This is a genomic window from Psychrobacter sp. Pi2-51 (assembly GCF_904846665.1).
In the GTDB taxonomy this organism is placed as follows: Bacteria; Pseudomonadota; Gammaproteobacteria; order Pseudomonadales; family Moraxellaceae; genus Psychrobacter; species Psychrobacter glaciei.
The window spans coordinates 115,344-173,014 of record NZ_CAJHBP010000002.1; the positions used below are offsets into that span (position 1 = coordinate 115,344).

Annotated in this window: 47 protein-coding genes and 1 riboswitch (2 of these 48 cut by a window edge); of the genes, 36 read left to right on the forward strand and 11 right to left on the reverse strand. The window is 42.4% G+C overall.

All coding sequences use genetic code 11. The features are described 5' to 3' along the window. On the reverse strand, positions 1–1,030 hold the start of the coding sequence (locus JMY08_RS01670; RefSeq protein ID WP_201589280.1) for a M3 family metallopeptidase. It extends 1,193 nt beyond the left edge of the window; only the first 1,030 of its 2,223 coding nucleotides appear in the window; the start codon lies at positions 1,028–1,030; its stop codon lies off the left edge, out of view. A 454-nt stretch (positions 1,031–1,484) separates the two neighbouring features. On the opposite strand from JMY08_RS01670, the gene JMY08_RS01675 reads away from it, so the two are divergent. From JMY08_RS01675 to JMY08_RS01685, 3 genes are all read left to right on the forward strand, one after another. Next, complete coding sequence (locus JMY08_RS01675) at positions 1,485–2,597, forward strand: hypothetical protein (RefSeq protein ID WP_010200740.1); 1,113 nt, start codon at positions 1,485–1,487, stop codon at positions 2,595–2,597. 212 nt (positions 2,598–2,809) lie between these two features. After that, positions 2,810–3,565 (forward strand): endonuclease/exonuclease/phosphatase family protein, encoded by a 756-nt coding sequence (locus JMY08_RS01680; RefSeq protein WP_010200741.1) that lies wholly within the window; start codon positions 2,810–2,812, stop codon positions 3,563–3,565. 73 nt (positions 3,566–3,638) lie between these two features. Then, on the forward strand, positions 3,639–4,634 hold the full coding sequence (locus JMY08_RS01685) for an NADP-dependent oxidoreductase (RefSeq protein WP_201589283.1): 996 nt from the start codon (positions 3,639–3,641) through the stop codon (positions 4,632–4,634). On the opposite strand, the gene JMY08_RS01690 is transcribed toward JMY08_RS01685, so the two are convergent. The 3 genes from JMY08_RS01690 to JMY08_RS01700 are packed head-to-tail and all read right to left on the reverse strand — an operon-like array spanning position 4,631 to position 8,103. After that, a complete protein-coding gene (locus JMY08_RS01690) occupies positions 4,631–5,248 on the reverse strand; it encodes an alpha-ketoglutarate-dependent dioxygenase AlkB family protein (protein ID WP_194620599.1) in 618 nt (205 codons plus the stop codon). The two genes, JMY08_RS01685 and JMY08_RS01690, sit on opposite strands and share 4 nt — an antisense overlap. A gap of 11 nt (positions 5,249–5,259) precedes the next feature. Next, positions 5,260–6,150 (reverse strand): alpha/beta fold hydrolase, encoded by an 891-nt coding sequence (locus tag JMY08_RS01695; RefSeq protein WP_201589286.1) that lies wholly within the window; start codon positions 6,148–6,150, stop codon positions 5,260–5,262. Between the two features lie 39 nt (positions 6,151–6,189). After that, positions 6,190–8,103 (reverse strand): ABC transporter ATP-binding protein, encoded by a 1,914-nt coding sequence (locus JMY08_RS01700; RefSeq protein ID WP_189584125.1) that lies wholly within the window; start codon positions 8,101–8,103, stop codon positions 6,190–6,192. 357 nt (positions 8,104–8,460) lie between these two features. Between JMY08_RS01700 and JMY08_RS01705 the strand changes: the two genes are divergently transcribed. From JMY08_RS01705 to JMY08_RS01720, 4 genes are all read left to right on the forward strand, one after another. After that, positions 8,461–9,309: an EamA family transporter gene (locus JMY08_RS01705; protein WP_201589288.1), complete on the forward strand. Its 849-nt coding sequence runs from the start codon at positions 8,461–8,463 to the stop codon at positions 9,307–9,309. Between the two features lie 193 nt (positions 9,310–9,502). Beyond that, positions 9,503–10,393 (forward strand): fructose bisphosphate aldolase, encoded by an 891-nt coding sequence (locus tag JMY08_RS01710; RefSeq protein WP_201589291.1) that lies wholly within the window; start codon positions 9,503–9,505, stop codon positions 10,391–10,393. Between the two features lie 123 nt (positions 10,394–10,516). Then, positions 10,517–11,584, forward strand: a complete 1,068-nt coding sequence (locus tag JMY08_RS01715; protein ID WP_201589294.1) for a hypothetical protein — start codon at positions 10,517–10,519, stop codon at positions 11,582–11,584. Between the two features lie 6 nt (positions 11,585–11,590). Continuing rightward, positions 11,591–12,736: a hypothetical protein gene (locus tag JMY08_RS01720; protein ID WP_201589309.1), complete on the forward strand. Its 1,146-nt coding sequence runs from the start codon at positions 11,591–11,593 to the stop codon at positions 12,734–12,736. Positions 12,737–12,798: 62 nt separating this feature from the next. On the opposite strand, the gene thiC is transcribed toward JMY08_RS01720, so the two are convergent. After that, positions 12,799–14,730: a phosphomethylpyrimidine synthase ThiC gene (thiC, locus tag JMY08_RS01725; RefSeq protein WP_227679562.1), complete on the reverse strand. Its 1,932-nt coding sequence runs from the start codon at positions 14,728–14,730 to the stop codon at positions 12,799–12,801. A gap of 248 nt (positions 14,731–14,978) precedes the next feature. Beyond that, positions 14,979–15,125, reverse strand: a riboswitch (TPP riboswitch). A 303-nt stretch (positions 15,126–15,428) separates the two neighbouring features. On the opposite strand from thiC, the gene pstS reads away from it, so the two are divergent. The 5 genes from pstS (at position 15,429) to phoU (ending at position 20,807) form a co-directional block, all read left to right on the forward strand. Then, positions 15,429–16,595 carry a phosphate ABC transporter substrate-binding protein PstS gene (pstS, locus tag JMY08_RS01730; RefSeq protein ID WP_189583584.1) on the forward strand — a complete coding sequence of 389 codons (1,167 nt, stop codon included), beginning with the start codon at positions 15,429–15,431 and terminating at the stop codon, positions 16,593–16,595. 208 nt (positions 16,596–16,803) lie between these two features. Further along, the gene (pstC, locus tag JMY08_RS01735; RefSeq protein ID WP_010200767.1) at positions 16,804–17,757 is read left to right on the forward strand and encodes a phosphate ABC transporter permease subunit PstC; all 954 of its coding nucleotides are present in this window, start codon (positions 16,804–16,806) and stop codon (positions 17,755–17,757) included. 76 nt (positions 17,758–17,833) lie between these two features. Next, positions 17,834–18,742, forward strand: a complete 909-nt coding sequence (gene pstA, locus JMY08_RS01740; protein ID WP_413786665.1) for a phosphate ABC transporter permease PstA — start codon at positions 17,834–17,836, stop codon at positions 18,740–18,742. A 78-nt stretch (positions 18,743–18,820) separates the two neighbouring features. Further along, positions 18,821–19,741, forward strand: a complete 921-nt coding sequence (gene pstB, locus JMY08_RS01745; protein WP_194620605.1) for a phosphate ABC transporter ATP-binding protein PstB — start codon at positions 18,821–18,823, stop codon at positions 19,739–19,741. 283 nt (positions 19,742–20,024) lie between these two features. Continuing rightward, complete coding sequence (gene phoU, locus JMY08_RS01750; protein WP_201589312.1) at positions 20,025–20,807, forward strand: phosphate signaling complex protein PhoU; 783 nt, start codon at positions 20,025–20,027, stop codon at positions 20,805–20,807. A gap of 227 nt (positions 20,808–21,034) precedes the next feature. Here phoU and JMY08_RS01755 read toward each other — a convergent pair whose 3' ends face one another. Further along, positions 21,035–21,325 carry an oxidative damage protection protein gene (locus tag JMY08_RS01755; protein WP_010200774.1) on the reverse strand — a complete coding sequence of 97 codons (291 nt, stop codon included), beginning with the start codon at positions 21,323–21,325 and terminating at the stop codon, positions 21,035–21,037. Positions 21,326–21,774: 449 nt separating this feature from the next. Continuing rightward, positions 21,775–23,148, reverse strand: coding sequence for an argininosuccinate lyase (gene argH / locus JMY08_RS01760; RefSeq protein WP_201589680.1), 1,374 nt, complete (start codon positions 23,146–23,148; stop codon positions 21,775–21,777). A 113-nt stretch (positions 23,149–23,261) separates the two neighbouring features. On the opposite strand from argH, the gene JMY08_RS01765 reads away from it, so the two are divergent. From JMY08_RS01765 to JMY08_RS01790, 6 genes are all read left to right on the forward strand, one after another. Then, entirely contained in the window at positions 23,262–24,413 is a 1,152-nt protein-coding gene (locus tag JMY08_RS01765; RefSeq protein WP_201589315.1) for a histidine kinase, read from the forward strand. A gap of 180 nt (positions 24,414–24,593) precedes the next feature. Further along, a complete protein-coding gene (locus JMY08_RS01770) occupies positions 24,594–25,331 on the forward strand; it encodes a LytR/AlgR family response regulator transcription factor (RefSeq protein WP_189583566.1) in 738 nt (245 codons plus the stop codon). A gap of 194 nt (positions 25,332–25,525) precedes the next feature. Then, a complete protein-coding gene (gene hemC / locus JMY08_RS01775; RefSeq protein WP_201589332.1) occupies positions 25,526–26,560 on the forward strand; it encodes a hydroxymethylbilane synthase in 1,035 nt (344 codons plus the stop codon). Between the two features lie 160 nt (positions 26,561–26,720). Next, the gene (locus JMY08_RS01780) at positions 26,721–27,707 is read left to right on the forward strand and encodes a uroporphyrinogen-III synthase (protein WP_201589335.1); all 987 of its coding nucleotides are present in this window, start codon (positions 26,721–26,723) and stop codon (positions 27,705–27,707) included. A gap of 99 nt (positions 27,708–27,806) precedes the next feature. Continuing rightward, positions 27,807–28,808 (forward strand): hypothetical protein, encoded by a 1,002-nt coding sequence (locus JMY08_RS01785; RefSeq protein ID WP_189583557.1) that lies wholly within the window; start codon positions 27,807–27,809, stop codon positions 28,806–28,808. Positions 28,809–28,882: 74 nt separating this feature from the next. Further along, positions 28,883–29,374, forward strand: coding sequence for an acyl-CoA thioesterase (locus JMY08_RS01790; RefSeq protein WP_201589338.1), 492 nt, complete (start codon positions 28,883–28,885; stop codon positions 29,372–29,374). Positions 29,375–29,469: 95 nt separating this feature from the next. Here the strand turns inward: JMY08_RS01790 and ribBA are convergent, their stop codons facing one another. Together ribBA and JMY08_RS01800 are read right to left on the reverse strand one after the other, a co-directional pair. After that, positions 29,470–30,582, reverse strand: a complete 1,113-nt coding sequence (gene ribBA / locus JMY08_RS01795) for a bifunctional 3,4-dihydroxy-2-butanone-4-phosphate synthase/GTP cyclohydrolase II (protein ID WP_189583552.1) — start codon at positions 30,580–30,582, stop codon at positions 29,470–29,472. A gap of 349 nt (positions 30,583–30,931) precedes the next feature. Next, positions 30,932–32,221: a replication-associated recombination protein A gene (locus JMY08_RS01800; RefSeq protein WP_201589341.1), complete on the reverse strand. Its 1,290-nt coding sequence runs from the start codon at positions 32,219–32,221 to the stop codon at positions 30,932–30,934. Between the two features lie 380 nt (positions 32,222–32,601). On the opposite strand from JMY08_RS01800, the gene JMY08_RS01805 reads away from it, so the two are divergent. Both JMY08_RS01805 and JMY08_RS01810 read left to right on the forward strand, forming a co-directional pair. Then, complete coding sequence (locus JMY08_RS01805) at positions 32,602–33,114, forward strand: type IV secretion protein Rhs (RefSeq protein WP_201589344.1); 513 nt, start codon at positions 32,602–32,604, stop codon at positions 33,112–33,114. An 81-nt stretch (positions 33,115–33,195) separates the two neighbouring features. Continuing rightward, the gene (locus JMY08_RS01810; protein WP_201589347.1) at positions 33,196–34,191 is read left to right on the forward strand and encodes a hypothetical protein; all 996 of its coding nucleotides are present in this window, start codon (positions 33,196–33,198) and stop codon (positions 34,189–34,191) included. 136 nt (positions 34,192–34,327) lie between these two features. Here the strand turns inward: JMY08_RS01810 and gltA are convergent, their stop codons facing one another. Continuing rightward, positions 34,328–35,608 (reverse strand): citrate synthase, encoded by a 1,281-nt coding sequence (gltA, locus tag JMY08_RS01815; RefSeq protein ID WP_010200792.1) that lies wholly within the window; start codon positions 35,606–35,608, stop codon positions 34,328–34,330. A gap of 1,027 nt (positions 35,609–36,635) precedes the next feature. On the opposite strand from gltA, the gene sdhC reads away from it, so the two are divergent. From sdhC to JMY08_RS01890, 15 genes are all read left to right on the forward strand, one after another. Continuing rightward, entirely contained in the window at positions 36,636–37,022 is a 387-nt protein-coding gene (gene sdhC, locus JMY08_RS01820; protein WP_010200793.1) for a succinate dehydrogenase, cytochrome b556 subunit, read from the forward strand. Positions 37,023–37,042: 20 nt separating this feature from the next. Beyond that, entirely contained in the window at positions 37,043–37,429 is a 387-nt protein-coding gene (gene sdhD, locus JMY08_RS01825) for a succinate dehydrogenase, hydrophobic membrane anchor protein (protein ID WP_227500963.1), read from the forward strand. Between the two features lie 255 nt (positions 37,430–37,684). Further along, a complete protein-coding gene (gene sdhA, locus JMY08_RS01830) occupies positions 37,685–39,535 on the forward strand; it encodes a succinate dehydrogenase flavoprotein subunit (RefSeq protein ID WP_201589350.1) in 1,851 nt (616 codons plus the stop codon). 180 nt (positions 39,536–39,715) lie between these two features. After that, on the forward strand, positions 39,716–40,426 hold the full coding sequence (locus JMY08_RS01835) for a succinate dehydrogenase iron-sulfur subunit (protein ID WP_010200796.1): 711 nt from the start codon (positions 39,716–39,718) through the stop codon (positions 40,424–40,426). A gap of 833 nt (positions 40,427–41,259) precedes the next feature. After that, entirely contained in the window at positions 41,260–44,139 is a 2,880-nt protein-coding gene (locus JMY08_RS01840) for a 2-oxoglutarate dehydrogenase E1 component (protein WP_201589353.1), read from the forward strand. 141 nt (positions 44,140–44,280) lie between these two features. Next, entirely contained in the window at positions 44,281–45,540 is a 1,260-nt protein-coding gene (gene odhB / locus JMY08_RS01845; protein WP_189583501.1) for a 2-oxoglutarate dehydrogenase complex dihydrolipoyllysine-residue succinyltransferase, read from the forward strand. Positions 45,541–45,786: 246 nt separating this feature from the next. Beyond that, positions 45,787–47,241, forward strand: a complete 1,455-nt coding sequence (gene lpdA / locus JMY08_RS01850) for a dihydrolipoyl dehydrogenase (RefSeq protein ID WP_201589356.1) — start codon at positions 45,787–45,789, stop codon at positions 47,239–47,241. A gap of 159 nt (positions 47,242–47,400) precedes the next feature. Further along, complete coding sequence (sucC, locus tag JMY08_RS01855) at positions 47,401–48,567, forward strand: ADP-forming succinate--CoA ligase subunit beta (RefSeq protein WP_201589359.1); 1,167 nt, start codon at positions 47,401–47,403, stop codon at positions 48,565–48,567. Positions 48,568–48,719: 152 nt separating this feature from the next. After that, positions 48,720–49,595: a succinate--CoA ligase subunit alpha gene (gene sucD / locus JMY08_RS01860; protein ID WP_201589362.1), complete on the forward strand. Its 876-nt coding sequence runs from the start codon at positions 48,720–48,722 to the stop codon at positions 49,593–49,595. Between the two features lie 101 nt (positions 49,596–49,696). Then, complete coding sequence (gene neuC / locus JMY08_RS01865) at positions 49,697–50,815, forward strand: UDP-N-acetylglucosamine 2-epimerase (RefSeq protein WP_201589365.1); 1,119 nt, start codon at positions 49,697–49,699, stop codon at positions 50,813–50,815. Between the two features lie 18 nt (positions 50,816–50,833). Then, entirely contained in the window at positions 50,834–51,517 is a 684-nt protein-coding gene (locus tag JMY08_RS01870; protein ID WP_201589369.1) for a cytidylyltransferase domain-containing protein, read from the forward strand. Further along, on the forward strand, positions 51,514–52,554 hold the full coding sequence (locus JMY08_RS01875; RefSeq protein ID WP_201589372.1) for an N-acetylneuraminate synthase family protein: 1,041 nt from the start codon (positions 51,514–51,516) through the stop codon (positions 52,552–52,554). The genes JMY08_RS01870 and JMY08_RS01875 overlap by 4 nt, the downstream gene beginning before the upstream one ends. Positions 52,555–52,557: 3 nt before the next feature. Next, positions 52,558–53,682, forward strand: coding sequence for a hypothetical protein (locus tag JMY08_RS01880; RefSeq protein WP_201589375.1), 1,125 nt, complete (start codon positions 52,558–52,560; stop codon positions 53,680–53,682). Next, positions 53,669–54,511: a hypothetical protein gene (locus tag JMY08_RS01885; protein ID WP_201589378.1), complete on the forward strand. Its 843-nt coding sequence runs from the start codon at positions 53,669–53,671 to the stop codon at positions 54,509–54,511. The genes JMY08_RS01880 and JMY08_RS01885 overlap by 14 nt, the downstream gene beginning before the upstream one ends. Before the next feature lie 31 nt (positions 54,512–54,542). Then, a complete protein-coding gene (locus tag JMY08_RS01890) occupies positions 54,543–55,835 on the forward strand; it encodes an alpha-2,8-polysialyltransferase family protein (RefSeq protein WP_201589395.1) in 1,293 nt (430 codons plus the stop codon). A gap of 45 nt (positions 55,836–55,880) precedes the next feature. Here JMY08_RS01890 and JMY08_RS01895 read toward each other — a convergent pair whose 3' ends face one another. Next, the gene (locus JMY08_RS01895) at positions 55,881–56,834 is read right to left on the reverse strand and encodes a hypothetical protein (protein ID WP_201589398.1); all 954 of its coding nucleotides are present in this window, start codon (positions 56,832–56,834) and stop codon (positions 55,881–55,883) included. 284 nt (positions 56,835–57,118) lie between these two features. Here JMY08_RS01895 and JMY08_RS01900 point away from each other — a divergent pair, with 284 nt between their 5' ends. Beyond that, positions 57,119–57,671, forward strand: partial view of a UTP--glucose-1-phosphate uridylyltransferase gene (locus JMY08_RS01900; protein WP_201589401.1) — the 5' portion only. It continues 320 nt past the right edge of the window; only the first 553 of its 873 coding nucleotides appear in the window; the start codon lies at positions 57,119–57,121; its stop codon lies beyond the right edge, outside the window.

Below are 57,671 nucleotides of genomic sequence, written 5' to 3' on the forward strand. Positions count from 1 at the left end.
CTAAATCCTGCTTAGCAGCTGGAGTGGCTTGCGTGGCCAAATCGCGTAAAAAGGTTTCTACTTCTGCCACGTTATCTGCCATTTTAGTCGATAGCGATACCTCTGCGTAATTGTCAAAACCTAATAGAGCGGCTTTTTGCTCACGTAATCGTAGGATTTGACCCATGATATCGGCGTTATTAAGCGACTCGCCTTTGGCATTGGTATGCGTATCAAATTCTGAGGCACGCGTGACATAAGCACGGTACAACGTCTCACGTAGACTACGGTCGTCAGCATGAGTCATGACCGCAAGGTAAACGGGGATATTTAAACTTGCTACGTAATAAGGGGTCGGCAATGCATCGATATCTGCTTGCGTGAGGGCGCCGCTGGCAAGCTCACGGGCTTTATACTGTTCGCCCACGTCTGCCAACAGTGCCAAACCACTTTCGGTCAACCCCGCCAATTGCGCTTGCTTAAGTGGTAAGGCGTAGGCTTGGGTAGCATCCAATATATTGTCTGAGAACGTCGCTGATAAGGTTGAGAGTTCACTTTGAGTCGCAGCGAATTGTTCTTGCTCAGCTCTAGGTAACGCCACACCTGACATCTCAAAGCTTCTAAGCGCAAGCTCAATGGCACGAGCGCGCGCAGGCTCAAGTGAGTCAAAGAATGCTGTGTCACTGACAATGGTTTGATAACGACTAAATAGCGGCTGATGCTGCCCCACACGAGTGCCGTAAGCAGACAGCTTAGGCAACAACTCATGATGCACATGACGAATCTCATCATTGCTCATCACGCTATTGAGATGCGACAAAATACCCCAACTGCGATCTAATGCCAGATTGATATGATCAAAATTCATCACATCGCTCAGAGCTTGCTCAGCAGTGACATCAGCAGGACTGTGGTTGCTGTCAGTATGGGCTGTCATTTCATCTAAAAAAGCATTGGCATCGTCTATTGCGCTAATGACTTGGCTTTGTAATGCACTTGGTGAAACATTGGCAAAATCGACAAGACGTAAATCTGGAGAAATGGGTGTCATAAAGGTATCCGATATCTGATATTAGTGAATAAATTATTATTGGTTAAATAGGGTTTGGTATAAGTGATTTGCGTGATGTCACACACAGAGTATAAAAGGCTGTCAGTTACTTTTTTATTTTGCGGTCTTATACCTATATTATATAAAAGATGGGTTCATTTAATGAAAATGCAACCTACTCGCTGACAATACAGAAAGTAAAGCGACGAGAGGGTCGATATTAAATATGTTTAAATGAGATAAACCTGCCTTTTATAACAACATAGATTGTTCTACTTACAAAGCGCTATCATTTGCTTGCAAATTGACCCTACAGCAAGTGAGGTTTGACTGTTAGCATCAAGGGAATGGAATAAAAATATCAAACCCTATTGATAAACGATTTATAGAAAAAATGACTCATAGAAAAATTAACAACGTTGAAAGTAAATGATAATAAAACAAGGAGCAGTATATGAAAGCGACTCTTAAAAGTTTACGTGAAACTAAAGCCAATCCAGCGGTCAGTATCTTTGTTAAGACACATCGAGCGCATCCAGCCAATGAGCAAGATCCAATCGCTCTAAAAAACCAGCTAAAAGTCGTAGAAGATCGCTTAACTAAAGAATACGACAAGAGTACGTCGACAACTATCTTAGACAAGATTCATGCTAAGACCAGTGAGTTAAACCACAATTATAATCTTGATACCTTAGCCATATTTGCCAGTACTGACGATGTACAAGTGATCCGTATGCCCATCGATACCACAGAGCGGGTTGTGATTTCAGACAGTTTTGCCACTCGTGACCTAGTTCGTGATATGGCAAGTGCCGTTCACTACTATACAGTCGTGCTGACCCGTGATAAGGCTCGCCTGATCGAAGCATCAAATGATCGTGTCATCAGAGAGTTTGATAAAGATGACGATGCACAAAACAATATGGAAAGCATCGCATTCCCTGTCGAAAATAATGGTCTTCATACGACAAGCGATGGTGGCTCTGATCGTTCTGCAAGTAATGAAAGCAGCCATTTAAAAGAATATTTTAACCAAGTCGATAAGAGCGTACAAGAGCTGTGGGGCGAGCATAAAATGCCTCTTGTCATCGTTGGCGATGCCAAAAATATCGGTTACTACAAAGAAGTCTGTGATCGTCCAGAAAACATCATTGCCACGGTATCAAACGCCACCAATCTAGAAGATGGCAGTGCACAGCATATCGTCGATAGTGTACAAGAAGCGGTAGAAGAATATCGTACATCATTACATCATGCTGCTTTGGGCGAGATTGATAAAGCCCGCGGTGCCAACATGTTGCAGACGGATTTGCAGGAAGTATATCGTAGCGCGTTCCAAGGTGCTGGCGAGACCCTGTATGTACGCCGTGGCTATATACAATCTGCCAAAATTGATGAAAAAGCGCAGACTCTAAGTATTGCTAATGATGCTACCGCAGAAGGCGTCACTGATGATGCGATTGGCGAAATCATTGAGCATGTGATTCATAATGGTGGCGAGGCTGTGTTTATGCCGCAAGACATCATGGGTGAAGACCAACCGATTGCTCTAGTGACTCGTTACTGATTCAAAAAAACTGGCTATCAATGATGTTCATCGACGAATTCGCCATTGATAGCATATAGGTATAATATGAGAGCATTGGTTCGATAAGAATCAATGCTCCTTTTACATTGATGCACTTCTACATTACTAATTGACCACTCGTTTTTGATGATAAGTTTTTATGCAGTGCTATCAACTTTTACTATCTAAATACTGAGTTTATGACTGAATCTATGACTACCACCTCTTTTGTTCTAACCAGCTATAACATTCACAAAGGCATGTCGCCTATGAATCGCCAAGTGAAAATGCAAGGTATTGCCCATGCGCTTGAAGTCATAGAGTCCGATGTGCTGTGTTTGCAAGAGGTGCAAGGTCAAAACCTCAAGCGCAATATGCAATACAACGAATATCCTGACCAATCACAGCATGAGTGGTTTGGTGAGTATCTGCAGCTGCAAAATAGCTATGGCAAAAACTCAGAATATGAAAACGGTCATCATGGTAATGCCGTGCTCAGCCGATTCCCGTTAGATCCAAAACACAATGTCAATATTACCGTCAATAAGCTTGAGCAACGCGGCGTCTTACACTGTGAGGTACAGCCTATCGGTTGGGAGCGACCTGTCGTGGTATTGTGTGCGCACTTGAATTTGTTTGAGCGCGATCGTCTCAAGCAATATGAAGCCATTGCCAACTATGTGCGCAATGAGATTGCGCCTGACCAACCGCTTATTTTGGCAGGCGATTTTAACGATTGGAAAAAACTATCTTGTGATAAGTTGGCGTCTAGTCTCGGCATGACCGAAGCTTTCAAGCATTGTCACGGCAAGCTGTCGCCTACCTTTCCAGCCAAGCTGCCCGTCCTCAGCTTAGATCGTATTTATGTACGTAATCTAAGAATCAAGGATGCATGGGTACACACTGGAAAACCGTGGTCAACGCTATCCGATCATTTGCCCATCAGTGCTGAACTGATGTTGCCATAGCGCAAACCATCTACTGAAACGCAAACAATTGACTAAAAAATAAAATAATAGAAACCCACAAGGATGATGAACCATGTCTAATACTCAAATACCAATCACTCAACAGGCCGTACTTATTCGTGAGTTTGGCGAACCTGACGTTATGAATTATGAGGATAGTGTTGCTGTTCCTACTTTGGCGGATGAGCAAGTCTTAGTAAAAGTAGCCTACGCAGGCATTAACCCCGTTGATTACAAAACCCGTCAAGGCAAAGGGTGGGGCGCTGATAATATTCGTAAAGATAAATTTGATCATGATCAGCCAGCGATTTTAGGCTTTGATATGTCAGGAGAGGTGGTCAGTAGCAATAGCGATGAGTTTGCTGTTGGTGATAAAGTCGCCGCCTTGACTTTCAATGGTGGCTGCTATGCTGAGTATGTGGCAGTCGATGCCAAATTGCTTGCCAAAGTGCCAGAGTCAGTCACATTAGAGCAAGCAGGTGCGCTGCCTTGTATCGGACAAACGGCGCTACAATTTGTAGAGTTTGCTGATATCAAAAAAGGTGAGCATGTCGTCATAAATGCACCAGCAGGCGGCGTCGGTCATTTGTTGATCCAGTTGCTCATGAATAAAGTGTCGCAAGATAACATTAAGGTGACGGTAATTTGCTCGCCAGAAAAGTACGCCAAGCTCGATGCGTTAATAGACAAATCCAAGCTGACGAGCTGGATTGACTACACTAAAGAGGAGGCATTTCCTGACTTGCAAGCCGATGTGCTGCTTGACTTGGTCGGTGGGGATGCAGGGGTACGTGCGCTTGATGTACTCAAATCTGGTGGCCGCGTTAATGTGCTACCAACGATCTGGGTTGATAAGCTCGTCGATGCGGGTAGTCAAAAAAGCCTAAACGTGGCTGGTTATAAAGCGCAGCGGAGTGGGCAAGATATGGCAAGAGTGTTAGAACAAGTGGGCACTGGTAAGCTCAAATTACAAATTCAGCAGACGTATCCGTTATCTGAAGCCGTGGCAGCACATCGCGAGCTACAAAAAGGCGATACCTTTGGTAAGATTGTTCTAAAGGCAGACTAATCGGGCAGCATCTGCCGAAACGTAAGACTAATGCGCCCATCAGCGACTGATTTTGTCTTGGTGATGGTGTGCTTCCAGTAGGCTTGTGTATCGCCATGCATGACAATAAGCTGACCAGACTCAAGATAAAGCTCGACTTTATCTTGGGTTTTTTTATGCTTGAAGACAAATTTGCGCGTGGCACCGAGCGATAGGGCAGCGATAATTGGCTGATAGCCTAACTCTTTCTCGTCATCTGCATGATAGCCCATGCCATCGCTACCTGAGGGGTAATAATTCAACAGACAAGAATTAAAGTTAGCGACAATTCCAATATTTGCTAGTTGTTGTTCGACATACTGTTTCACATGAAACACTGTCTCTGACCATGGGATACTTTGGCGGGCATGTCCAGAGTAGTGATAGCTACTATTGTTTCCACCCATCCAAACGATTTGACGCGTGGTGACATGGGTCTTGCCAAACAAAGTGACAATGTCAGCATGCCAAGGCAGTTCGCTTAGTAAGAGGTCGTAAAGCTCACGGCTATTCTCAACAACGATGCCCAAATCATTGAGCGTCCCTTCATAAGGCAATAGGTTATCTACAGAACTAGGAGCAAATAAATCAGTCATAAGCTAAAATTTTAACGATTAAGATTCTGTAAGATAAATTTGGCACATCTCTCTGGTGCTTCTATAGGTAATAAATGTCCGTTCTCAGGCATGATAGTAAGCTGGTTAGCGGGCACAAATTTTTGCCAATTATTACGAACTTTATCGTTAATAAAAATAGTCGGCTTGCCAATGATAAGTTGGTAAGGCACCTTGGTTTTCGCCAGCTTCTTTAATGCACCGTCGATATAAGGAATGCCAAAATAATTTGCTATCTCTTGTTCGGGAGTGAATATAAATGCATAACTGCCATCGTCTTGTTGTATTAAGCTTTGTTCGGCAAACAGGTACAAGTGCTCATCAGAGATGCGTCGATAAGCGCTTTTTTCTCGTAGGTTTTTATAGAACTCATCTATATTTGCCCAAACCTTTTGCTTGGTTAAAGCGCTTTTAAAAGGTTGACGCTTAAGCTTAACGGAACGAGGTATCAGCTTATACAACAGCGCTTGCGATTTGGTAAAAGTTACCGGCTCAATCAAATACAACTCAGAGAATAGATCAGGGCGTTTAGCCGCTGCCATAGCGGTAGCGGTAGCGCCTTGTGAATGTCCAATGCCTATAACAGGACCATCTTGAGTCTGCTCTAAAAACTGAATAAGCAGATCGGCATCTTGCTCACGCGTTAATACACGGGCTTTTGGCTGGTCATACCAATAGCCGCGCATCGCGAGCGAGCTGATGTCAAAACCAGCAGCAAGCTCTGTCAACAGGGGCTTGTAGTTACCTACTGTAAAACCATTGCCACCATAAAAGTGCGCTTTAGGGCGTTTGGTTTTATTATTAGCCGATGTATTCAATGAGCTTAAATCATAATAGCGTGCCTTTTGACCACCGATATCGATACTGTTTGTGAATGCTTCCATAAAAGTAACACTGCCTTATGATTTATTATTCATCAATAATTAATTGTTTTCGCCTAAGAAGCCGCCACTTTGACGCTGCCATAAGCCAGCATACACCCCATTTAATGCCAATAGTTCATCGTGGCTGCCTTGCTCGATAATCTGACCTTTATCCATGACCACCAGTCTATCGAGTGCGGCAATCGTAGAGAGACGATGGGCAATGGCAATAACTGTTTTGCCCGTCATAATATCATTCAAGCTTTCAGTAATGGCAAATTCAATCTCAGAGTCGAGTGCACTTGTCGCTTCATCTAAGAGTAAAATCGGCGCATTTTTTAGCATGACACGTGAGATGGCAATACGCTGACGCTGGCCGCCAGATAGTTTAACCCCGCGCTCACCCACTTGTGTATCCAGACCAGTGTTGCCTTTATCATCATATAAATCTTTGATGAATTCCCAAGCCTGTGCTTGCTCAGTGGCAAGGATGATTTCTTCATCGCTGGCATCAGGGCGACCATAGGCGATGTTTTCACGGACAGTACGATGGAGCAGCGAGGTGTCTTGGGTGACCATGCCGATTTGTTGACGCAAGGACTCTTGAGTAACTTCGTCAATCGCTTGTCCATCGATGTAGATTTTACCTTTATCCACATCAAAAAAGCGCAATAATAAATTCACTAAGGTTGATTTACCAGCACCTGAGCGACCCACCAAACCAATCTTTTCACCCGGTTTAATATCTAGATGGAAGCCATCAAGTAGTTTGACTTGTGAATGGGTAAGGGCTGTTCCGGCAGTATTAACCTCGTCAATGCGCTCGCCTTCGATATCATCGTTTTCACTTTCATAACTAAAGTCAACATGATCAAAGACGATATGGCCATCAGTCACTTTTAGCGTAGCAGCGTTAGGTGTATCAACGATAGTCTGCGGTGCAGATAGTGTACGCATACCGTCCTGAGCGGTACCAATGCTTTCAAATAAGCTGGCTGTTTGCCACATAATCCACTGCGTTAAACCATTGAGTCGCAAAGCCATCGCTGTGGCTGCGGCAACAGCACCAACGCCGATGTCGCCTTGCTGCCATAAATAGATGCCAATCCCAGCCGTACTACTCACTAAAATGACACTAATCAGATGGGTTGAGACCTCTAAATAGCTGACCCAACGCATTTGTGCATGAACCGTTCCTAAGAACTGACCCATGGCGTTCTTGGCATAACCCAGCTCACGGCGTGAATGGCTGAACAATTTGACAGTCATGATATTGGCGTAAGCGTCAGTGATTCGGCCAACCATCAACGCACGGGCATCAGCCTGTACGATAGCCGTCCGTTTAAGCTTGGGAATAAAGAAGCGCAACGCAATGCCAACCAGGACAAACCAGATAACAAATGGGATGAGCAATAAGCTGTCTAAGTTAAATAAGATAACACCAGTCGTAATAAAATACACGATCACGTACATAAACATGTCAGTGACCGTCATCACCGTATCGCGTACGGCTAGAGCCGTCTGCATCACCTTAGCAGAAACGCGACCAGAGAACTCATCTTGATAAAACTGCATCGACTGTCCGAGCATGTGCTGATGAAAACGCCAGCGCATTTGCATCGGAAACACGCCTTGAATCGACTGAAAATGAATAAACGAAGATAAGGCAATCCAAAAGGGACTCAATAGCATGACCGCTAGCATCAAAAGGAGCATATCACCTTTTTCAGCCCACAGCGTTTGCGGTGTATAGATACCCAGCCAGTCGACGATATTACCAATCCAAGCAAACAGCATCGCTTCATAAATGCCGATACCAGCCGACAAAATCATAAAAAAGAGTAGCCAGCCACGCAAACCTTTGGTACATGCCCATAAAAACTTCATCAGCCCGTCACGAGGTGAGGGCAATGGCATAGGCGTATCAGGAAAGGCGGGTAGGCGGTTTTCAAAAAAGCGAAATAGAGCATTCATAGGCAAGGGTAGAACATCAATAGCAATACGCCAAGACAAACGCTGGCAAGCATTGTCTTGAACATTTATTTGTGTGAATAGGAAGTTACGCTATTTTAACAAAACTTCGTAATCACGCCTGCATGCTAATTGTAAATTGACAATCAATAGCGGCCTACGTTTATTACTTGTTAGCAAAAGCATTATAAATAGATTGCTGCATAAAACATATTTTGTTACATTCTATGGTTTTGTTGAACAGAAGATATGGCTTAGGGCCTGTTCTCATTTTTGGCTAATTTAGTCGCTTCCGTTTAGGGCGTGTTTGAGTAAACGAATAATAAATACACAAAATTGTAGCTTAAAAGGTAGACGTTCATGATGTATTTAATCATCGCGGTACTATGTAGTGTCGCTGTGTCAGTACTTTTAAAAATATTACGTCAACGAAATATTGATATCCGTCAGACTATCGTCGCCGGTTACCCAGTAGCGTTCTTACTCACTTGGTTTTTATTGAAGCCAGACATCAGCGGACTTAGTCTGTTAGGAAGCGCGTGGGGGATTATCATAGCGCTTGGCGTATTGCTGCCTGCCGTATTTATCATTCTTGGGCGCGCGATTGCAGCGGTTGGCATGGTGGCAACCGATGCCGCCCAACGTTTATCACTCATCATTCCTATCGTTGCTGCTTTTTTATTATTCGGTGAGGTGCTGACTGGTACGCGTATATTTGGTTTGGCGTTAGGGTTTTTAGCTCTCGGCGCTCTGGTTTATCGTCCACAGCAGGGCGGCATGGACAAACAGGCGCGCCAAACGCCGCTTTGGTTATTTGGCGTCTGGGCAGGCTATGGCATTATTGATATTCTATTCAAGCAAGTTGCCAAGCAAGGGTCCGCCTTTCCGCTAACCTTATTTATCAGTTTCGGGCTGGCGGGCTTGTTGTTATTAATCTATCTGCTCATCACTCGTGTGCGCTGGCAGGGCAATGCCCTCATGGCAGGAGTACTGTTGGGTGCGTTGAATATGGGTAATATTTACGCTTATGTACGTGCACATCAAGTATTGTCTGAGTCACCAAGCATTGTGTTTACTGGTATGAATGTGGGTGTCATCGCAGTGGCAACTATCATCGGCGTTGGCGTATTTAAAGAGCGGCTCAATCGCATCAATATAGTAGGCTTGGTATTAGCAATTTGCTGTGTGGCAGTACTGTTTTTAGCTTAGGGCACACCCTAATAATTTAGCCCAAATCCATAAACATCGTTACGATTTATAAAGTCGTTAACTTATCAGATATAGGCACGCAGGGCATCCTATGATAAGGTTGCTTAAAAATAGCAAGGCTGATATAAGCTGATAAAAAGCGATTTGCTTTGAGACACTTGACCTCAATGAATAACAATAGGATGCACACTCAATGGAATACCAGAAGCAATTACAGCGTATAAAAAATGGTTCAGGCTTCATCGCGGCGCTTGACCAAAGTGGAGGCAGTACGCCAAAAGCACTCGAAAATTATGGCGTGAGCAGCGACGATTATGACAATGATGATGCCATGTTTGATCTCGTACATGAGATGCGAGCCCGTATCATCACTTGTGAGTCTTTTGATAATGAGCGCGTGCTTGGGGCGATTTTATTCGAAGATACCATGGAGCGCGAAGTTGATGGTAAGTCGACAGCTAACTATCTGTGGGAAAACAAAAATATCGTGCCATTTCTTAAGGTTGATAAAGGTCTGGCTGAACAGATGAACGGCGTGCAAGTCATGCGCCCGATACCTGATTTAGATACGCTATTGGACAAAGCCAAAAACTATCCAGTATTTGGTACCAAGATGCGTTCAGTGATTTATGAGCCCAATGTCGATGGTATCGAGCTAGTCGTGCAGCAGCAATTTGATGTCGCCAAGCAAATCATCTCAAAAGGCCTGATGCCAATCGTCGAGCCAGAAGTAAATATTGATGGCACTAAAAAACATGATTGTGAGCTGATACTTAAAACCAGTTTGTTGCATAATCTGGATCGCCTAAATGACGATCATCAAGTCATGCTGAAATTGACCTTGCCAGAGGAAGCGGGTTTTTATCAAGAACTGATTGATCATCCAAAAGTGCTAAAAGTGGTGGCTTTATCGGGTGGCTATAGCCGGAGCGATGCTTGTGCTAAGCTAAAACAAAACCCAGGTATGATTGCGAGCTTCTCACGTGCCTTTACTGAAGGTTTAAGTAAGCAGCAAAGCAATGAGGAATTTTCTGAAACCATTAATAACTCAATTGAAGATATCTTTGAGGCGTCAAAGGTTTAAGCAATAGCTATTCAAAATAAAATTTATAATCCCAGTAAACTTTATGTTTGCTGGGATTTTTTTATAGCATTTACAATATAAAGAAATTAAACTTATGTTTGTCATAAAGTTATTGGAGCAGTTGTGCCTCGTTTTGTGGTTTTAAGTTTACTAATACTAAGCTGTAGTGCAGTCGTTCAGGCTATGGAGCCTGTAGGTTATTCAGGCACTTGGGCAAGTGCTGCTTATTTTAATAATGCCATTGATGTTATATCAGAGACAGTTAATATCGATATTACAGATGATGCTAATAATGCTGGTTATAAAGTGAGCTATAAGCTGTATAACAATCGTGAAGGGCTTCAATTCCCATTGGTTTTTGAAGTATTTGATGAATTTGGACAAAGTAATGAGTTCGAAATTACTGTTGATGGTCAATCGGTGCCTGTTGTAACGGTTACTGAAGATAATAACGGGCTTGAGACCTCTGACTTCTATATACCAGCCAATACTGATTTAGAGCAATTCAGAGCAGATTCAAAGTATATCAATCTGGATTTGTCGTCAGGGTTGCATACTATTACAGCTATTTATGACGTACAGCCGCATTATTATGGCAGTGATTGGACTGGGATAAGCACTTACTCTTATTCGTTAGTGCCGATGAAGGAGAGCGTCAGTGATGATAAGCAGTTTAAAGGGTCATTTGTTAAGCTAAATTTCAATGGTAGTTTAGACTATATCAGTATGGGTATCGATGGCACGAAGAATACTTTACCTTCTAATAACCAATGGCATTTCAAAGATAATCTAACAAAAGAGATTGATTTTATTATTCAAGCACCTCTGAATCCTGTGGCAAAAGTTTTGACGGCTGTTTCGCCATTCATAACTATAAGTTTCGCGCTATTTGTATTGGGTGGACTGCATTTACGTATGATGAAACGTAGACAGCAAGCCCAGCCCGAAACCCTTTGGACAGCCATGCTCGCAGGTGGTTTCCTAGTGCCTCTGCTTAGCCTGATAATTTATTACCTCTATCTACTGGTGACAGATATGATCATTGGTCAAGGCGCAACAGGAGAGAGTCGTGATTTGTTCTTTATATGGGTTTTGCCGTTAGGCTATATAGTATTGACACCCGTTTATCTGGTCATTAGTTTTGTGGCTTTTATGATGGTTAAACAGACGGTTACTAAAACAGTAAAGTAATTATAGTTGAAGGCTGTAAATAGCTTTGTGATTCGCGAACAGCTAGCTGACGAGCCATTTGAGAGAATATTAATGCGTAGGATCATTTTAGGATTGCTTTTATTAAATACTAGCATGTTTAGCTATGCCAATATGGCGTCTCCCATTATCGACGGTACTAATGCCAGTACGGCATATTCAAGCAAAGATATCGATATATTGTCTGAAAACATAGATATCAATATTGCTGAAGGTTTTAATCAAGCTGACTATGATGTCACTTACGAAATTTATAGCGCTAAAGAAGGCGATCGAATACCTTTGGTTTTTGAGGTGTTCGATAACATAGGTAATGATACAGACAAAAGCTTTATAGTCGAAGTCGATGGGCAAGCGGTACCAGTACTTATCAATTATGATTATGAAAGTCAGTCAAAATCATTGCCTGCTTATCATGATCCAGAAACGGATACGGCTGTACAGTTCAATAATGACGCTAAATACTTTGAGATAAACTTAAGCGAAGGCAATCATGTCATTAATGTTAAATATTCTGCTCATCCTACAATAGACCGTAGTAATTGGACCAATCAGTATATTTATAACTATTCATTAAAACCTGCCAAAACTTGGAAAAGCTTTGGTAATTTAACCGTTACTCTAAAGATTGCTGATGAGTCGCAATACTTAAAGACTAATCTTGGTAAGCCTTTAGGTGGAGCACTACAAGCTGATTCGAAGTGGGTCTTTGATCATATTCCTAACGATGTTTTAGAAATATCTTACCGACAGCCACCAAGTTCTTTGGCTCAATGGCTGATTGATTTAGATGGAAGAGTAGTGTTTTTAGTATCAATAATGTTATTTGGTTTTATGCATTATAGATCGTTGCGTTCGAGTCACAAAAAGCACTCTAAACAAGCAAAAGCAATCCTTTGGTCGGGAGTGTTCATTGTGCCTCTCATAGCATTAATGATAGTTTTCTATAAAATTTACTTTATAGACTGGTTACTAGGCGAGCATGCCAGCGGGTATCATGGATATACACTTTTGATTGTTGTCTTCGGCTATCCATTGGTTTTGCCTTTTTATATGTTAATAATGAAAATATGTGATTCTTATTTGAAACGGGTTTTTTTACAATCCTCACGAGTAGGTACAAAAAAAGCTTAAACCCAGAATAACTGAGTTCAAGCTTTTTTATGCAAAAATAAAGGTGAGCTAATTAACTCAGCCTATGCCTCTTTACTCTTAAGTCCTGCCGCATAATCTCGCACGTTCTGAGTGATTTTCATCGAACAGAATTTTGGCCCACACATCGAGCAAAAGTGCGCTGTCTTATGCGCGTCTTTCGGCAGCGTTTCGTCGTGATATTCACGCGCCGTATCTGGATCGAGTGCTAGATTGAACTGATCATCCCAGCGGAATTCAAAACGCGCTTTAGATAACGCATTGTCACGTGCTTGTGCACCTGGATGACCTTTGGCCAAATCAGCAGCATGGGCGGCAATTTTATAAGTGATGATGCCGTCTTTGACATCCTTTTTATTAGGCAGACCCAAGTGTTCTTTTGGCGTGACATAACAAAGCATCGCAGTGCCGAACCAACCAATCATTGCCGCTCCTATGGCACTAGTAATATGGTCATAACCCGGTGCAATATCAGTCGTTAATGGCCCCAATGTATAAAATGGTGCGTCCGCACACAGCTCAAGCTGCAAATCCATATTTTCTTTGATACGGTTCATCGCGACGTGACCTGGTCCTTCAACCATGACCTGCACATCATGCTCCCATGCCACTTTGGTCAGCTCACCCAAGGTTTTGAGTTCGCTAAATTGCGCTTCATCATTGGCATCTTGTAAACAACCCGGACGTAGGCCATCACCCAAACTAAAGGCGACATCGTAGGCTTTCATAATCTCGCAGATATCTTCAAAGTGCGTGTATAAAAAGCTCTCTTGTTGGTGCACCATGCACCACTGCGCCATGATAGAGCCGCCGCGTGACACAATGCCTGTTAGGCGTCCGGCAGTCATTGGCACATAATCCAGCAGCACACCTGCGTGAATGGTGAAATAATCAACGCCTTGCTCTGCTTGTTCAATTAAGGTGTCGCGGAATATCTCCCACGTTAAATCTTCAGCCACGCCATCGACTTTTTCTAGCGCTTGATAAATGGGTACGGTACCAATCGGCACTGGTGAGTTACGAATCAGCCATTCGCGGGTTTCGTGAATATGATTGCCGGTGGACAAATCCATGATGTTATCCGCGCCCCAACGTGTGGCCCACGTCATTTTCGAGACTTCTTCATCGATAGAGGAGCCGAGTGCTGAGTTACCGATATTGGCGTTGATTTTTACCAAAAAATTACGCCCGATAATCATCGGCTCAGATTCAGGGTGGTTGATGTTGTTGGGAATGATGGCACGTCCAGCGGCCACTTCACTACGCACAAACTCAGGCGTGATAACCGTCGGCGTATTAGCACCAAAGCTCTCTCCATCATGTTGGCGTATGTCCGTCAAGTCATGCTGCTTTTGGGTTTCGCGAATGGCGATATATTCCATTTCAGGCGTAATAATGCCGCGACGTGCGTAGTACATTTGCGTGACGTTGCCTGTCTTGCCATCAACATCTTTGGCACGGCGCGGTTTATCAATGTGAGCAAATCGTAAGTTGGCAGTGCTGATATCACGCGCGCGCGTTTGTCCATACTGACTTGATAGACCTGTTAACTGCTCGGTATCTCCGCGCTCGTTTATCCAGCCTTCACGTAGTTTTGGCAGACCTTTGGTGAGGTCGATGGTGGCATTGGGGTCAGTATAAACACCTGAGGTGTCATAGACATAAAACGGTGGGTTCTGCTCCCATTCGTTCTCAGAAACGCCTTGCACAGGGGTAGGATCAAGCGTTATTTCGCGCATCGGTACTTGAATATCGGGTCTTGAGCCTTCGATATAAATTTTACGGGAGGCGGGCAAGATACGGTGCAAGTCGCGGGCATCTTCTTCAAAGCGCGCGTCTGTTTGATGGCGATGGGCAGGGGTTTTTAGGGCATCTGCTTTTTTATCCGCTTTGCTGGCAGTCGCGTTGAGCGAAGCATTGGCTGGGATATGAGTTTGAGCAGCTTTTGTGTTCGAGGTAATGTCTGAAATAGTCATATGCTGTCCTAGCGTGTTGGTCTAATAGTATAGGCAACACCGCCAGAATCTGCGGGGGTAAGCATATATGATACGGACAAATTCAATCGTAAAAAAACCTGCTAGCGCTATCAAACCTAAACGTAGTCAGTGATCTTTCGCTGATTGAGGGACGGAACTTATTATTAACGCTATCCATCAGCACAAAAAATACTGGTAGAGGTTGGCGATAATAAAAAGGCATTTCTGCACGCCCTTTGTACTTGTATAACATAGGCTTAAGACTTCCCTGCGTCGGTACTAACCGCATCAGGTTCGGCGGGTGATCTCTCAGCGAATGTATTAAAAGGCGGTTACTTTAATAAAGCGAATTTAATAAAGCCAGTCTTTAACACACCGCACCCCGAGTCTGTCAGTGTTGTGAATCTTATTCATACTAACAAAATTCTGCACCAACGGCTAATAGTATTTGGCTAAGCATATAACAACTTAAGATGGCGTCTGATGGTTTCTATGAATATGGTTGCATCAGGTTGTTATATATAAATTATTGATATAATTTGTATTTATTGAAAATATAGCAGTGCTACCTGAATATTATGTAAAGCGAATGAAAGATTGTGACAACTGTCATCAAACTGTCATAAAGATTTGGCAAGATAGCACGCATATCACAAACAATGCTTTTTCATATCGTTGTTAAACTTCAGGAGTCCTACATGCGTTATTCGTTATTAGCAGTAGCCGTTAGTTGTACATTAATGCTCACGGCATGTAATAAATCAACCGACACGGCAGAGCCCACTGCTGATACTAGCAGTAGCGCTGTTACCACGGCTGAGTCAACTTCTCAAACAGCCTCTTCTGCTACCACAGGTTTTAAATCTGCTGAAAATATCGCCATGAATATCACGGGTGCAGGTGCGTCATTCCCGCAGCCTATCTATGCCAAATGGTCTTATGACTACAATGGGGCAACTGGTGGCCAAGTCAACTATCAATCTATTGGCTCATCTGGCGGTATCAAGCAAATCCAATCAAAAACCGTTGATTTTGGTGCCTCTGATGCACCGATGACGCCTGAAGAGCTTGAAGAGTCTGGCCTTATTCAGTTTCCGACAGTTATCGGTGGCGTTGTGCCAATCGTCAACATCGACGGTATAGAGCCGGGCGCATTGAAGCTAGACGGTACGACCTTGGCAGATATCTATTTGGGTAAAATCAGTAAATGGAATGACCCAGCTATCAAAGCTATGAACCCAGATTTGACCTTGCCAGACGCGGCAATCACGACGGTATTCCGCTCAGATGGTTCAGGTACGACTTTTAACTTTACTGATTATCTGGCCAAAGTCTCACCAGATTGGAAAGACACGGTTGGTGTTGATAAAACCGTTAAATGGCCGACCTCTGCGACCGGTGCAGGCGGTAAAGGTAACGAAGGCGTATCAAGCTACGTTAACCGTATGAAAAACTCTATCGGCTATGTTGAGTATGCATACGCTAAGCAAAACAAGATGTCACATACGGCATTGAAAAATGCAGCTGGCAACATCGTGCAACCATCAGCTGAGACCTTTGCTGCGGCAGGTGATATTGATTGGTCACAACAAGAAGGCTTTTATAAAGTCATCACCAACTCTGAGACTGACCAAGCATGGCCTATCGCTGCTGCCACCTTTATCTTAGTACATAAGCAACCAGAGAATCCTCAGCAAGTCGCTGGCGTGTTGAACTTCTTTGACTGGGCTTATAGCCAAGGTGATGATGACGCTATGGCACTAGACTACGTACCATTCTCTGACACGGCAGTGGCCTTGTTCAAAGCAAAATGGAACGACGTAAAAGGTAGCGATGGACAGCCTGTCTATAAACCTGCTCAGTAATTCGATAGTCATTATTTAATAACGATCGAATTACCCTTTCAAACAACTATTCTCCGGTAGTTGTTTGAAAGGTTTTATCACAGCGAATTTAATCGCAAAGCCAATGATATTTATAGCTTCTGATACTCATATCTGCTGAGTTTGTTGTGATAAAACTTGATAAACACGCTCATTTTTTAATCTTATCCTATTGAATGCTGAGACACTTATGACAGACTTAAGGTCCCAACTGGCTAAACAAAAACGTTACGATGCTTTATTCGTCAACTCCACCAAAGCATTTGCCATACTGGTATTGATGTCTCTAGGTGGTATTTTAGTGTCGTTAATTGTCGGGGCTTGGCCAAGTATTCAAGAGTTTGGTCTAGGTTTTTATACCAGCAATAACTGGGACACGGTCGCCAATGAATACGGCGCACTTGCACCCATCTATGGCACCTTAGTGACCTCGTTTATCGCCATTTTGATAGCCGTGCCAGTGAGCTTTGGCATTGCCATATTTTTGACCGAAATGTGTCCTGCTTTTCTAAAAAAACCACTTGGTATCGCCATTGAGCTATTGGCTGGTATCCCCTCTATCATTTATGGTATGTGGGGTTTGTTCGTCTTCGCGCCATTCTTTGGTGATCACATCCAGCCATGGTTTATTGAACACGTCGGCCCTTTACCGATTATCGGTAAACTGTTTGAAGGCGCACCGATGGGACTGGGTATGTTCACAGCGTCCTTGGTGCTTGCCATCATGATTATTCCCTTTATCGCTGCCACCATGCGCGATGTTTTTTCCGTCGTGCCAGACTTATTAAAAGAATCAGCCTATGGCATGGGCGCGACGACTTGGGAAGTCATGTTCAAGATTATTTTGCCGTATACCAAAGCTGGTGTGGTTGGTGGTGTTATTTTAGGGCTGGGTCGCGCATTGGGCGAGACCATGGCGGTGACTTTCTTGATTGGTAATGCCTTTAATATCAGTCCAAGCCTGTTTACCTCTGGGGTTACGATTACCTCAGCGCTGGCCAATGAGTTCGCCGAAGCGTCTAGTGAGCTGCATCTGGCATCTTTGTTACATTTAGGCTTAATCTTATTTGTGATTACTTTCATTGTGCTGTCCATAGCGAAGCTCATGCTCATGCGCATGGATCATAAAGCAGGCAATCGCTAAGCCAACGTTGTATCAGCACGATAGAGATTAATGTTGTCTAAAAAGATTATCTAAAAAGATATGGGAAACGAATGTTATGCCTAATCAAGCTATCAGAGCTACTACCGAATTACCGATGAAGACAGGCTTTGAGGCACGTTATAACAAAAGCCTTTATAACAAGCGTCGTCGTCTGAATAAGCTTGGATTGGGCTTTGCGTTGTCGGCGATGGCATTTGGCTTATTTTGGCTATTATGGATTTTACTGACCCTGTTCGTTGAAGGTTTTCAAGGATTGGTACAGTTGCCAGTATTTACGGCTGATACCCCGCCACCGATGAGTGCAGGTGGCCTACGCAACGCCATTGTCGGATCAATCATGTTGGCGTTTTCAGGATTGTTTATCGGTGCCCCGATTGGGCTGATGACCGGTATTTATTTGTCAGAATTTTCTCAAGGCAGTATGCTAGGCAAGGTAACTCGTTTTTTAAACGATATTCTGCTATCAGCACCCTCGATTGTGATTGGTCTCTTTATTTATGCGCTGATGGTCAAAGGCAATAACTTTTCTGGTTGGGCAGGCGCATTGGCGTTGGCATTAATCGTGATACCTGTCGTCGTACGTACCACAGAAAATATGCTCAACTTAGTGCCCAATAGCATCCGTGAAGCGGCCTATGCCTTGGGCACACCAAAGTGGCAACTGGTAACCAAAGTCACGATCAAAGCTGCCAAAGCCGGACTGACCACAGGCGTATTGTTAGCCTTTGCCAGAATCACTGGTGAGACTGCGCCATTACTATTCACCGCGCTGAACAATCAATACTTTAGTACTGATATGGGTAAGCCCATTGCCAACTTGCCCAACACCATTTATCAGTTTGCCATGAGTCCTTATGACAATTGGCATACCTTGGCATGGTCAGCGGCATTACTGATTACCTTGTCTGTATTGATACTGAATATTTTGGCGCGGTTTATTGGCAACCGTGGTCACAGCAAATAACAGCTACTAAAAAATCAGGCCTCGTCGATTTTTACTTAAATTTATATCACTTTTCATTGAGTTAGGTTGGATAATATTATGAATGATGTCATCAATAAAGCGCCTAAAAAAACGGCGGTTAAAAAGTCTCATATCACCGAAGACAATCTATTAACCAACCCTTTATCGACCAGTGCACAAATGGCTCAGCCAGATGCCGCAAGCTTTAACAAGCAAACACTGCATGATATTCCACAAAATATGCCGCCTGCAAAATTGGAAGTTCGAGATCTGAATTTTTATTACGATGATTTCCAAGCATTAAAAAATATCAATATTGATATCCCTGATAAAAAAGTGACCGCGTTTATTGGCCCATCAGGTTGCGGAAAATCAACGCTGCTGCGTACCTTTAATCGTATGTATGATCTGTATCCAGGCATGCGGGCAGAAGGTAATATCAATATTGACGGTGCAAATATTTTAGACAAAGACGTCGATGTTAATTTGCTACGCGCACGAGTCGGTATGGTTTTTCAAAAACCGACGCCATTCCCAATGTCGATTTACGACAATGTGGCGTTTGGTGTGCGTCTTTATGAAAAATTAAGCAAAGCTGAGCTGGATAATCGAGTGGAATGGGCACTGAAAAAATCAGCATTATGGCCTGAGGTTAAAGACAAGCTTAAAGCCTCTGGACTGTCATTGTCCGGTGGACAGCAGCAACGCTTATGTATAGCGCGTAGTGTCGCCACCAAGCCGGAGGTATTGTTACTCGATGAGCCAACTTCCGCGCTTGATCCTATCTCTACCGGTGCTATTGAAGCGCTGATTGAAGATCTCAAAAATGACTACACCATCGCTATCGTCACGCATAACATGCAGCAAGCGGCACGGGTGTCAGACTATACGGTCTATATGTATTTAGGCGATATGATCGAGATGGGCGAGACGGATCAGATATTTACCAAACCGGCGCAAAAAGCGACGGAAGATTATATTACGGGTCGTTATGGCTAAGCGCATTGATGATTAAGTTGGGCGACGCTTAGCGTCAGCCGTCAGTCGCTTTTCATTAAGTGATAATGTCAGTCATTACGCTGATGGTTATGTACTGATCATTAAGCACTGATAATAAGACGCTGATAACAAGCAAATAGGATGAGCACTTATTGTGAGCAATCATTCGAAGTTTTTGACATTGACCGAGGTATATCGGCAGATCGGTTTTGAGCACTCAAACAATGTGCCCTTTAATAGGCACACGGTGTCATCGAAACCCAGATTTCAGGGAATACGTTCTATGCAAAATGACAAGCATATCTCTAAAAGTTTTGACCAAGATCTTGATGAAGCGATTCGACTGTTTCTACACATGGGTGATAGCGCGGCCAATCAAGTCGCCAAGGCAATCCATGCATTAACCGATAAAAACCAAGCGCTGGCACAAGAAGTGATTGATATGGATTTTGATATCAATCGTATGGAAGTCGATTTGGACGAACATATTTTATTATTGGTTGCCAAACGTCAGCCAGCTGCCAGTGATTTGCGTTTGGTCATGGCCATCAGCAAAGGCGTGGTCGATTTAGAGCGCATCGGTGATGAAGCGGTGAAAATCGCCCAGATGACAATCAAAATTATCGCGCAAGGTAAGACTGAGTATGGGTATGCGGAAGTCCAGCATTTGAGCAACCAAGTTCGGCTGATGGTACATAATGCGCTGGAAGCTTTTAGCCAATCGAACGCCGAGCAAGCTTTTGAAGTCATGCGTAATGATAAAGTGGTCAATGATGAGTATCAGTCGGCCATTCGCGCCTTGATGACTTATATCATGGAGGACTCGCGCTATGTCTCAAAAGTCATGAATATTATGTGGGTGCTGCGTGCGCTTGAGCGTATCGGTGATCATGCGCAGAATGTGGCAGAGCTGGTTATTAATTATATCAGCGGTCAGGACGTGCGTCATTCAGACTATGCTGAGGTCGAAAAAGCGGTGCAAGAAGCCAACGATCGAATGGCTGCACGCCAAGCAAGCGTAACATCCGTTACCGATGCTGGCGCAGCAAACAAGACTGAGGATTGATAGGGTATTTAACACGCTTTATAGTCGATGTAGTCTAAAAAGAACATAGCGCTACTGGGATGAATTTTACTTGCGTGCTGCGTTCCCAGAGGCTGTGCAAAATTTATAACAGTAGCGCGTTTAAATTTATATAACAGTTTTATTTTCAACTGACTATAATCTATAAATAAAAAACGCGCTATATTATTTATATAGCGCGTTTTTTTATAGCAGAAAATCACAAATAATTAGCTTTCTGGCGTCCAACCTTGCGCGCGCTCATAATCTTCATTGTCTAAAAACTTATCACGTTGCTCGGTTAAAAACTGCTTGGCTTTAGGATCCATCATGCTTAGATGATTTTCGTTAATCAGCATGGTTTGGTGCTCAATCCATTCTTTCCATGCTTTGTCAGAGACCGTTTCTTGCAGCTCTTGACCTTTTTTATTAGGAAAAGGAGGATGTGGCATCTTTGGCAATTCTTGCTGATATTTGCGGCAAAATACCGTATTGGCTTGTGGATTAAAACTCTCAGTCATGAGGCAGTCCTTATTGTATTATTAAATCGAATATTAGGGTCTGTTGAACATTCAAATATTAGGACTGCTGATCGCTAAAATCGCATCAAACTAGGCGTAAACTGACGATAATGTCGAGACCTTAGCTAGGTTTACAACAACGTTTGGGGTGATTTTAACATCAGCCTTTCAGGGCAGGGCTATTTTTTGCCAATACATGGCGAAATTGTCTACCCTAGAACGACTAGGCGTCAAAAATTTCACTGCGTATTGTCTAAAAAATAGCCACTGCCAGTGCCACATTTGAATGTTCAACAGACCCTAGTATCCACCTATGATAACGGTCTTAGTAGATTTAGCCAAGCCTATCAGGTGTATAGAAGGTAACCATCCATTTGTTTTTAACGCTAATAAAAAACCCGCCTAGAGAGCGGGGTTTTTATTAATAGATGCTAGTTTTATTAAAGGTTTTACGCAAATACTTTTAAGCGTGCGCGACCATTAACGACGGCTTGCTTCACTTGATTGGGCGCTGTGCCACCTAAATGATCACGAGCTGCCAATGAGCCTTCTAGTGTCAGATACTCAAAGACATCGTCACCAATAGCATCGCTAAACTGCTGTAGCTGTGCCAAGGATAAATCACTCAAATCAACGCCTTCTTTGATACCTAAAGCGACGGCATGACCAACCACTTCATGGGCATCACGGAAAGCGACACCGTTACGCACTAAATAGTCCGCCAAATCAGTCGCTGTCGCATAGCCTTTCATGGTAGCGGCGCGCATGCTTTCTTTATTTGGAGTGATGTTTGGTAACATGTCACCAAAGGCCAATAAACAGCCGGTAAGCGTATCGACGCAATCAAAGAGCGGCTCTTTGTCTTCTTGGTTGTCTTTATTGTAGGCGAGGGGTTGGCTCTTCATTAGGCTGAGCAAGGTCATGAGTTGACCAAAGACACGGGCTGCTTTACCGCGTACCAATTCAGGCACATCAGGGTTTTTCTTTTGCGGCATGATAGATGAGCCGGTACAGAAGCGATCTGGTATCTGCACAAAGTTAAACTGCGCTGACATCCATAGGATAATCTCTTCGCTCATGCGTGACATGTGCATCATCAAGATAGAAGCAGCTGATGTGAATTCAATAGCGAAGTCGCGATCTGAGACAGCATCAAGCGAGTTTTGGCAAATGCCTTCAAAGCCCAACAGTTCAGCGGTAATCGTACGATCGATTGGGAACGTCGTGCCAGCAAGCGCGGCACTACCAAGCGGCATCTGATTGATACGGCGACGCGCGTCAACGAGGCGTTCAGTATCACGGTATAACATCTCAAACCATGCCATCACGTGATGACCAAAGCTGACTGGCTGCGCGGTTTGCAAATGGGTGAAACCAGGCATGATGGTATCAGTATGCTGCTCAGCCAAATCAAGCAAACCACTTTGCAACCGTACCAATAGTGCGATGATATTATCAGTCTCTTCGCGCAGCCATAAACGGATATCGGTGGCGACCTGATCATTACGGCTACGACCAGTGTGTAGCTTTTTGCCCACCGCACCGACGATATCTGTCAGGCGTGATTCAACGTTCATATGCACGTCTTCAAGCGCAATCGACCAGTTAAATTCACCAGCTTCGATCTCTTTCAGCACTTGTTGTAGACCGTCAATAATAGTGGCAACATCATCAGCACTTAAGATATCGCATTCTTTGAGCATGGTTGCGTGTGCAATCGAGCCTTGAATATCGTGCCGCGCGAAGCGTTGATCGAAGCCTACGGAGGCGGTAAAGGCAGCGACGAAGCTATCGGTTGCTTCACTAAAGCGCCCGCCCCACATCTGCTGACCTTGACTGCTGGTCGGGCTGTTTTGTACCGCAGCGTTTGTTATAGAAGCATCTGTGCTAAAATCAGCGACAGATGAATTTTTATTTGAATCAGGATTACTAGGGTGTGAAGAATTGGCGTTCATATCGGTCTAAGACAAATCAAGAGAATAAGAGCCCAAGTATAGCAAATGATGAGGTTGCCTTACTAGCTGCGCGCTTAGAGTTTTTTATTCCCAAGCTCATGGACATCATGAGACCTTGGCAGTGGCTGCTTTACATCTTTTTTTGGTCGCTGTTCGTGACGGTGATTGATCGTCATGACTTGGCAACTTGGTCAGAATTTGTGATTAAATTCATGAGCCGATTTTTACAAAACACAGTAAGTATCATCCCATCATTATACCTAGTAGATTATTTACGCCCTGTCTTTACACGCATGAGCATCGTTAAAGTCAGCATTTATATTCTTGCGCTACTCATGCTAGCTTCTGCAATATCAATGACATTAGTCATGCTTATTATGATCAATGTGGGCTGGCTTGAATACGATCTGCAAGCTTTTATTATCAATGTCCTGTTTGATACCATCATTGGCGGCGGCTTTACCTTGGTGTTTCTACTGTATTTTTTACGTCGCTATCGTGAGGTTAGTGCGCTCAAAAAATCGTTTGAGTATAAATTGACTGCACAAAACGATGTGATTAAAGCACGCCTTGCCCCGCATTTCTTCTTTAATACCATTAATACTTTAGTATCCCTTATTGAGTCCAATCCCTCTCGAGCAGCCTCCTTATTGCAACACGTTTCCGCGTTATTTCGTGCCAGTTTTGAAGGTGCTCGCGAGATTAGTTTTGAAGAAGAAATCGCGCTTTGCGAGCATTATCTTGCCATTGAATCTATTCGTTTGGCGGACAAGCTCATTATCAATTGGCGGCTACCTGACGAGGATGTCATGTATGACATGGTCATCACTGCTTTGATGCTCCAAAGCGTGATTGAAAAAATGCTACTCAATGTGGTTGAAATGACCACCGAAACCATTTATATCGATATTGAAGTAACGTGGCAACAGCATCGCGTGACGATTACCATCAGTGTGCAACTGCCCAAAAAAACCTTAATGGTTCACTACGATTTGCGTCAGCACATGAATTTTTATATTCAGGCCGAACGTTTACGCGCCTACTTTGGCCAAAGTGCCGATATTCAAAGTACCGTCACTAGTAAGCAAATCGTTACTGTCATAGATTACCCTCTTCAAGACGTCAGTCTATGATTTTTATCTGGTTATATTCTCTTTAGTAACTGACCGTGGCATATTTATTGCAGCATTTATACTATTATTATTTTCGTTATTAGTTTTAAAGGATGGCGATAACAGCTTAAGGATAAATGTTATTATGTTACTGATACGATTAAAGAAATATACTAGGTACGCCGTAAGAAAGGAGTTTCCATGCGGATTGTAGTTTGTGATGATGAGCCGTTAGCACGTGAGCGTTTGGTTAGGATTGTGCAGGAGTCAGGTCATCAAGTGGTTGCGCAAGCAACGACAGGCGCAGAAGCCATCGTGGCAGTGAAAACTCAACAACCGGACATCATTTTATTAGATATTCGCATGCCTGAAATGGATGGAGTTCGCTGTGCGCAAGAGCTTGCTAAGCTTGAGCATCCGCCAGCGATTATTTTTGTCACTGCCTACGATCATTATGCGATTGCCGCGCTAAAAGCCAATGCAATTGGCTATTTATTAAAACCAGCCAATAAAGATGAACTGCTAGAGGCACTTGCTAAAGCGAAAAATCTAAACGCAGCGCAGTTAAATGAGATTCGTAAGCTCGAAGATCCAATGGCACGTCCCGTCCGTGAACATATTGCGGCACGTACCCACCGCGGTGTTGAGCTGATTAAGCTCAAAGACATTTACTACTTTACGGCTGATCAAAAGTACGTCAAAGTTCGCCATAAAGACGGTATTGTCCTCATTGATGAGACCCTAAAAGAATTGGAGCAGGAGTTTGAAGACCGCCTCTTTCGGGTACACCGTAATGCTATTATTAATCTCAGCTTTTTGGACTTTTTAGAGACCTTAGATGCGGGACAGTATCAGATACGGTTTAAAGGTATTGATGAGACGCTAGCGGTTAGCCGCCGTCACCTGCCAGCGTTACGTGAAAAAATTCAGAGTATGTAACACACCATTGTCATAGCGAAATAATCATCCCATATCATCAAACCCTTATTTATGCTTAAATAGGGGTATTTTTTTGCGTCGGCAGTCATGGTAAATGGTCTTTATCGCCATTTTATAAGGTAAATTTGCATGACTGTTTCGCATTGACATCGCATGAACATTGCACTGTCGTATCGAACTTATTGAGGCCCTTTATGAGCAATCCGCAGCAACCTGCTTTGACCACTTTAAATATCGCCACACGCCAGAGTCCGTTGGCGCTATGGCAAGCTGAACATATTCGTGATCGCCTGCTAGAGATGTATCCTGACTTGACCATTAATCTGCTAAAAATTGTCACTAAAGGTGACAAAATTTTGGACACGCCATTGGCCAAAATCGGCGGTAAAGGTTTGTTTGTCAAAGAGCTTGAGCAAGCGCTGTATGAGAACCAAGCAGATATCGCCGTGCACTCATTAAAAGACGTGCCCATGCAGTTGCCGGAAGGCTTGATGCTGGGTGTTTATTGCAAACGCGCTTCACCAACGGATGCTTTTGTTTCCAATACTTATAATAGTATTGATGAGTTGCCACAAGGTGCGGTGGTTGGCACGTCAAGCTTGCGTCGTCAGTGTCAAATCAAAGCCTATCGCCCCGATCTACAAATCAAAACCTTGCGCGGTAACGTTGGTACCCGTTTGGGTAAGCTGGATGCTGGCGAGTACGATGCGATTATTCTAGCGACCAGTGGTTTACAGCGTATTGAGCTTGATGAGCGCATCCGCGGCGAGCTTGATATTGATGCTTGCTTGCCTGCGGTTGGGCAGGGTGCTCTGGCAATTGAATGCCGTGAAGGTAATGATGAGGTGATAAAATTGCTTGCACCGCTCAATGATGATAAGGCTCGTATTCGCCTTATCGCTGAGCGCGCGCTAAACCGTCATTTAGAAGGTGGTTGCCAAGTGCCGATTGCGGCTTATGCCGTTCTACAAATGGCTGATGAAACAGCTGCCAACAACGATGACAATGGTAATAATGGCAACAATGATAATGGCAATGTGTTGTGGCTCCGTGGTCGTGTGGGTCAGGCCGATGGTAGTGAACTACTAAAAGCGGACAAGCGTGTCACATTAGTCGGTACGCAAGAAGAGCAAGAAATACAGGCCAATCAACTTGGTATTGATGTTGCCAAGCTCCTACTTGCCGATGGTGCTGGTGCTATCTTATCAGCGATTTATCATCCTGAATAATATTTGAGTAGATAATATTAGAATAAATAATATCTAAGAAAATGGCATCTAAGAATAGTATTTCTGTATGGTGAGTAGCTTAATCATAGAGTGGTAATTACTTATACTGACTCTGATTACGCTCACTTTAATTTCATAAGCATTGTTTCATGGTCGGTTTATGCCTTGTTCAACATCACAGTTCACGGATTCGCCTCACTCAACTGAGCAATCATCAGCGCTGCCGCAAGTAGTCATCAATACGCGGCCGATAGAGCGAGCAGCGCCACTGACGCAGTGTCTACAAGCGGCAGGGCTGTCGGTCATTGAGATGCCGATGTTGGCATTGCAAGCACGTGCAGCGACCGATGAAGACAGAAAAATGATGCGGCAATGGCTGGCTGGTGACTATCAAGCACTGGTTATTGTCAGTCCGACCGCTGCGGCCTCAGGGTTAGCCATGTGGCAAGCGCTTGAGGTTGATCGTTACAAACAAAACAACACTACTGAGCTGGCAGAGTCCGCATTGGCGGCGTTAGAGACGCCAAGTCATTTGATTGCGGTTGGTGAGGCAACTGCTGCTGTCCTCAATGATGCTAAGCGACCGGTGGCAAGTTATCACGTGCTTCAGCCTACCATTGCCAATAACGAAGGTATGCTAGCGATGCCTGAGATTGAAAGTCTACAAGCGGGCGATAAACTATTGATATGGCGCGGGCTTGGCGGACGTCGTCTGCTGGTCGATACCTTACAGGCGCGCGGTGTACATATCGATAGTATTGCTTGGTATGAGCGCATCATGCCTGACGAGGCGCAGAGTCAATATGAGCAATGGCTACAAGATTTTCAGGCACAAAACGCATCAAAAACCATAGCATCAGCAGACAGAATAAAGCCCGTCGTCGTGATCAGTAGTGGTACTGCCTTTGAGCATTGGGCAAGTATTGTTGAAGCAACAGTAATAAAGGCTTCAGAAGCGACGAATTTAGAAGCAATTGCAAATCAAAGCAAGATCGACAACGCAGCGCTTAAATTATCAGACTTTACTTATATCGTATTGGGCGAACGCTTGGCAAACATGGTCGCAGAACAGCAATTGAGCTATTGGCGTGTGGAAGATTTGGCGCCGGAAACCATTCTGGCAGCCATTAGCGCTAAAGTCCTATAGAAAAAACGATTTCTTAATAACCAGACAACACTTAAAGCGTGATACGCTTTTTTTGTTCGCTTTAAATAGGTTTAACCCTACCCATAACGGTACTGTCTTATGTCAATAAATTCTGAATCATTATCTAAGGAACCTTCTGCTATCCAGCAGCGTCGGCAAGCAAACACCTTGTTGTTGCGTCTACAATGGTTGGTGATTTTGCTACTTATCGCGGCATTATTATTCTTATATATTAGCCATCAACGTTTTCAACATAGCGTCAATGAGCGTCTGCAAAGCAACGAGCAGGTGGTCAGCCGTCTAAATGAGATGGATGATCGCATATTTGCCATGAGTCAGCAGACCTTACCAGAGCCGAGCGTAGCGACCAATAACCAAGCTCAAAATCAGCTGGATTTATTGCGTATTCAAATACAGGCAGCCAATAGATTATTGGCCGACAATAACGATAGCGCAGCGATAGACTTACTACGTGGTCTGCATTGGCAATTGGCACAAAGCAGCAATGAGATTGCCCCAGCGTTGACCGTGGTCATTAAGCAAAGCTTGCTCAAAGATATCGAACGCTTGCAAGCACAAAGTGCACAACCAAGCCCGTGGCAAATCCAAAATCTAGCGATTCAAAATATTCAAGATTTTTTGCACAGTCATGAGCGTGCCGCGAACAGCAATAGTAATGGCACTAGCAATAATAATGGCAATGAAAGCACTCAGCAAAGTAGAGCAGTAAGCAATAATAACCTTGCTTTGACACGCCGCCAATTAACCATTCACGAAGTTATCATGACATTGAATTTAGCGAACCAAGCTAGCAATATGCGTGAACAAGATCAGCTTGTCAGCTATCTGACGCAAGCTCGTAAACAACTAAAAACCTTAGTGCCACAGTCTTCTATGACTGCTAGCAAACAACCTGCGCAAGCAGAAAAAAGTGCGACGAGCGCTGCTGAAAGTACAAACGATCTGGCCAAGAACTTAGAAACCATGAAAGCGCCAAGCGATATTCCAGAAGTACTCGATTGGTTAGATAGACTGATTGCCAATGCACCAAAACCAACGCCACTGTTGACCACGCAAATTTTAGACAAACCGCAACGTTAATGAAAGATGACGTCAATAAATGAATATTATTTAAGACAATCGTCTATATCAATATTGAAAGATAAGGTTAAAACATGGATCAGCCAAATAGAACAGTCGGTCTTGCCACTGAGGTACTAAACGATAGTCGTCCTGACGAATTGGCGCATTATCCTGTTATTCATCATCAGCCGATTCACTGGGGCGAGATGGATGCATTTAACCACTTAAACAACGTCGTCTATTACCGTTATGCTGAGTCAGCGCGTATTGCGTATTTGCAGACGTTAGGGATGTTTGACGGCAGTATGGTCACCGTATTAGCACAATCCAGTTGCCAGTATTTGCGTCCCGTGACCTATCCGGATACTTTATTATTAGGCGTTCGTTGTCAACGTTTGGGTAATACGAGTATAACCATAGAGTATCGTTACTATAGTACGGCGCAATTGGCTATCGTTGCGACGGCTGAAGCAGTCGTGGTGCGCTTAGACAGTGGTGGCAAGAATAAACTGCCTTGGACAATCGAGGAGCGTGAACGACTGCTCGCATTAGAGGCAGAGTTTGGTCACACGCCTAAATTTTAAAAATTAACACCTCATAAATATAAAAAGGCACGCTAACATTACGCTAGCGTGCCTTTTTTAAGCTTGATTTTTCGACTCAATAACGCAAACAGGTTTTAGTCTTGCTGCGGCGCATGCACAAAATCAACCACGTTCAGATCAAAGCCTGATAATGCATAAAACTTCATTGGTGATGACAATAGGCGCATATCACGGACACCTAAATGACGTAATATCTGTGCGCCAACACCAACGCTACGATACGGCTGTTGAGTAAGCGTTGATTGCGATTCATTGTCTGCAGCTTTGTCTAACGCATCCCCTAAATCAACCGGCTGGTTACTACCAATCCAAACCAATACACCGCGATCTGAGGCGCTAATTTCTTTTAGTGCCGCTTGTACGCTCCAGCCACTACGGCCAGTCATGTCATTTTTAGCCGCAAACAAATCACGTAATGGATGGAAGCCATGAACACGTACCGTACTGACGCCTTCGCTGACATCGCCTTTGACTAATGCTAAATGGGTCTCATCAGCACCAAATTCACGGAAGCGATGCAAGGTGAACGTACCATGTTCAGTTTCAAAAGGATGTGATTCTACTTCTTCTACTGTTTGCTCATTCGCAATACGATAGTTGATAAGATCAGCTATCGTACCTATTTTTAGATCATGCTCTTTGGCAAATATTTCTAGATCATCGCGGCGTGCCATCGTACCATCAGCATTGATGATTTCGACGAGCACAGATGCTGGCTCAAGACCGGCTAAGCGTGATAAGTCACAACCGGCTTCTGTGTGACCAGCGCGATGCAATACGCCACCATCTTGTGCGATGATAGGAAAGATATGGCCAGGCTGTACAATATCTTCAGCTTTAGCAGTAGCAGAAACCGCTGCTTGAATCGTACGGGCGCGATCGGCAGCAGAGATACCAGTCGTAACGCCTTCAGCTGCTTCAATTGATACGGTAAAGTTGGTACTAAATTTGGCTTCGTTGCGTTCAGACATCAGTGGTAAAGACAGCTGATGTGCACGTGCTTGAGAGATGGTCAAACAGACTAAGCCGCGCGCATGGGTAATCATAAAGTTGATATCTTCAGGGCGCACATGGGTCGCTGCCATGATGATATCACCTTCGTTTTCGCGGTCTTCATCATCCATCAAGACGACCATTTTACCAGCACGAATGTCTTCGATAATCTCAGGAATCGTATTTAAACTCATAGTAAATCTCAATGTCTTATTATTTATAGATAGGTGTGATTTGGAATATAGAGCATTATCTGCCTATTAGAGCAGTAGATAATACAAAGCGCTGTTACGGTCAAGCAAAGCGCTATTACGGTCAAGCAAAGCGCGCTATCAGTAATGTCATTCAATAAAAAGTGACGCACTTAATAGCTTGTATCGTTCATTATGAGGTCATTTTAACGCTTTTCATCGCAACGTGCTGTGTCATCTTCCCACTATATCGTTCAGTATGTCAAAAATCGTCATAAGTATTATCAATGAGCGCTACCATTTATGCATTAAAGCACACATTGGATAATGAACTGAGCCGTGTTATGCATGGTTAGTCATTACTTGCTGCTTGGGTTTTTAGCCAATCCATAAATTGCTTGCTGTGCTGCTCTCGTTGATTGTCTGCAAACTCATAAAAGCGTGTGCCAATTAAATTGTCTGGCAAATATGACTGCGGATAATAATGGTTGGGATAATCGTGCGGGTAGATATAATCTTGACCATAGCCTTGATTGCGCATTAATTTGGTCACGCCATTACGCAAGTGTAGCGGGACAGGGGAGGCATCCTTTTCTGCCAACGCCATCGCAGCATTGATCGCTTTATACGTGCTATTACTTTTGGCACTGGTTGCTAGATAAACCACCACTTGCCCTAAAATTAGACGTGCCTCAGGCATACCAATCGACTGCACACTACGTAACGCTGCATCAGCAAGGAGTAGGGCATTCGGGTTGGCATTACCAATGTCTTCACTGGCCAAAATCACCAAACGGCGTGCAATAAAGTCAGCAGGCTCGCCGCCAACCAGCATCCGCGCCATCCAATACAAAGCTGCATCAGGATCGGAGCCACGGACAGATTTTATCATTGCCGATATAATATCGTAATGCTGCTCGCCATCTTTGTCGTAACGCACCAAAGCGGTTTGCGCCACTCGGCTAACCAGTTCGTCATCAATGATAACCGGCGACTGTTTAGCATCAGCCGTTTGAATCGCTAGCTCCAATACATTCAGCGCCTTTCTGGCATCACCATGCGCCAATTGACTGATCGTATTTTGCGCTTGTAGGTCGATTGTCAGATTTTGCAGAATGTTATCTTCTTGCATGGCCCGTTGCAAGACCGCGCTAATTTGCTCTGGTGTCAGAGGTTCTAGACGATACACTTGGCAACGTGATAGCAGGGCGTTATTGACACTAAAGGAGGGATTTTCCGTGGTCGCACCAATCAACGTAATATCACCAGACTCTACAGCGCCCAGTAGTGCATCCTGCTGAGCTTTGTTAAAACGATGAATCTCGTCGATAAAGACCACTGGTGATTCAAAGTTTAAAGAATCTTTGGTATCTAGCACTTCACGCAATTGCTTAACGCCAGTATTCAAGGCGGATAGCGCATGAAAAGGCCTGCCAACTGCATCAGCGAGCAGCATGGCAATGGTGGTTTTGCCAATGCCAGCTTCACCATGCAAGATAATGGACGGCAGATGTCCTTGCTCCACTAAGCGTCTTAATGGCGCACCCTTTGCTAATAAATGTTCTTGACCAATAATAGCATCAAGAGTCGTGGGGCGCATACGCTGGGCGAGTGGGGTATCGGCATGAAAGTTAGGCGGCATAGGACTCTCTATTATAGGGTCGGATAATTATGACTTTACTACAATGACAGAGTGACTTGATGAAGCTGTTTTGTACAGAGTAAATATTCGGCAGTCGCTATTTTTTGTAGAAAAACAAAGCTATTTGATAATCAGTATTAGACATCAGTGGTAAAAATAAGCTAATTTATACAAACAGCCCTTAATCATTGCTCTTCATAACTATTATAGTTGAGCGGCTAGGCTAACTTAGATTGACGTTAAGAAAAATCGGCTAAGTGTACAGCTTATGTCTTAGATATTTGTTTTTAAATGCTTGTTTTTCCATGTTTGGGTTTCAATGTTTGCACCCCTATTTAATGGTTTAGCATGATTCACTAGCGTAAGGTAACTCATTAACCATGTATCAGCAGACTCTCAAGCAGTTTTTACAAGCAAGATTTTCAAAAAAACAATCACGAAAGCTGACTGTTGGTGAGATAGCGCTCGCTCAGTCGGTATTCGGTAACAGTATCACCCTCGATGATGTTCACCTTAAAACCGCGCGCTGGGTACTCAAAAATTATGCGGTCAGCCCTAATGGTAATATTTACTTTCATCCGGCAGATTGGATAGCAAATTTTAGCCATGCGTCCATTGGTAAGCAAAGTTGGCTCATACACGAGCTAACCCACGTTTGGCAGCTACAACAAGGATTAAAGGTAGTACGCGGTGCGATTATCAATCGCCGTTATGATTATGTGCTAGAGACGGGTAAATCCTTTTTTACATATGGTATCGAACAACAGGCACGCATGGTACAAGACTATTTCGTACGTCGGCAACTTGGCAAAGACTGTCAAGATCTAGAAGCTTGTATTCCATTTCTGAGCGTACATGCAGTGAATAATGCGACAGGTAAAAAGTACGACTAAAAAAACGACATAAACCAGCAATGGATTGCTGTGATAATTCTAACTTTTATTATTTTGCATTAACAAAGGATATGTACTCTGATGTTTAAATTTTTGCCAGAAATGCTGGATAATGAGGTTCATGATAGCGACATGAATAAAAGCTTCTCAGACAAAAGCACCAGCTCTCTACGTTATCCCTCAACGGTACTTGTGGTAATGCTAAGCGGCATATTACTATTGAGTGGTTGCCAGCAAGCAGACACGCAACCTGAGCCAAAGGAAAGTCAAAGCACTGAACAGACGAGTGCTGAAGACAGTCAACCAATGCCGCAAAGTGATTCAGCTGCTGCGCGTATTAAACAGTTTCAGCCGTTGTACGTCGCTCAAGCACAAGGGTTGCAGCGTCGGCTACAAGCAGAGTACGAATCGTTGCAAGCTGCTGATGCGTCCGATGGCGATGCTTTATTGCTCGAAGGAGCAACTCAGGACACTGCTAATCAGGACACTGCTAATCAGGCCACCGCTAATCAGGCCAGTGCCCCAGTGACTGATAGTCTTAAGTCAGGGGCAGAGGCCATCGACAGTAATGAATCTGAGCAAGCATCAGTGCCAGTGGCCACTGATAGTGCGGTTAGTACGGATACTGAGATGAATACCAGTACTGAAGTTGGTGAGCGCGATTTGACTGTACTTAAGCGTATCAGTCTTGAGCCGCGTAAACCTGTGATGATGACTGAAGAGCAAATGATAGAAAGCTACCAACAAGCGATGGACGCGCTCTATCAACCAGTAACGACACCGCTCAGTGCAGAGGATAGCGATACTTTAATTAATATAGCCACTTTGACACCGCAGTTATTCGAACATGCAGAAATCGCTGGCAGGGTCAGTGCAAAAAGCCCAGCGCTGGCTCGCTTGATTATTCAACACCAAGTCTGGGAGCAAATAGAAGCTCAGCAAGTCATCGATATGCAACAAATGAAGGTTGATCAGCAACAAGAGTTTGAGACATTGATGACTAAGTTTAATGACACCATCGAAGGATATGATGAACAAATCGCTAAATATGAGCAGACACTAAAAGAATTCCAATAACGCCCCACGTCGTTCTGAACATAAGGATTGAGTTATCAGTAATTTGCAGTAAAACCGATAATACTGATCTAAAAGACGAAGCAATAAAAAATCCCGCACGATGGCGGGATTTTTTATTGCTCAAATACTATTTAGCTTACTTGCGATCTTCGACCTTTACAAAATCACGGCGCGTTTCACCAGTATATAACTGACGTGGGCGACCGATTTTGAATGGTGCACTGTGCATCTCTAACCAATGGCTGATCCAACCAGAAGTACGAGCCAATGCAAAGATTACGGTAAACATTGACGTTGGGATACCGATAGCTTTCAAGATGATACCAGAGTAAAAATCAACGTTTGGATATAGGTTACGCTCGATGAAGAACGGGTCTTCTAGTGCGATTTTTTCTAGCGCCATCGCCAATTCAAGCTTAGGATCATTGATACCAAGTGCTTCTAATACCTCATCACAAGTCTCTTTCATTACTTGCGCACGTGGATCGAAGTTTTTGTAGACACGGTGACCAAAGCCCATTAGCTTCACTTCACGGCTTTTTACTTTTTCCATGAATTCAGGCACGTTCTCAACAGTACCGATTTCATCTAGCATCTCAAGAACGGCTTCGTTCGCGCCGCCATGTGATGGTCCCCAAAGGGCTGCGATACCAGCAGCGATACACGCATAAGGGTTAGCACCCGTAGAGCCTGCTAAACGTACCGTTGACGTAGAAGCGTTTTGCTCATGGTCAGCATGCAAGGTAAAGATTTTGTCCATTGCACGAGTGATGACATCGTTTTTCTGATAATCTACATCAGCAGGCGTTGCAAACATCATGTATAAGAAGTTTTCAGCGTAGTTAAAGTCATTACGCGGGTACATGAACGGTTCGCCCTGAGAGTATTTGTAACTCATTGCAGCAAGCGTTGGCATTTTAGCAATCAGACGAATAGCCGTGATTTCACGATGCTCTTCGTTACTGACGTCTAGGTTGTCATGATAGAAGGCTGATAAAGCACCAACGACACCAACCATAATAGCCATTGGATGCGCGTCACGACGGAAGCCTTCAAAGAACTTACGCAATTGGTCATGGACGCCTGAGTGCTTACGGATCTTTTCAAAGAAATCTGCTTTTTGCTCGGCATTAGGCAATTCGCCATGAACAAGCGCATAAGCCACTTCTAAATATTCAGCGTTATTTGCTAATTGATCGATAGGGTAGCCGCGATGCAATAACTCGCCTTTGCCGCCATCGATAAAAGTAATTTTTGATTCAACAGGTGCGGTTACTTTAAAACCAGGGTCATAAGACCAAAAGCCCGACTCTTGTAAAGCCGCAACATCGATAACTGGGCGCCCTAAAGTACCTTTAATAATTGGAAGTTCGTATTCTTTACCATCTACGGTTAGTTTGGCGTGAGTGTCAGCCATAAATTCCTCTCCATTGGTTGTAACTTGTTAGAATAAAAATATACCGACGCACAGCCTCGCGCCATTACTAGTAAAACGGTCAAAATGTTTTTAACGTATTTAATATGCAGGCTATATTAGCAGCAATTCTCTATGATTTGAAAAAACTTTTAGCAGCAAAGGCACCAACTGGTGTGGTTTCATAGTGTCTATCTACTGTAAATTTTGTATCAAAATATGTCTGCTTGGTTATTTTGCTTAAAAACTGCCCTTTTAGAGCGTTAAGGCAAACTCTATTATGCGCATAATATCTGCATCGATTTACCAAAATAGAGCAAAGCGTATTTTGGCTATCTATGCTAAAAACAGACTGCGTATGAGTAGTAGGCGAACGGAATGGGTCATCTAATCCGCTGAGCTGAGTCGTCAGGGGGGATTTAGTATTGCACAAATTCGCTTGTTTGTTAAATAAGCCTTCTTATTTCATTAGTTTAGGGATAAATTTGTAATTGTCGCCCAGTCATTTTATAATTAGCGTTACTTAACTGGCACTCGCTTTGTGCGAATTGATAAGTGGTCATGATATAGTGTCGTTTAAAGCTGACTCTATCTATATTTAGTGACGACTAGACGGTGACTGTTTAGACCGGAGCTGTACGTGATGGTCTGATAGATCTTGTTAACTGTCCTATTTTTAAGTAATGAGCCTATTTTAATTAATCCGCTTATGGTTCATATTGATGTAGAGAAGACAGTGATCTTTTTCTATGTGAAAAGTATCAGTAAAAATAGAATAGTTAATCGCTCTAACGAATAGTGCGCTTACTTGTTGGTTAGTCGATGAGCCGCTATTAAAAAGCTTATCAATTTAACGAGTCCTGCTACACCGTTTACCATCCGACCATTTCTTCATATTTAGCGCAAACTAAACGAAGTCAGCTAGCTCTTCCTTACTTTATTCGTCTCGTGTGTTGCTCAATACCTAACTTGATACTATTTATATCAAGCATTGGTTGTTAGCAGATACAGGAGTATAACCGCAAAAAGGATGCCCGCTGTGAAAAGCAACCGACCTATTGATCTGCCTTTAAGCCAAGTGATTAGCGTTAATCGCTCACCGATTGCGATCGCCTCAATCTTGCATCGTATCTCTGGCATTATTCTATTTTTATTGATTCCTGTCATGCTGTGGTTACTACAGAACTCATTGGCGTCGCCTGAGAGTTTTGAGACCGTATTTGACAACGTACTTGTGCGCTTTTTAGCATGGATATTCGTTGCGGCGATTGCTTATCACTTTGTGATGGGTATCAAGCACTTATTTGCTGATATGGGCATGAATGAAGAACTAAAATCTGGCCGCACTGCGTCTATGGTTAGTTTTGTGATTGCAGCGATTCTAATTGTCGCGTCATTTGTATGGGTGATGTTCTAATGATTAAAAATGATTCAGGAATCAAAAGTGCGACTGGTCTGACCGGTTCAGGCTCACGCGATTGGATTATCCAGCGTATTAGCGCTGTCGTTTTAGCTGTTTATAGTGTGGTATTGCTGGGCTTCTTTTTGACGCATGGCGACGTTACTTATCTTGAATGGTCATCATTCATGACCAGTCTGCCTATGCGCTTATTTAGCTTAGTGGCGGTACTTGCACTAGCTGGCCATGCTTGGGTTGGTATGTGGACAGTGTTCACTGATTACATTACCACTGGCAAACTAGGCTCAAGCGCAGCAGGTCTACGTTTAGTCCTACAGTCATTGATGATTATTGCTATTTTAGTGTTTTTATTTTGGGGCATCATGATTTTTTGGGGTACTGGTTTCGGTGTTGTTGCCGTTTAACTATAGCCAATCATAGCGTTGGATATTACTGACTTAGTCAGTCACTTATATAATAGGTGCGCTATGGTTTAGTCAGTGAGCGAACCCAATATAAAGATAGATATGCAAATTAGGTGGCTAAAGGTTGTTAGCGTCATCCACTTTGATAATTTCAAGTAGAGGCGAGACAATACAGTGTTTTGTCCAGCAATAGGATGATTTTGAGACAGCCTTTTTATTTACTTCTAAGCATTAACAGGCATTAGGAAAACCGTAATGGCAACTAGACAAGATAATACCATTAGTAATATTAAGACCCTAAACTACGATGCAGTTATCGTTGGTGGTGGTGGCTCAGGTATGCGTGCTTCACTACATTTGGCAGAAGCGGGCATGAAGGTTGCAGTCCTGACCAAAGTATTCCCAACGCGTTCGCATACTGTTGCTGCTCAAGGCGGTATCGGTGCAAGCTTGGGTAACATGAGCAATGATAACTGGCACTTTCACTTTTATGACACCGTTAAAGGGTCAGATTGGTTAGGTGATCAAGACGCTATTGAGTACATGTGCCGTGAAGCGCCAAAAGTCGTCTATGAGCTTGAACACATGGGCATGCCGTTTGACCGTAACGAAGATGGCACGATTTATCAGCGTCCGTTTGGTGGTCATACGTCAAACTATGGCGAAAAAGCGGTACAACGTGCTTGCGCCGCTGCTGACCGTACAGGTCACGCACTATTGCACACGCTATATCAAAAAAACCTAGAGCAAGGTACTGAGTTCTTTATCGAGTGGATTGCCCTTGACTTGATCAAAGATGAAGCCGGCAACATCAACGGCGTCATCGCACTTGAGCAAGAGACTGGTACTGTAGCTGTATTCCAGTCACCGATTACTGTCCTAGCGACAGGTGGTGCAGGCCGTATCTTTGCCGCATCTACCAACGCTTATATCAATACTGGTGACGGTATTGGCATGGCGGTCCGTGCTGGTATTCCATTACAAGACATGGAATTCTGGCAGTTCCACCCAACGGGCGTTCATGGTGCAGGCGTGCTATTGACCGAAGGTTGTCGTGGTGAAGGTGCTATCTTACGTAATAAAGATGGTGAAGCATTCATGGAGCGTTATGCGCCAACTGTGAAAGACTTGGCACCACGTGATTTAGTATCACGTTCTATGGATCAAGAAATCAAAGAAGGCCGTGGTTGTGGCCCTAATGCGGACCATATCGTTATGGATATGACGCATCTAGGTGTTGAAACCATCATGAAGCGTTTGCCATCAGTATTTGAGATTGGTAAAAACTTTGCCAACGTTGATATCACTAAAGAGCCGATTCCAGTTATCCCAACCATTCACTATATGATGGGCGGTATTCCAACCACGATTCATGGTCAAGTCATCACTCCTGATCTAGGAGCGGGTACGGATGACGAAGGTCTATACACGAAAGGCACTGTCGTTAAAGGTCTTTACGCTATCGGCGAATGTGCTTGTGTCAGTGTTCACGGTGCCAACCGTCTAGGTACAAACTCACTACTTGATCTATTGGTATTTGGTCGTGCTGCTGGTAAGCATATCGTTGATGAATTCCATCATGCCGATCACAACTATAAACCACTTGATCCACGTGTCCTTGATTTTACAGTGAAGCGTTTAAACAAACTGCAACAATCGACTGAAGGCTATAATGCTCAAGACGTTGCGGACGAAATTCGTTCGACCATGCAGACACATGCCAGTGTATTCCGTACGCAAGCGATGATGGACGAAGGCGTTGAGAAAATCTTAGCGCTAGGCGACAAAATCGACCAGATTCATTTGGCTGATAAATCACAAGTCTTTAACACGGCCCGTATCGAAGCTTTTGAAGTGGCTAATCTATATGAAGTGGCTAAAGCAACAATGATATCAGCAGCGATGCGTCATGAAAGTCGCGGCGCGCACAGTGTGTCTGATTATGACCGTCCAGAAGATGATGACTATGCACCAAACGGTCGTAACGATCATGACTGGATGAAGCATACCTTGTGGTATTCTGAAGGCAATAAAATCGTTTATAAGCCAGTACGCAAAGTGCCATTGACCGTTGATTATATCGAGCCAAAAGTTCGCGTCTATTAATTTTTGACTGCGCCGCTGGTCTATATGAACAGCGTTAACGTTTTATCCCTTATTAATTTATTAAAAAGGTGACCGCCAGCTACATGCTCATGCCAGCGCTGTGATAAAGATACTCTATCTAGCGCTGATATGTTGCAACCTTTGTACGCCCGCCATCACCTACGTGTGGAGTTTAGCATTATGAGCCGAGGTACTCGCACCATCGAAATCTACCGCTACGATCCTGATCTGGACGCAGCGCCACGTATGCAAACCTATACAGTTGAGTTGTTAGACTCAGATCGTATGTTGCTTGACGTGTTATTACGCCTGAAAAAGGAAGATGAAACCATCACCTTCCGTCGCTCTTGCCGTGAAGGCATTTGTGGCTCTGATGGCATGAATATCAATGGCAAAAATGGTCTAGCCTGTCTTATCAACATGAACACGCTACCCGAAAAAATTACTGTTCGTCCGTTGCCAGGTTTACCTGTGGTTCGTGATTTGGTCGTCGATATGAACCAATTCTACGAGCAGTATGAAAAAGTACACCCGTACTTAATCAACGATCAGCCAGCACCGCCAACAGAGCGTTTGCAGTCACCTGAGCAACGCGAAAAGCTAAACGGTCTGTACGAATGTATTCTATGTGCGTGCTGCTCAACCAGCTGCCCATCGTTTTGGTGGAACCCTGATAAATTCTTAGGTCCATCTGCACTATTACATGCTTATCGCTTCGTCGCTGATAGCCGTGATGGTGATACGCAAGCACGTTTGGCACGTTTGGATGATCCGTTCAGCCTATTCCGTTGCCGCGGTATCATGAACTGTGTATCAGTGTGTCCAAAAGGTTTGAACCCTACCAAAGCAATCGGTCATCTACGTAACATGCTGATAGACCAAGCAGGTTAAACGAGTTAAGCGCTGCTTAGTTTATGTACATATCATAATGAAACACCGTCTCAGTATTAGGCGGTGTTTTTTATTAGCTAGATTTGCGTATGGGTAGGAGATAGAAGAGGTATTTCTGTTTACTATTTGGAGAGGCGCATTTGGCTAAAACGCGTTAAATCGCTGGTCAAAAGTAAGCCAGTATTAACAATACGTTGGTGGTATGTAAGAAGTCCTGTTATGTAAACGAACTGTCTATATAATTAGCAGTAGAAATGCACGGAGTAAGAGGTTTATAATAGATATTCATTATGTAAATACCTACTATTGAGCAAACAAACTATGTCGTGCAAGGCATGCATGCTAAGCTATACAGCAATGTATGTTTGCCAAAAATGACAATAAATATCCTTCATAAGAAGACATTTCAGCGAAAATAGCCAATTCATAGGCTAGCTGAACGATAGGGTATTTGCAAAAGGTATTATCATTAATAAATTGGTTATAGCTGATAGCAGTATATATAAATTAATGTTGTGAAACGAGTCAGACAAGAAAACTGGACGTTCACAAATAATTTTATCAGATGGCTATTGTTTGAGCTGAGTATTGTAGTAGCGCCATCATTATTACTTGACATATTTTTTATCGATAATGATGAACGCTACTTATCACAGTAGGAACAACGATGCCTTATATTAGTTGTCAGAATATTAGTCATCAGAAATTATTAGTCATCAGCAATAGCAAATCTTATTACTGCTTAAGCTCAAAAGTCAAAATATCAAATGTACAACGAACGACACAATAATAAGCACGATTCCATTCATTTATCTATCAAATAGACGATTATTATGAATAGTATAACTAAAGAAGCCGCAGACGTAGAACATACTGAACTGGCCGCTGATAATGCCAACTATATCGAAGTGCTTTATGAGCAATACCTGACCGACCCTACTAGTGTTGATACGGATTGGCAAGCGTATTTCGAACAATACAAATCGCCAAACGATGCTCAGCATAATGCTATTAAAGACCAGTTTTTGTTACTTGCTCGCAATCAAACGGCGAACAAGGGCACTCCTGCAACCACAACGACTAGCAATGCAGCTGACTGTGCCGACCCTAAGCAAATGGGCGTACAGCAGCTGATTTCTGCTTATCGTCGCCGTGGTCATCGCCGCGCGAAACTCGATCCATTAGATCTGCACCCACGCGCTGAAGTGGAAGATTTGACGCTTGAGTATCACAATCTTTCAGAAGCCGATCTAGACACCATATATCCCACCAATGATTTGAATATTGGTAAGGACGAAGCACCGTTACGTGAAATTATTGAAATCATGGAACGTGTTTATAGTCGTTATATCGGTATCGAATATATGCATGTTACCACCAGTACAGAAAAGCGCTGGATGGAAAAATATCTCGAAAGCAATCTGGGTTATATTGAGTTTGATAAAGACAAACGACTCTCTATCCTTGAGCGCTTAACCGCTGCCGAAGGCTTAGAGAAATATTTGGCGCGTAAATATACGGGCGTCAAGCGTTTCGGTCTAGAGGGTGGCGAGAGCTTTATCCCTGCTATCAATGAAATCATCCAACGTGCTGGCGGTTATGGCACCAAAGAGATGGTTATCGGTATGGCGCATCGTGGGCGCTTGAACTTATTGGTGAATATCTTAGGTAAAAAACCTGCTGATTTGTTCGACGAGTTCGATGGTAAAGTTCAGCCAGAAAAAGGCTCAGGCGACGTTAAGTACCACAATGGTTTCTCATCTAATGTGATGACGCCAGGTGGCGAAGCGCATTTGGCTTTGGCTTTTAACCCGTCACACCTTGAAATCGTTGCGCCAGTATTGCAAGGGTCAGTACGTGCCCGTCAGGTTCGTCGTAATGACCAACCTCTTTTAGATAATAAAGGCGGTAACTCAGTCTTGCCAATCGTCATCCATGGTGATGCTGCTTTTGCTGGTCAAGGCGTGGTTCAAGAAACGTTCCAAATGTCACAAACTCGTGCTTATACCACTGGTGGTACGGTACATATTGTGATCAATAACCAAGTTGGTTTTACGACCAGTCGTCAAGAAGATGTTCGTTCAACTGAATACTGTACTGACGTGGCAAAAATGGTACATGCACCTATTTTACACGTGAATGGTGATGATCCTGAATCGGTCGTGTTTGCCGCACAATTGGCATTAGACTATCGTCATCAATTTGATAAAGATATCATCATTGATCTTTTCTGCTATCGTCGTAACGGTCACAACGAAGCAGATGAACCTTCTGCCACTCAGCCTTTGATGTATGCCGTTATTAAGAAACTGCCGACGACTCGTACTATTTATGCACAGAAGCTTATTGCAGATGGTATCTTGAATGCTGAACAAGAAAAGCAATACGAAGATGAGTATCGTGAGTCTTTAGACCGTGGTGATTATGTTGCCAACTCACTGGTTCAAGAACCTAACGAACAGCTATTTGTAGACTGGAAACCTTATCTAGGACATGATTTGGTTGATGACTGGGATACCAGTGTCGATATCGAAATCCTAAAAGGTTACGGACGTCGTATGGCTGAAATGCCAGAAGGCTATAAGCTTCAGCGCCAAGTTCAAAAAGTCGTTGATCAGCGTTTGGCTATGCAAACTGGCGAAGAGCCTCTTAACTGGGGTGCTGCTGAGACATTGGCATACGCATCTTTAGTCGATAACGATAAAGTATTGGTTCGTATTACTGGTGAAGATGTGGGCCGCGGTACTTTCGCTCACCGTCACAGTGAAATTTACAATATCGATGATGGCAGTATGTATGTGCCACTGGCTCATATGAGCGAAACACAAGCGCGTTTTGCCACCTATAACTCATTGTTGTCAGAAGAAGCCGTATTGGCCTTTGAGTATGGTTATGCAACGACCGTACCAAACGCATTGATCGTTTGGGAAGCGCAGTTTGGTGACTTCGTCAACGGTGCGCAAGTCGTCATCGATCAGTTCATCTCGAGTGGCGAAACCAAATGGCAGCGTGTGTGCGGTCTGACTATGTTGTTACCACATGGTTTCGAAGGTCAAGGCCCTGAGCATTCATCGGCGCGTCTTGAACGCTTCTTACAGTTATGTGCTGAAGACAATATGCAGGTCATTACGCCAACGACGCCTGCGCAAATTTATCATGCTCTACGTCGTCAAGCAGTGCGTCCGATTCGTAAGCCATTGATCGTCATGTCACCAAAAAGCCTATTGCGTCACAAGTTGGCTACGTCAAATCTCGAAGAGCTGGCCAATGGTAAATTTGAGACTGTATTGCCAGAGATGGATGAGCACAACGCAGACAACGTAACTCGGATGGTGCTATGTGGTGGTAAGGTTTATTATGACTTGCTAGAACAACGCCGCGCGCTCGGTCTTGACCATGTCGCCATCGTCCGTATCGAACAACTTTATCCATTGCCAGAAGAACGGTTGATTGCTGAAATTGAAAAATACAGCAACCTAAAAGAAATCGTTTGGACGCAAGAAGAACCGCTTAATCAGGGCGCTTGGTATTACTTGGCACCGAGTATGTTCCGTATTGTGGTACCGCATCCAACCAAGGCAAAAGTCATGGAGCCAGTAGCACGTCCCCCTAGTGCTGCCCCTGCGACAGGTTCTGCGAAATTACACGTACAACAGCAACAAGCATTAATCGCTGGCGGTCTTGGTATTAGTGTGGACGAATTGTCTAAGTAGCAGGTTGTCAAAGTAACAGACTAGATAAGACAAATGAATCAGGCGATGACAGTCAGTATGGTGTAAATAGTTTAAATCGGTACTGACTGCCTATCACGACTTAATAATAAATAGCAATATCCAAATCTAAGGAGTATATCGATGGCTGAGATCAAAGCCCCCGTTTTTCCAGAATCGGTTGCCGATGGCACAATCGTTGAATGGCATGTCACTGAAGGCCAACAAGTAAACCGTGATGACCTATTGGCCGAAATTGAAACTGACAAAGTTGTATTAGAAGTTGTGGCACCTGATGATGGTGTGGTAACCAAAATCGTTAAGCAAGTTGATGATACTGTATTGTCTGATGAGTTAATTGCAGAGTTTGAAGCGGGCGCAAGTGGCGCTGGTGCAGACGACAGTAACGACAGTGATGCTCCTTCCGTAAATCCAGATCAGCCAGCTGCTCCAGTACAAGCAAAGCAAGCGGCAGATGGCGGAGAGCCAGTACAAGTAACAGATAAGAAAGAAGAAGCTGATCATAAAGATCAAAGCCCAGCAGTCCGTAAAGCGGCAAAAGAGAGCGGCGTCGATCCTAAAGACGTCGAAGGTAGTGGTCGTGGTGGTCGTGTAACCAAGACTGATATGGCAAGCCCGACACTAAAAGCAGACAGCTCTATCAAGTCTGATAGCGGCCGCCCAGTAGCTGAATCAGCTGGTGAGCGCACCGAAAAACGTGTGCCAATGACACGCCTTCGTAAGCGTGTTGCTGAGCGTTTATTATCAGCGACGCAAGAAACTGCGATGCTGACGACGTTCAACGAAGTTAACATGAAACCGTTAATGGACATGCGTACCAAATATAAAGATCAGTTTGAAAAGCGTCATGGCGTTCGTCTAGGCTTTATGTCGTTATTCGTCAAAGCAGCGACTGAAGCGCTAAAACGTTTCCCAGCAGTGAATGCATCATTGGATGGCGACGACATTGTTTATCATGGTTTTTATGATATCGGTGTAGCCGTATCGTCAGACCGTGGTCTAGTAGTTCCTGTATTACGTGATACCGATCGCATGAGCATGGCAGATGTCGAAAGCCGTATCCGTGAACTTGGTGGCTTGGCTCAAAAAGGCAAGCTTGGTCTAGATGACATGACTGGTGGTACTTTCACTATCTCAAACGGTGGTGTATTCGGTTCACTCATGTCAACGCCTATCTTGAACCCGCCACAAACCGCTATCTTGGGTATGCATGCCATCAATGACCGCCCTATGGCAGTTAATGGTGAAGTTAAAATCTTGCCAATGATGTATCTTGCACTATCTTATGACCATCGTATGATCGATGGTAAAGAAGCGGTACAGTTCTTAGTTACTCTCAAAGAGTTGGTCGAAGATCCAACCATGCTCCTCTTAGACCTATAAGCTTCTAAGCTTGTATTGGCAACCGCCGATACAAGCTTTTTAACTTTGGTAGCGTGGTATAAATAGTTTTTAATGATGCTACCGTTTCGAGTAGCAACGTCAGCAGCTATATTTTATTAGCGTTTTTTGATAAATAAATGTGTGGCGTTGATATAGTGTATTAACTAGCAGCGAGAAACATCGTTTATCTCTTAATAAAATAAACAATAGCATAAATGATAAATAAAATAGAAATAGGAACGTACTATGAAAGACAGTTATGATTTAGTCGTTATCGGCGGCGGTCCTGGTGGTTACGAAGCAGCTATCCGTGCAGGACAGCTTGGTATGAGCGTTGCTTGTATCGAAAAACGTGTTTATAAAGGTGAGCCAGCGCTTGGCGGGACTTGCCTAAACGTTGGTTGTATCCCATCAAAGGCACTGCTTGATAGCTCGCATCGTTATGAAGCGACCAAGCATGATCTCGATGAGCATGGTATCAGCACCGGCGATGTCGCTATTGATATCGAAAAAATGATAGAACGCAAAGAAGGCATCGTTAAGCAATTAACTGGCGGTGTTGCGGCATTATTGAAAGGTAATGGCGTTGACTGGCTACAAGGCTGGGGCACGTTGGTTGATGGCAAAGGCGCTGACAAACAAGTTAAATTTGTAGCATTAGAAGACGAAGCGGAAAGCACTATTACCGCTAAGAATGTGATTTTGGCGGCAGGTTCAGTGCCTATCGACATTCCAGTTGCCAAAACTGACGGCGATCGTATCGTTGATTCTACTGGCGCGCTTGATTTCACCTCAGTCCCTAAACGTTTAGGCGTTATTGGTGCTGGTGTTATCGGTCTTGAGCTTGGTTCAGTATGGCGTCGTCTAGGTAGCGAGGTTGTAGTCTATGAAGCGCTTCCTAGTTTCTTAGCAGCCGCTGACAAAGACATCTCAAAAGAAGCTGGCAAAATGCTGAAGAAGCAAGGCCTTGATATCCGTGTCGATACCAAAGTAACCAATGCTGAAGTTAAAGATGATCAAGTGGTCGTCACTAGCGAAAACAAAGGTGAGTCATCTGAAGAGAGCTTTGACAAACTAATCGTTTGTGTTGGTCGCCGTGCTTATTCTGAAAAATTACTTGGCGATGACAGTGGCATTCAATTGACCGAACGTGGTCTTATCGATGTGAACGATCAGTGCAAAACCAATCTTGATGGCGTTTATGCCATTGGCGATTTAGTCCGTGGTCCTATGCTTGCGCACAAAGCAATGGAAGAGGGCATGATGGCTGTGGAACGTATCCATGGCGAAAAAGCTCAAGTTAACTATGACACCATCATCAATGTCATTTATACTCACCCAGAAATTGCATGGGTAGGCTTAACTGAGCAAGAAGCTGAAGCAGCTGGCTATGAAGTCAAGACAGGTTCATTTAACTTGGCTGCCAACGGTCGTGCATTGGCTCAAAGCGAAGCAGAAGGCTCTATCAAAGTAGTGGCTGATGCTAAGACAGATCGCCTACTGGGCATGCATGCTATCTCAGCCGGTGCTGGTGATATCGTCCATCAGGGTATGATCGCGATGGAATTTGTCTCTAGTATCGAAGACTTGCAGTTGATGACGTTTGCGCATCCAACGATGTCAGAAGCGGTGCACGAAGCGGCACTATCTGCAGATGGCCGTGCTATCCACGCTATTCAGCGCAAAAAACGCAAGAAATAAGCAGTTGCTCGTTTAATTATTATCGATTTACAACCTGATTGTGGTATCGCTATTTTGGCGATAGCCACGATCATGAGTGCGTCAGACGTATGATTAATATATGCATGGGCGCACTTGATTTCACTTTTTATTAATTGTAAAAAATAAAGGATACAATCAATGAATTTACATGAGTATCAAGCAAAAGAGCTATTAAAAAGCTACGGTTTGCCGATTCAAGAAGGCATCCTCGCCTATAGTGGCGACGAAGCTGCTGCTGCTTTTGATAAAACGCCAACTGACATTGCGGTTATCAAAGCGCAAGTACATGCTGGTGGTCGCGGTAAAGCGGGCGGTGTAAAGCTGGTTAAAACTCGTGAAGAAGCCAAGCAAGTTACTGAAGCGCTTATCGGCACCAATTTGGTTACTTTCCAAACTGACGCTGATGGTCAACCAGTTAACTTCGTATTGGTTGCAGAAGACATGTATCCAGTACAAACTGAGCTATATCTTGGTGCAGTCGTTGATCGTGCGACTCGTCGTGTGACTTTCATGGCATCAACCGAAGGTGGTGTTGATATCGAAGAAGTTGCAAATGAGACGCCAGAAAAAATCTTCAAAGTACATGTTGATCCTTTAGTTGGTCTAATGCCTTTCCAAGCACGCGATGTTGCGTTCAAACTGGGTCTAGAAGGCAAGCAAATCAACCAGTTCGTTAAATTAATGACTGGTGCTTATAAAGCATTTGTTGAAAACGACTTTGCTCTAATGGAAATTAATCCATTAGCGGTTCGTGAAAATGGCGAAATCGTTTGTGTTGATGGCAAAATCGGTATCGATTCAAACGCACTATATCGTCTGCCTAAAATTGCAGCACTACAAGACAAAACTCAAGAAAACGAGCGTGAGCTTAAAGCTGCTGAGTTTGATCTAAACTATGTTGCTCTAGAAGGTAATATCGGTTGTATGGTTAACGGTGCTGGTCTTGCAATGGCAACGATGGATATCATCAAATTGTATGGCGGCAAGCCTGCTAACTTCTTGGACGTTGGCGGCGGTGCAACTAAAGATCGCGTTGTTGAAGCGTTCAAGATCATTCTTGAAGACAGCAGCGTTGAAGGTGTTCTAATCAACATCTTCGGTGGTATCGTACGTTGTGACATGATTGCAGAAGCTATTATCGCTGCTGTTAAAGAAGTCGATGTACAAGTACCTGTGGTTGTACGTCTAGAAGGTAATAATGCTGAAAAAGGCTTACAAATTCTAGAAGAGTCTGGTCTTAAGCTTACGACAGCCCAAGGCTTAGCAGATGCGGCTCAGAAAATTGTCGATGCTGTTAAAGCTTAATATATTTGAGGCATAGTCCTTTAAATATGAGCATTTAAGCATAGTAGTCAACGTGTAATAGCAGCTTGTTGGTATACATTTATCATTAATATTTGGTGGTTAACACACCATCAAGTAGCTATTACAAGACAACCGAATACAAGGAATAAATAATGAGTGTATTAATCGATAAAGATACCAAAGTATTGGTACAAGGTTTCACTGGTAAAAATGGTACGTTCCACTCTGAGCAAGCGATCGAATACGGTACTAAAGTAGTCGGCGGCGTAACGCCAGGTAAAGGTGGTCAAACGCATCTAGGCCTACCAGTATTCAACACTATGGCAGAAGCCATGGAAGCGACTCAAGCGGACGCTTCTGTTATCTATGTACCAGCACCATTCGTACTAGATTCTATCGTCGAAGCAATCGATGCTGGCGTTAAGTTGATCGTTGTGATCACTGAAGGCGTACCAACTATCGATATGCTAAAAGCAAAACGCTATCTGGAAGAAGCGGGCGACGTGCGCTTAGTTGGTCCTAACTGCCCAGGCGTTATCACTCCAGGTCAGTGCAAAATCGGTATCATGCCAGGCCATATCCATCTGCCGGGTAAAGTGGGCATCATTTCACGCTCTGGTACGCTAACGTATGAAGCCGTTGCGCAGACAACTAAGCTTGGTTTTGGTCAGTCAACTTGTATCGGTATCGGTGGTGATCCTATCCCTGGTATGAACCAAATTGACGCATTGAAATTGTTCGAAGCTGATCCACAGACTGAAGCTATCATCCTAATCGGTGAGATCGGTGGTACTGCTGAAGAAGAAGCAGCTGCTTATATCAAAGACCATGTGACTAAGCCAGTTGTTGGTTATATTGCTGGTGTCACTGCTCCAGAAGGCAAGCGTATGGGTCATGCCGGCGCTATCATCTCTGGTGGTCAAGGCACTGCTGAAGAAAAATTCAAAGCATTTGAAGATGCTGGTATCGCATATACACGCGACCCATCTAAGCTTGGCGAGAAGCTAAAAGAAGTTACTGGTTGGTAATTCAGAATTAATTCTGTAATGTAACTACTAAAACCATATTGAAATGTTAAGAAGGCATCCCTACAATGGGGTGTCTTTTTGATTTTAAGCGAAATTTGTATATGAAGAAAATATTGTTTGTTACTGGTACGAGAGCAGACTTTGGCAAAATTAAAAGCCTAATGGACAAAGTTGAAAGTATGGAAAACTTTGAGCTTCATGTCTTAGTTACAGGTATGCATATGATGAAATTGTATGGATCAACCTTTAACGAAGTTAAAAAGCAGAATTATAAAAATAGCTATCTTATCTCAAATCAGCATACAGATGAGCCAATGTGCTCCGTATTATCTAATACAATTAGTATTATTTCGCGGCTAGTAAACTCTATAGATCCCGATATGATCGTTGTGCACGGAGATAGAATAGAAGCATTAGCTGGCGCTACAGTAGGAGCACTCAATCATATTCGAGTATGTCATATAGAAGGTGGCGAATTATCAGGAACTATTGATGATTCTATAAGGCACTCAATTACTAAACTTTCTCATATACATATGGTTGCCAACGATGAAGCCAAGCAAAGATTGATACAAATGGGAGAAAACAAGACCTCTATATTTATAATAGGGTCTCCAGATTTGGATATTATGGAATCAGGCAGCTTACCTAGTTTAAAAGAATCAAAAATTCATTATGATATTAATTTTGAAAATTACGGTATCGTAATGTTTCACCCTGTAACAAGTGAAGAGAAGGATATAAAACAATACACTCAAAATCTATTTAAAGTGCTTGATAATTCAGGTAAAAATTATGTAGTGATCTATCCTAATAATGATCCTGGTAGTTTGAAAATACTTGATGTAATTGAAAATTATAAAGATCATGTGAACTTTAGAGTTTTCCCATCAATTAATTTTGAGTCGTTCTTAGTTCTTTTGAAAAATTCAGATTTTATTATAGGTAATTCGAGTGCGGGTGTAAGGGAGGCTCCTTTTTATGGCCTACCAAGCATAAATATAGGAACTCGACAAAACTCCCGCTTCAGAGGCCCTTCTGTACTAGATTGTGACTATTCTGAGGAAGGAGTTGAGAGAACACTTACTCAAATTGATAAGCTAAACGTTGAGAAATCTACTTGGTTTGGTAAGGGAAATAGTACTGAGTTGTTTGAGTCCCACATTGATAGTGATAGAATGTGGGATATTCCAGTCCAAAAAGTTTTTGTGGACCTTTAAAGATAGAGATAATCATAAATGGAATATATAGCAATTATCCCAGCTCGTGGTGGATCAAAAGGTATTAAAGATAAAAATTTACAGCTTGTAGGTGGAATATCTTTGTTGGCTAGAGCTATAAATTCTGCCAAAAAGATAGAGAGTATTAGTAGGGTAATCGTCTCTACAGACTCTGAAAGTATTATAGAAGAAGCTATAACACATAATGCGGAAGTACATAGAAGGCGGCACCTGACTTCATCGGATAGTGCAAAAACTATTGATGTTATCAAAGATATATATTGCGATATGATGTTATCTGATGAAGTATGTATTCTTCTTCAACCTACTAGTCCGTTACGCCAAATTAGTGACATACGAGCCTGTATTAATGAATATGAAGGTCACCACCTTGTAAATTCTGTAGTGTCAGCAACACTGTGCGAGCATCATCCTTATAAAGTAGTTATTCAAGATGACAAAGGTGAAATGGTGCCTGTACGCCAGACATCTGATTTAGAAGCACCAAGACAGAAGTTACCAAAAGCTTTACGTATTAATGGTGCTATTTATATTAGTTCTTTTAAAAGCCTGATCGAACATAATTCATTTTTTTGCCATCCTACAAGATTTTTTGAAATGGGTGAAAATGAATCTATTGATATTGATAGTTATATAGACTTAAATAGAGCAAACTTAATTATTGAAGGTAAATCATTATGAAACCGAGCTTTAAAATTGGAAATCGCAGTATTGGTTATGACTTTGAGCCATTAGTTATTGCGGAAATAGGTATTAATCATGAAGGTTCTTTAGACGTTGCTAAAGAAATGGTAGATGCAGCTTATCGAGCGGGTGCAGAGATGGTAAAACATCAAACCCATGTAGTCGAAGATGAGATGTCTGACGAAGCTAAGTCTGTAATTCCAGGCAATGCTGATGTTTCTATCTATGAAATCATGGAACGTTGTGCATTAAATGAAGAAGATGAAACAGCTCTCAAAGATTACATTGAATCTAAAGGAATGATGTTTATCAGCACTCCTTTTTCTAGAGAAGCGGCTTATCGTCTTGAACGTATGGGTGTGGAAGCTTACAAAATAGGATCTGGTGAATGTAATAACTATCCATTAATCAAGCTTGTTGCTTCATTTGGTAAACCTATTATTTTATCTACCGGTATGAATAGTATCGAGAGTATTCGAAAGTCTGTGGATATCCTTGAAGCTGCAAAAGTTCCGTATTCGCTTTTACATTGCACTAACGTATATCCAACGCCATATGAATTAGTACGTTTAGGCGCATTAACTGAACTGGAAGAGGCATTTCCTAATGCTGTGATTGGCTTGTCTGACCACTGTGTAGATAATTATGCATGCTTAGGTGCAGTAGCATTAGGAGCTAGCGTACTAGAGCGTCATTTTACAGATAGCTTTGATAGAGCAGGTCCAGATATCAATTGTTCTATGGATTCTGATGGCATGGCTGATCTTATTAAAGGAAGTAGGGCGATTGCAAAAGCACGTGGTGGTTCTAAAGGAGCTGTTGCAGAAGAGAAGTCAACCATCGATTTTGCTTTTGCTTCAGTTGTTGCCTATAAAGATATTAAAGCAGGTGAAACGCTAACCGAAGAAAATCTTTGGGTACGTCGTCCTGGAACAGGAGATTTTTTAGTAGATCAATACGATTCATTGATTGGCAAAGTGGCTAAAACTGATATCAATAAGGGTGAACAGCTAAAAAAACCTCAAGTGAGCTAGAAATTGAAAATTGCTTTCTTATTTAAAAGAGACTCTCATTTTAAGGCTGTCAAATCGACAGCCTTAAGAGTGTGCGCACAATACAATTGTGAAGCTACTTTTGTAGGGATAGATTCAGAAGTTCTGTGTAGTCAAGAACCTTATTCTGTAATCTATATTACTAAAGAAGACTTAGGTATCTTATCTGAATATGACTATGTAATTGCCTGTTTAGGAGGATACTTATTAAATTGCACAATTGCTATGTTGAAAGACACAGATACTAAAGTGATATCGATCTTTCCAGGTATAGTGAGTCATTACCAACTGGATGCTTTTATAAGTCGTCTAAATGCAGATCAAGTATGGTTGAATTCGAAGGCCGACTCTGAGCTATATAGTAAACTCTGTAGATTACTAAAGTGCTCCAATAATAGTATCCTTTATGGAATGAGCTGGATAGATCTAAGTCTAATCTTGAAAAGTAAATCGAGTAAAGAGAATGGATCTGGGAATATTATTTTTTTTGAGCAGACAGGACTATTTTTAAATGCTGAAGAGAAGCTATACTTCAAAAAAAAATTAAGTTCCATTTTTTCTAAAAATATCAAACTAAATTTTAAATATAAAATAAGAGATAATACAAATAATATTTATTTCAAAGAATTAAGACAGAGTTTTAGTAAACATATAAATGTTGATATTGTTGAGGAAATCACGGATATAGAAACTCTTGATGCTGAGTTCTATCTTAGCATATCGTCGTCTGCAATAGTTGAAGGCTTGCTATACCGAAAATACTGCTTCTTAATTGTTAAAGAGCTAATAGATAAAGACTCTTTAGAGTTTTTTAGAAATAGTAAATTATTTCTAAATGAAGATACCTTAATTTATGAAGATACTGTAGATGAAAATTGGTTAGATTATAGAGTTCAGTCTCCTAACAAATATGTTAATCTAGATGCAATAAAAAAGAAGTTGCCTCATAGATTTATCAAGGGAAATTGGATAACTTGCTATCTGCTATTAGCTTTATCTCTATCGAAACTAAATTTTGCAATTTTTCTTTTTGATAAAGAAAAAAAGAAATCAATAGTTAAGTCTATAGATTATTTGAATTTACGGAGTGATTTTAATGAAATGGAATGAAAGGTCTGAATATCTAGGAAAGCTAAGAAGTTATAAAAATTTTTTTGTAGAACCAAATTTAGAAAAAGATAGTTGTACTGATAAGTTTTTATTAAAGCAGGTACTTAATAACAATGATGGAGCAGAAAAGCTAGTTAATATAAAGAAAATGTTTAAAGTCCAAAAAAATGGAGAGAGTCTTCCAGTAATTGTTGTTTTCCAAGGTTTTGCAGAAGGCTATGTTAAAGATGCTTTAGTTGGTAACTTTGATATCAGGAAGTTAAATGATAGTAAGCTAGGGTTTTGTTTTGGGAGTTTTGCTAAAAATAATAGTGATTTTAACTACATATTTGTCAAGGATAATTTTCAACTTTGGTATTTATTAGGTTTTCCATTGATTTTAAGTGCTCTATACGTTCATTTAAAATCTTTAAATGCAGAGAAAGTATACACCGTAGGATTTTCAGCAGGGGGCTTTGCGTCTATATTATTCGGACATTATTTAAGAGCAGATATAGCTTTTAGCTACTATCCACAAACATTAGCCTTTAGTGCTTTTACAAATAACTATAGAAATATAATGAACTTTAAGTTCAACTTATCTTTACTATCTATATCTGATTTAGCTTTAATACAAAAGATTGCTGAAGGTTTTGCATGTCGAACAATAATTAGCTATTGTGAAGAATCAAAAGTAGATATTAATCAGGTTGGGCGTTTAGATGCCACCGATTCTAACCTTGAGATACATAAATATCCATGTAACTCACATAACTTATTTGATCATTTAGATAGTAAAGATGAATTTGATCGAATAAGACATTATATTGATAATGACCTAAAGCCATGAATACTTAATTTATAATCGGGTTCGAACTGCTATGACTTTTAATATATATAAACACAATGCTTATTATAGTTTTGAAGAGCTACCAAAAGATTCTCTTTACAACATAGCTGACCTCTTCGTTATTTCGAATTTAGGTCAGCTTAAGCATATAACAGGTTTTATTAAAAACAAAGGCATAACGAATAGCTTATTATTAGTTGTCTATACCGAGGCAAATCTTGCTGTTCCACAAGCTATACATGATAATTATGAAGTATCTATTTTTAATAGTGTTCTATTTCTTAAGCTGCCTAATAATCCTAATAGCCTACTATTAAAAAATATAAAAAAGATGGAGAGTGATTACAAGGAATTAATATATAAAGTTAATCCAAGTAGACTTTATTTGAATAGTTTTCAATATCATTATGCTATTTTAGCTAGTATTGCGAAAAAATTAGGATCGAAAGTTATTTTGATTGAAGAAGGATTAGGGACTTATCGACTTGGTGTTGATGAACAGGATTTAAATACAGGAAATTTGGATTTTAATCTAGTAAAGAGACTGTCTAAAGATACTGTTAGTAAGACAGAAATTTTCAAAAGAACGTATAAGAAGTATAAATTAATAAAAGATTTTGCTATTCAATCAAAACGACTTATCAAGAAAGTATACCTTAGTCCCGAATTGCAATCTAAACTAGTAGGATTTTATCCTAATTCAAGTTTTGATATTTTTTGTAAGCCATTTGTAGATTTTGATGAGTCTTATACAAGCTTCCCAGCTTTAACAAATCAAAAATTCAATCTTGAAAAAAGTAATTATTATTTATCTTTTGAAGAACCTACTAAAGATGAGAGCGAATATGCTTCATTGATTATAAGAAAGTATGATATTAAGAGTAAAGACTATTTGTACCTAAGTCAAAAATTTAGTATTAATAGAGATGAGTATTTAGCTATTGTAAAAGGTTGTCTTCTTAAATTGCTAGAAGGCAATGATTCAACTGTTTTTATAAAGCTACATCCTAAGCAAGAGCATGAACTTGTATTAGCAGGTTTTATAGAAATGGAAAAGGAGACAGGAGGTAGAATTAAAGTTATTCAGGAATCTGGATTCTTAATAGAAGAGGTTGTTAGAGTCTCCAAAGTGCAAGGTGTAATTGGTATAACTTCTTCTGCTCTCGTTTACTCACCTCTTCTTTCTCCAGGATGTAAGTCTTATTCTATTGCAGATACATTAGTGAGTAATCTCATTAACCATACAAGAAATACTAAAGGGCTTGATATGATTGAAGCTCATACTAAAATACTCAAACAATTTGAGAATATATATTTTATATAATGTGTCGCTATTAAATGATTTTAGTATTGATTATAAAGTAGATTTTTACTGATGCTTTATATAAATAGATATTATATAAAAGAACATTGTTGGATTTAAATAAACTTGATAATAAAAAGGTCGCCCTAATACGGTGACCTTTTTGCCTCTAAGTAATGCCTCAAATCCACCCAGTGACGTAATCGTATATACATGGTCGACTGTCTCTAAGGCATCAACTAAATGTATAGACTGGGTAAGGATAAGGCAGTCTAGTTCAGTAAGTGTACTAACAATAGAGGGATCATCTAACGTCATTGGATGTGGTTTTACGATAACTTGGGCGTCAGGATTTTCTGCAATAGCTCGATTAACCACGTCGAGTAGCGTAATACCAATACCGCCACCATATTTCAATGAATCATCATGTGGCACTTGGCCTAATACCAAAATGCGTTTTTTATTTTTAACACCATATATTGGTACGATATCGACATAAGGCTGATGATTGTATTTGCTCACGCGATGTGAGACATAGTAATCCAGCATTTCTTGTGCTAGCGCCTCATCATAACCGTCTTGATCAAAATCAAAATTAGCGATTAAATCGGTCAAATCGTTTGGGCGAGTGGTATCGAAGTATGGCGCTTGGCTATCCATTACAATAGACAGCGGTGGAGCGTCACTTGCATCCTCAGGGCCAGAACGAATAAAACCATCTTCTAAGAAGAAAATGTCTAACTCTTGCTCGCGTATATAGTCAATAAAATAATCAGGCGCTTTATAACCCCAGATATAGATGACAGGGTTTACATACTTGATAAATGGCTTTAACCACATAGCGAAGTAGCGCTTATCAAAGTGTCTCTGTATCTGAATATGCGACGATTCCAATACCCAGTCACCGACCAAATCTTGCCATGGCAGCATACCAATGACTAACGCTAAACGCTGTTTTGGCTGACGACTATGTTTATAATAGCCTGATAATAGCGGTCGGATGTAAGCGTTAAATTTCATAATATGATGGTTGGCTTAGATTGAGAGTGGAAGAGTAGATAGGCATGATTGTGGCATTTACGTTGGTAATGCTGTGTCGTTCCCAGTATAGTTGCATTTACGAGTAAAAATGAATACCTACTTCGAAAAATAATAGCTTCAGAAAATAATGGGTCGATATTATGAAAAACAAGATATTAGTCACTGGCGGTGCTGGCAGAGCATGAATCCGAATGGATATAATATCACTTAGACTTTATAAAACATCTTTTCTTTTAATCCTCTTTTAATACAGTTTAAAAATTATGAAAAAAATAACTCACGCCGTTATCCCCGTTGCAGGCTTTGGCACTCGTATGTTGCCATTGTCGAAATCTGTGCCAAAAGAGCTATTGCCACTAGGTAATCGTCCCGCTATTCATTATGTGGTCGAAGAGGCAATCGCTGCTGGTATCAAGCATATTGTACTAGTCGGCCATGCACAAAAAAGTGCGATTGAAAACTACTTTGATATCAATGCTGAGCTAGACAGTCAGCTTAGAGCGAAGGGTAAGGACGCGCTAGCCGATAGCTTAAACTGGTTACCAGAAGATGTGACAGTCTCTATGATACGCCAAGGCAAGGCATTAGGTTTGGGTCATGCGGTACTCGCCGCTCGCCCCATTATTGGGGATAATGATTTTGCCGTATTATTGCCCGACGTTGTGCTTGATCCATTTACTGGCGATATGGCTGCTGATAACTTAGCCTTTATGATTGATGCTTTTGCTGAAGATAATCATTCACAAATATTGGTTGATAAAGTCGCTGATGAAGATGTGCATAAATATGGTATTGCTAAGCTGAGCGACGCTATTG

What these genes read in the sequence shown, in the direction of transcription:
- hemC (WP_201589332.1), top strand. Translation starts at nt 25,526, where the DNA reads ATGAGCAATCCGCAGCAACCTGCTTTGACCACTTTAAATATCGCCACA.
- gltA (WP_010200792.1), bottom strand. Translation starts at nt 35,608, where the DNA reads ATGGCTGACACTCACGCCAAACTAACCGTAGATGGTAAAGAATACGAA.
- pstS (WP_189583584.1), top strand. Translation starts at nt 15,429, where the DNA reads ATGCGTTATTCGTTATTAGCAGTAGCCGTTAGTTGTACATTAATGCTC.
- JMY08_RS01885 (WP_201589378.1), top strand. Translation starts at nt 53,669, where the DNA reads ATGAAATGGAATGAAAGGTCTGAATATCTAGGAAAGCTAAGAAGTTAT.
- odhB (WP_189583501.1), top strand. Translation starts at nt 44,281, where the DNA reads ATGGCTGAGATCAAAGCCCCCGTTTTTCCAGAATCGGTTGCCGATGGC.
- JMY08_RS01755 (WP_010200774.1), bottom strand. Translation starts at nt 21,325, where the DNA reads ATGACTGAGAGTTTTAATCCACAAGCCAATACGGTATTTTGCCGCAAA.
- sucC (WP_201589359.1), top strand. Translation starts at nt 47,401, where the DNA reads ATGAATTTACATGAGTATCAAGCAAAAGAGCTATTAAAAAGCTACGGT.
- JMY08_RS01800 (WP_201589341.1), bottom strand. Translation starts at nt 32,221, where the DNA reads ATGCCGCCTAACTTTCATGCCGATACCCCACTCGCCCAGCGTATGCGC.
- neuC (WP_201589365.1), top strand. Translation starts at nt 49,697, where the DNA reads ATGAAGAAAATATTGTTTGTTACTGGTACGAGAGCAGACTTTGGCAAA.
- JMY08_RS01710 (WP_201589291.1), top strand. Translation starts at nt 9,503, where the DNA reads ATGGAATACCAGAAGCAATTACAGCGTATAAAAAATGGTTCAGGCTTC.
- sdhC (WP_010200793.1), top strand. Translation starts at nt 36,636, where the DNA reads ATGCCCGCTGTGAAAAGCAACCGACCTATTGATCTGCCTTTAAGCCAA.
- JMY08_RS01840 (WP_201589353.1), top strand. Translation starts at nt 41,260, where the DNA reads ATGAATAGTATAACTAAAGAAGCCGCAGACGTAGAACATACTGAACTG.
- thiC (WP_227679562.1), bottom strand. Translation starts at nt 14,730, where the DNA reads ATGACTATTTCAGACATTACCTCGAACACAAAAGCTGCTCAAACTCAT.
- lpdA (WP_201589356.1), top strand. Translation starts at nt 45,787, where the DNA reads ATGAAAGACAGTTATGATTTAGTCGTTATCGGCGGCGGTCCTGGTGGT.
- JMY08_RS01875 (WP_201589372.1), top strand. Translation starts at nt 51,514, where the DNA reads ATGAAACCGAGCTTTAAAATTGGAAATCGCAGTATTGGTTATGACTTT.
- sdhA (WP_201589350.1), top strand. Translation starts at nt 37,685, where the DNA reads ATGGCAACTAGACAAGATAATACCATTAGTAATATTAAGACCCTAAAC.
- JMY08_RS01790 (WP_201589338.1), top strand. Translation starts at nt 28,883, where the DNA reads ATGGATCAGCCAAATAGAACAGTCGGTCTTGCCACTGAGGTACTAAAC.
- phoU (WP_201589312.1), top strand. Translation starts at nt 20,025, where the DNA reads ATGCAAAATGACAAGCATATCTCTAAAAGTTTTGACCAAGATCTTGAT.
- JMY08_RS01680 (WP_010200741.1), top strand. Translation starts at nt 2,810, where the DNA reads ATGACTACCACCTCTTTTGTTCTAACCAGCTATAACATTCACAAAGGC.
- JMY08_RS01705 (WP_201589288.1), top strand. Translation starts at nt 8,461, where the DNA reads ATGATGTATTTAATCATCGCGGTACTATGTAGTGTCGCTGTGTCAGTA.
- pstB (WP_194620605.1), top strand. Translation starts at nt 18,821, where the DNA reads ATGAATGATGTCATCAATAAAGCGCCTAAAAAAACGGCGGTTAAAAAG.
- JMY08_RS01810 (WP_201589347.1), top strand. Translation starts at nt 33,196, where the DNA reads ATGTTTAAATTTTTGCCAGAAATGCTGGATAATGAGGTTCATGATAGC.
- JMY08_RS01685 (WP_201589283.1), top strand. Translation starts at nt 3,639, where the DNA reads ATGTCTAATACTCAAATACCAATCACTCAACAGGCCGTACTTATTCGT.
- sucD (WP_201589362.1), top strand. Translation starts at nt 48,720, where the DNA reads ATGAGTGTATTAATCGATAAAGATACCAAAGTATTGGTACAAGGTTTC.
- JMY08_RS01770 (WP_189583566.1), top strand. Translation starts at nt 24,594, where the DNA reads ATGCGGATTGTAGTTTGTGATGATGAGCCGTTAGCACGTGAGCGTTTG.
- JMY08_RS01675 (WP_010200740.1), top strand. Translation starts at nt 1,485, where the DNA reads ATGAAAGCGACTCTTAAAAGTTTACGTGAAACTAAAGCCAATCCAGCG.
- JMY08_RS01870 (WP_201589369.1), top strand. Translation starts at nt 50,834, where the DNA reads ATGGAATATATAGCAATTATCCCAGCTCGTGGTGGATCAAAAGGTATT.
- ribBA (WP_189583552.1), bottom strand. Translation starts at nt 30,582, where the DNA reads ATGAGTTTAAATACGATTCCTGAGATTATCGAAGACATTCGTGCTGGT.
- JMY08_RS01835 (WP_010200796.1), top strand. Translation starts at nt 39,716, where the DNA reads ATGAGCCGAGGTACTCGCACCATCGAAATCTACCGCTACGATCCTGAT.
- JMY08_RS01700 (WP_189584125.1), bottom strand. Translation starts at nt 8,103, where the DNA reads ATGAATGCTCTATTTCGCTTTTTTGAAAACCGCCTACCCGCCTTTCCT.
- argH (WP_201589680.1), bottom strand. Translation starts at nt 23,148, where the DNA reads ATGTGGGGCGGGCGCTTTAGTGAAGCAACCGATAGCTTCGTCGCTGCC.
- JMY08_RS01895 (WP_201589398.1), bottom strand. Translation starts at nt 56,834, where the DNA reads ATGAAATTTAACGCTTACATCCGACCGCTATTATCAGGCTATTATAAA.
- pstC (WP_010200767.1), top strand. Translation starts at nt 16,804, where the DNA reads ATGACAGACTTAAGGTCCCAACTGGCTAAACAAAAACGTTACGATGCT.
- JMY08_RS01890 (WP_201589395.1), top strand. Translation starts at nt 54,543, where the DNA reads ATGACTTTTAATATATATAAACACAATGCTTATTATAGTTTTGAAGAG.
- pstA (WP_413786665.1), top strand. Translation starts at nt 17,834, where the DNA reads ATGCCTAATCAAGCTATCAGAGCTACTACCGAATTACCGATGAAGACA.
- JMY08_RS01695 (WP_201589286.1), bottom strand. Translation starts at nt 6,150, where the DNA reads ATGGAAGCATTCACAAACAGTATCGATATCGGTGGTCAAAAGGCACGC.
- JMY08_RS01780 (WP_201589335.1), top strand. Translation starts at nt 26,721, where the DNA reads ATGCCTTGTTCAACATCACAGTTCACGGATTCGCCTCACTCAACTGAG.
- JMY08_RS01785 (WP_189583557.1), top strand. Translation starts at nt 27,807, where the DNA reads ATGTCAATAAATTCTGAATCATTATCTAAGGAACCTTCTGCTATCCAG.
- JMY08_RS01690 (WP_194620599.1), bottom strand. Translation starts at nt 5,248, where the DNA reads ATGACTGATTTATTTGCTCCTAGTTCTGTAGATAACCTATTGCCTTAT.
- JMY08_RS01805 (WP_201589344.1), top strand. Translation starts at nt 32,602, where the DNA reads ATGTATCAGCAGACTCTCAAGCAGTTTTTACAAGCAAGATTTTCAAAA.